Source organism: Macellibacteroides fermentans, assembly GCF_013409575.1.
Taxonomy (GTDB): Bacteria; Bacteroidota; Bacteroidia; order Bacteroidales; family Tannerellaceae; genus Macellibacteroides; species Macellibacteroides fermentans.
The window spans coordinates 1148530-1204208 of the sequence record NZ_JACCCY010000001.1 but is presented as its reverse complement, the minus strand read 5'-3'; the positions used below and the strand labels follow the sequence as shown (position 1 = coordinate 1204208).

Genomic DNA, 55679 nt, shown 5'->3' with positions numbered 1-55679 from the left:
CGTTCAGGAGGGAGAAACTGCACCGGTGGGAGCTGTTGTAGCGCTTGTATTGCTGGAGGGAGAGACCGATGATTCTGTTTCCACAGATGACCAGAATACAGCTAATAAGGAGTCGGCAGAGCCAGTTCCTGCCCAACATACGGAAGCCCCCGTGGCCGACCGTTGGTATTCGCCGGTTGTTTTGCGTCTGGCAAATGAGGCCGGCATACAGCAAGACGAATTGAATCGCATTCCCGGAACCGGATTTGAAGGCCGTCTAAGTAAAAAAGACATCAAAGATTATATCGAGATCAAGCAGAGCGGCAAGACATCGGTAGCGCGAAAGGAGACAAAAACAGCGTCGGAACAAAAGGTGGCTGTTCCGCAGGAAAGCAAACCTGGTACAACTGCCGCACCCGCTGCTCCGGCAAAAACAGCACCGTCTGTTCCTGTAGGCGCTGGAGATGAGGTGAAAGAGATGAACTTCGTGAGACGGATTATAGCCGACCGGATGGTGGAATCAAAGAGAATCTCTCCACACGTAACAACCGTAATCGAAGTTGATGTTACCAAGCTGGTACGTTGGCGCGACAAGCATAAAGACGATTTCAAACGTCAGGAAGGTATCAACCTCACTTACATGCCGGCCTTTGTAGAAGCTGTATCCAAGGCGCTGATCGAATTCCCGCAGGTAAATGCTTCGGTGGACGGATACAATGTAATTTTGAAAAAGAATATCAATGTAGGTATCGCTGTATCACTTAATGATGGTAACCTGATTGTTCCAGTAATTCATAATTCCGACAGGTTGAGTCTGAGCGGTCTTGCACACTCTATCGATTCGCTGGCACTGAAGGCAAGGGCCAATAAACTGTCGGCAGACGATATTCAGGGAGGTACTTTTACGATCACCAACTTTGGTTCGTTCAAGAACATCTTCGGTACGCCTATCATCAACCAGCCCGAAGTTGCGATCCTTGCTGTAGGTTATATAGAAAAGAAGCCGGCCGTGGTTGAAACTCCCGAAGGCGATGTAATAGCAATCCGCCACAAGATGTATTTATCCCTGTCGTACGACCATCGCATTATAGACGGATCGCTGGGAGGTGCATTCCTTAAACGTGTGGCCGATTACCTGGAGGCATGGGAAGCCTGATTCGAATATAAAACTGTGGTAAAATAATAAACAAATAAAGATGAATAAATTCGATATAAAAACAACCGATAAGGAAATGCTAAAGAAGTGGTTCCACCTGATGACGCTCGGTCGGGCCATCGACGAGAAGGCTCCGGCCTATTTACTTCAGTCGCTGGGCTGGTCATACCATGCCCCTTATGCCGGACATGACGGTATTCAGCTGGCAATGGGACAGGTGTTCAGGAAAAATATGGACTTCATGTTCCCCTATTACAGAGATATGCTTACGGTTTTATCTGCCGGCCTAACAGCCGAGGAGATTATCCTGAACGGTTTATCCAAAGCGACCGACCCGGCCAGTGGCGGAAGACATATGTCCAACCACTTTGCCAAACCGGAATGGAACATCCAAAACGTATCTTCGGCCACCGGTAATCATGATCTGCATGCCGTTGGGGTGGCACGGGCAATGGTGTATTACGGTCACAAAGGAGTGGTGATTACTTCCCACGGTGAGGCTTCTACCTCCGAAGGGTATGTATACGAGGCTATCAACGGTGCCAGCAAGGAGCAACTCCCTGTCATATTTGTAATACAAGACAATGGTTATGGTATTTCGGTGCCAAAGAAAGACCAGACGGCCAACCGTAAGGTGGCGGCCAACTTTACCGGATTCAAGAATCTGAAGATAATCTATTGCAACGGAAAGGATGTTTTCGACTCAATGAATGCGATGACCGAAGCTCACGAATATGCAGTAAGAACCCATTGTCCGGTTATTGTGCATGCAAACTGTGTACGTATCGGTTCACACTCAAACTCAGATAAGCATGTACTTTATCGTGATGAAGAAGAGCTTTCGTATGTAAAAGCTGCCGATCCATTGCACAAATTTCATCGTCTGCTGATTCGCTACAACCGTTTTACGGAAGAGGAGTTGGTCAAGATTCAGGAAGAATCTAAAAAGGAATTATCGGCTGCCCATAAAAAGGCGATTGCCGCTCCGGATCCGGATCCTTCAACCGTATTTGATTTTGTGATGCCGGAACCATACAAGGCGGAAAAATATCCGGACGGCACACATCAGAAAGAAGGCGAGAAGGTAAATCTGGTTACTGCCATCAACGAAACCCTCAAAGCAGAATTCCGCTACAATCCGGATACTTTCTTATGGGGGCAGGATGTTGCAAACAAAGAAAAGGGAGGCGTTTTTAACGTAACCAAGGGGATGCAGCAGGAGTTTGGGATCTCACGGGTCTTTAACGCACCGATTGCAGAAGATTTTATTGTTGGTACAGCCAACGGAATGAGCCGCTTCGATCCCAAAATACGTATTGTGATTGAAGGAGCCGAATTTGCTGATTATTTCTGGCCGGCAATCGAACAGTATGTAGAATGTACGCACGACTACTGGCGGAGTAACGGACAGTTTGTTCCGAATGTAACTTTACGTCTGGCTTCGGGAGGATATATCGGAGGTGGTATCTACCATTCGCAGAACCTGGAAGGAGCCTTGTCTACTTTGCCCGGTGCCCGTATCGTATATCCTTCGTTTGCCGATGATGCCGCCGGATTGCTCCGCACCAGCATGCGATCTAAAGGTTTTACGCTATTTCTGGAACCCAAGGCTCTGTATAATTCATTGGATGCTGCCTGCGTTGTTCCCGATGATTTTGAAGTACCATTCGGGAAAGCCCGTATACGCAGAAGCGGCAGCGATTTAACAATTATCACGTATGGTAATACCACTCATTTGTGTCTCAAGGTTGCCGAACGCCTGGCTAACGATAAAGTGGCCAATTGCGAGGTGATCGATTTGCGATCGTTGATACCGCTGGACAAGGAGACAATTTTCGAATCCGTAAAGAAAACCAGCAAAGTGCTGATCGTTCACGAAGATAAAGTCTTCTCAGGCTTTGGAGCTGAGCTGGCTGCTACCATCGGAACCGAATTATTCCAACACCTGGATGCCCCGATTCAACGCGTTGGATCCGTCTTTACTCCGGTTGGTTTCCATCCTGTTCTCGAAAAGGCAATTTTGCCCGATGCTGACCGTATATACAAGGCTGCCAGCGATCTGCTGGCTTATTGAGAGCATTGAGTATATTTGTTCAACAAGTAATTAATGACTACAAAAGATAGATTATGAAGAAAATAGGAATGTTTTATGGAACCAATACGGTTAAGACCGCTTTGGTTGCCAAAGAGATTAAAGAGGCATTCGGAGATGCGGAGATCGATGTGGTATCTGTTGAAAGTGCCGCCGGAAAGGAGTTCGAGCAATACGACAACCTGATTGTGGGAGCTGCCACCTGGTTCGACGGCGAATTGCCTTCCTACTGGGATGAACTGGTGCCCGAACTTGATTCGCTGGTATTGAAGGGGAAGAAAGTTGCCGTATTCGGACTGGGAGATCAGGTAAATTATCCCGAAAACTTTGTGGATGGGATTGGTATTCTGGCAGATTTTATGGTTTCTTCCGGAGCTACACTGGTAGGAAAAACATCCACCGAAGGATATCTTTTTGAACAGTCGCGGGCGTTGAGGGACGGACAATTCCTCGGATTGGCCATTGATATAGAGAATCAGTCCAGTCAAACCCATCAACGTATAAAGGATTGGGTGGAACAACTCAGAAAAGAGTTTAATTAAGGATAAGATCGTCCGGAGTGGTAATGCAGAAATATTCCCTTCGGACGATTTTTTTTAGATGCCATCTCCATTGTGTTTCAGATTATTTTGCTAAGTTTACGACATTATGTAACCTCAAAAAATCTTTTACAATGGATAATGCTATTTTCAGATTTGCCAAACCGATCAATGAACCTGTAAAAAGTTATGCTCCCGGCACAGCCGAAAAAATTGCCCTGAAACAGATGCTCGGTCAGCTTTCATCCGAACAATGGGACATTCCCCTTATCATCGGAGGTAAAGAGATCCGGACCGGAGATACCGGCAAGGTGGTGATGCCTCATAATCATAAACATGTATTGGCTACGTATCATAAAGCCGGTCCTAAAGAGGTGCAAATGGCTATCGATGCAGCCGTAAAAGCGCAGAAGGAATGGTCGGATCTGCCCTGGGTGGAGAGAGCTTCGGTTATGATGCGCATTGCCGAACTTATTTCTACCAAGTACCGGTACGCCGTGAATGCCTCGGTGATGTTGGGCCAAAGTAAAAATCCGATGCAGGCCGAGATCGATGCACCTTGCGAGCTGATCGATTTTTTACGATTCAGCGCTTTCTATGCCGGACAGATTTATGCCGATCAGCCTTACTCGGATACAGGTATTCTTAACCGTATGGAATACCGGGCCCTCGAAGGTTTTGTTTTCACGCTCACTCCGTTCAATTTTACCTCTATAGCCTCCAACCTCAACCTGGCTCCGGCCATGATGGGTAATACCGCGGTCTGGAAACCATCTACAACCGCCATATATTCCAACTATATTTTGATGAAAATCTTCCACGAAGCCGGATTACCCGACGGTGTGGTAAATTTTATTCCCGGTCAGGGTAGCGTAATAGGGAAGGTTGTAACCCAGAGTCCCGATTTAGCCGGATTCCACTTTACCGGCTCTACCGGAACCTTCAACACCCTTTGGCGTGCTATCGGAGAGAATCTTGGAACCTATAAATCTTATCCCCGCATTGTAGGCGAAACCGGAGGAAAGAACTTTATCTTTGTACATGCTTCCGCCCCCGCCGAAGATGTGGCAACAGCCATTGTGCGCGGTGCTTTCGAATATCAGGGACAGAAATGTTCTGCAGCGTCGCGTGCCTATATTCCTTCTTGCCTATGGGCAAACGTGAAAGAGCGGGTAGGTGCGATGCTTCAATCCATCCGGATGGGAGATGTAACCGATTTCACCAACTTTGTAAATGCGGTTATCGACGAGGCCTCTTTCGACAATATCATGGATTACATCAACTACGCCAAACAATCGCCCGATGCCACCGTTCTTTTTGGAGGTAACGGAGATAAAACCGAAGGATATTACATCGAACCTACTGTGATTGTAACAACCGATCCTACCTTTAAAACAATGACGGAAGAGATTTTTGGTCCGGTTATCACTATCTATGTTTACGATGAAAGTCAATACGAGGAGACTTTGGCGCTCTGCGACAGAACTTCACCGTACGGCCTTACCGGATCTATCTTTGCCCGCGACCGCTACGCAATCGATAAAGCCTTTAAATTGCTCCGTTATTCTGCAGGCAATTTCTATATAAACGACAAACCTACAGGTGCAGTAATTGCACAACAACCGTTTGGGGGATCAAGAGCTTCGGGTACAAACGACAAAGCCGGCGGACCATTGAACCTGGTTCGGTGGACCAACCCGCGTACCATCAAGGAGACCTATGTTTCGCCAACGCATTACGGTTATCCGTTTCTTGGCGAAAAATAAAAACGACCGATCTTAAAATCTAATAACATGCTTGACTTTTCTAATACTGAAATTGCCTTTTCGCATAAATCGGATGCCGATTTACGGAATGCCGACTGCTTGTTTCGTGCCATAAAACAACCGTTTATTGTAAAGTGTGGCAAAGGTCTTGCTCAACTGGCCCTGGGAATCAATTTCCCGGTGGCCTGGGCAGTAAAGCCTACCTTGTTCAAACAGTTTGTGGGGGGAGAAACCCTGAAAGACTGTACACGCTCTATGGAGCAGCTCCAAAAGTTCAATGTAAAATCTATTCTGGATTATTCTGCCGAGGGCGGACAAAGTGAACAGGATATCCGGTATAGTTACGAAGAGACACTTCGTTCCATCGATTTTGCCCGGAACAATCCTACCATCGCCTATACGGTTTTTAAACCTTCGGCTATGGTTACTGATGAACTTCTTGCCAAAGCTTCCGAAAAGCCGGAGACTCTTACGGCTGCTGAGGCGAAAGAGTTTGCCAGATTCAGGAAACGCTTTATGTCTTTATGCGAACGTGCTTACAAAAACGATGTACGTATTCTGGTGGATGCCGAAGATTATTGTTTTCAGGATGCTATCGACCGGCTAACGGAAGAGGCGATGCGTTTGTTTAATAGCAAACGCGCCATTGTATTTGCTACATTGCAGATGTATCGTCACGATCGGATGCCCTATTTGCAGAAGATATGGGACGACAGCCGGAAATATAATTACATAGCCGGAATTAAATTTGTACGCGGTGCCTACATGGAAGCCGAACGAGCCAGGGCCAGCGAGATGGGATATCCGGATCCAATCTGCAAAGACAAGCAGGCTACCGACGATAACTACAACGCAGGTCTTGCTTTTGTTGTGGACCATATCGATTGTATGGAACTGTTTAGCGGTACGCACAATGAATACAGTAATTTATATCTGGCCGAGCTGATGGCTAAAAAGGGGATACAACCAAACGATACACGTATCTTTTTTGCCCAGCTGTATGGAATGAGCGATAATATTTCGTTTAACCTGGCCAATGCCGGTTACTGTGTAGCCAAGTATGTGCCTTATGCTCCTGTAAAAAAAGTGTTGCCCTACCTGATACGTCGTGCAGAGGAAAATACCTCTATGGCCGGACAGACTGGTAGAGAACTTCGGATGATAGAACGGGAGTTGGACAGACGTAAACAAAAGCGATCTGCTGTTGCTAATCCCTCATAAGTCGGGTCCTTTAGGATGGATTTTGTGAAAGTGTCTAGACTTTCAGTAGAATCATCTCTGATATGTCTGGTTTCTCAGTTTAAAGAATCAAAAAGTGTCTACTTAATTTAGTAAAAGTCAAGGCGATGTGGAGCCAATAATTTTCACTTAAGGGAAGTTTATTTTTCCCTTAAGTGAAATTTTTATTTTACTTAAGTCAAAAATAAATTATACTTAAGGGAAAAATTGTCGGTACTTTTTAACCAAAAAGTATATACTTTTTGAATCATTTCTAATGAGTTTTGAAGTAGAAAGTACCTTAGAATTTTATCCAACCAAAGGAGCTATATTTTTAATGTTCCCTATTGCGCATCCTGGTGTCACCAGAATGCGCAATAGGGAACAAATAGGTTGTTTTACTGCTGCGAATCAATCAAAAGAGAGGTCATGCCGATAGATCCGCCTAGTATCTTATCGTTGAAGAATGTCACATTATCTTTGTTTCCACGCAATGCCAATGCGTAAAGCAGCGGATAGTAATGATCGGTTGTGGGTATTGCCAGCCGGGATGCGTTACTTAGTTTTTCGTAATTTATCAAGGCATCGTAATCTTCCAGAAGAATTTTATTTTTGATGATGTCTGTCATCTCAATGGCCCAATCGTATCCATAATCCTCTAACCCGAAAGACCTGCCGAACCTTACTTGCCGCAGGTTATGGATAATGTTGCCGCTCCCGATTATCAATACGCCTTTGTTTCTGAGGAATGCCAATTCCTCAGCCAGTTTAAAATGGGCTTCAGCCCCCATGGTGTAATCCAGACTTAATTGCAATACCGGAATGTTGGCCTCGGGGTACAGATGCACCAGAATACTCCAGCATCCATGATCGATCCCCCAGTCCATGTTAAGTCCTACTTTTTTATTCTGAAATTCGTGAGCAATTTGTGCGGCCAGTTCCGGAGAGCCGTTGGCAGGATAGTTTACATCAAATAGTGCCTGAGGAAATCCGCCGAAATCGTGTATCGTGTCCGGACGCTTCATTGCCGTTACCTGTGTTCCTCTGGTCTCCCAGTGGGCGGATATACACAAGATGGCCGAAGGTTGCGGAAGATTCTTCCCCAGAATGCTCCATTGTTGAGAAAATTCATTTAGTTCTATGGCATTCATCGGGCTACCGTGACCAATAAAAAGCACAGGCATTTGCTCTGTGCTTTTTATTTTATTGAAATCCGATTGTAAACTATCAAGCGTAATCATGATTGTTCTGTTTTGCAGTTTCTTAATTCTGCGCTGGTTCGAAAATTATTCGGCATTAGCGACTATTGTAATGGTAACTTCCATATCATCATTGATGAATGAATCTTTCAGATCTTTAAAGATATTTTTGGATCCGTAATTAACGCCCCATTGGGTACGGTCAATTGTAAAAGTAGCCGTGGTAGCCTTGTAGCTTGTACCTTCGTTGGTAACATTCGCATCGAAAGTGATGTTTTTTGATACACCTTTTAATTCAAGATTGCCACTGATTCTATGAGAATTGACACCGTCATTTAGTTTTTCAACTGTTGTAATCGTAAACTTACCCTCTGGATATTTAGCAACATCAAAGAAATCAGCACTCTTAAGGTGACCTACCAGTTGTTCGTTCATCTTTGCATCGGTCAGGTCTTCACATAAAATCTTATTCATGTCAAGGGTAAATGTTCCGGATACCAGTTCGCCGTTTTCAACCGATAATTCTCCTTGTTTGATGCCTAATGTTCCGTGATGACTTCCTCCGGGTTTGTAACCTTTCCAGGCCACTGTCGAGGCTAATGTATCTACAACTAATTTTTGACTGCCAACATTTGCCGTTGCTTCTTTTGCATCTGATGCATCCACTTTGTTACCCGACTTGCTTGAACATGATGTGGCGATAAACAGAGCCACTGCTGCTAATAAATAATAAGCTTTCATTTTACTTCTTTTTGGTTTTTAATTTATTTGATGCTGCAAAGTTCGGCTATTTAACAGGGGGGTGGGTAATAGTTTTCGGAAAATGTGTTGTAAATTCAGGAAATAAGCTTGCTCATTTCATTTCTGAACTCGCTGGGCGTTACTCCGGCCTTCTTTTTGAATACATTCGAGAAATAGGATTTCTCATTATAACCTAGCTCGAAGCCAATCTCTGCAATCGTTTTTTCACTATTCATCAATAGCTCTTTTGCTTCTGTAAGCTTTCGGGTCTCGATTATTTCGGATACACTTTTTTGAAGGATATTCTGACATATAATATTAAGATTGCGCGACGACATGTTTAATTTTTCTGCGTAGAAGTCAACATTTACATCCCGACGGAAATTATCTTCTAGAATCTGCAGAAATGTACGGAATGTGATATGCTGCGAACAGGGCTGGTCCATTTTCATTGAGGCAGATTTCTTCCGTTCGGACTCAATCATGATAAAGAGTGAGCTAAGCAGGCTGCGAAGTATGGCATAGTCCGGTACTTCCTGACTTGCAATTTCGTACATGATTTCACAAAGTTTAATTATTTGAGTGAAGTGTTTGTTTTCGGCCAGCTCAATGGTGGCATATTCGTGGTAACCGGCATACAGCTGGAAGCGCGATTCCGGAATAAATTCGCTTTTAAAGCGGAAGATCCAACCTTGCGGATAATTTAACTCGTTGTCGTGCAAAAATGTAATACGGTGACTTTTCCCTTTGGTTACGTAGCTGATAAGCGGTGCGTTGTAGATGGTGGATTTAAAATTTATAAAATGTTCAATCTTTCCCTGCAGGCAGATTACAAGCTCTTCCATGTCGTGAGCGTGCGGCTCAGATAAAAAGTCGGGTAATTGCTTCTCCAGACTGGCAGAAAACGGACTGATGTTGAACAATCTTTCCATATTACAGTTGATTAATAAACTTAAAATAATTACATTTTGACCGGTAATATATACAAAAGTATTTAATTATTTGAGGTTTTTCTTGATTCTTTTGTATAATTAATGGTTAATTATATATCTTTGTTGGAAAGTCTCTCTAGTTATATACAAACCAAATGTCTGTTATTATGTGTGGGAAAATTTATATGCTGCTTTGTTGCCTTTTATGTGTAACATGGATTCAGGCATCTCCATTCGAGAAGGACTCTTTCAAGACTAAAGAGGGGTATGAGTTGTCAATTCACTTTATTAAGCACGGAACTCTTATGCTGACCTACAGGGATGCTGTAATTCAAATTGATCCGGTATCATCTTATGCCGATTATTCAAAACTACCTAAGGCCGACATACTTCTTATCACCCACGAACACGGTGATCATCTGGATAAAAAAGCGGTTGATCAGACAGTGAAGGAGGGTACGGTGTTGATAGCCAACGAGTCTTCTGTTAAAATTCTGGATAAAGGATCTGTCATGAAAAATGGAGATAAACTTACTCCTGCAGATTACCTTACCCTGGAGGCTGTTCCAGCATATAACACAACCCCCGGAAGAGAGATGTATCATCCTAAACACCGTGACAACGGATATATTTTAACCCTTGGAGGTATGCGTATCTATGTGGCCGGCGATACGGAAGATATTCCGGAAATGGCTACCTTGGGTGATATCGATATTGCTTTTATTCCGGTTAACCAACCTTATACAATGACGATCGAACAAGCCGTAAATGCAGCCCGGATGATTAACCCCCGAATTTTGTATCCCTATCATTACGGAGATACGGATGTTACCCAATTGAAAAAACGACTGGCTTCCGATAAGTCAATCGATGTACGTATCAAACAGCTTCAATAAATATTCAATATTCTATTAACCTATTGTAAATGTAAAAAATAAATATGAGTACAGATTTTTTGATTGCCGTGGAAGGCAATCGTACAGCCGCTCTTAAGAAGAAGATTATACATTATTATATTGCAAATGGTGATGCAACCATTGCCGATCTTTGCAAAGAAATGGATCTGAGTATTCCTACGGTAACTAAACTGGTTGGTGAGTTGCTGGAAGAGGGGTATATACTTGATTTTGGTAAACAGGAAACCAGTGGAGGCCGTAAACCAAACATATATGGACTTAATCCGGAATCTGGTTATTTTATCGGAGTGGATGTGCGCAGAGACTCGATCAATATTGCTGCGGTAGATTTCAAAGGAAAATTTATCTCGCTGGAAGATGAGGTGCCTTTTACTTTGGAGAACACTCCGGCAGCCTTGGAGAATCTATGTATTATCATCGACGAATTTATTGGTTCGCTGAAGGTTTCACGTGATAAGATTCTATCTGTAGGTATTAATATTACAGGACGTGTAAACCCTATATCCGGTTATAGCTATAGTTTCTTCTATTTTGAAGAAAAGCCTCTTTCCTTAATAATTGAAGAGCGCCTTAAACTTAAGGTCTACATCGAGAATGATACCCGTGCAATGGCATATGGCGAGTATATGAAAGGTGCCGTAAAGGGAGAGAAAAATTTGATTTTTGTAAATATTAGCTGGGGATTGGGTGTAGGTATTATTCTGGATGGTAAACTATATTACGGAAAATCCGGATTTTCAGGAGAATTTGGCCATTTCTGTTTGTACGACAATGAAATAATTTGTCATTGCGGCAAAAAAGGATGTCTTGAAACCGAAGCATCAGGATCTGCGCTTCATAGAATGTTGATTGAACGATATAAAGAGGGTAGCAGTACCATTTTAGCCGATAAAATAAATAGCGGAGCAGAAATAACGCTAAATGATTTAATCGATGCGATTCAAAAAGAGGATGTGTTGTCTATCGAAATTCTGGAACATATCGGGACTAATCTTGGAAAAGCAATCGCCGGATTAATGAATATTTTCAATCCGGAATTGGTTATTCTTGGCGGAGGTATTTCACTTACAGATGAGTATATCCGCCTGCCGATTAAAAGTGCTGTGCGTAAATACTCGTTGAATCTGGTTAACCAGGATACGGAAATTAAAATTTCAAAACTAGGTGATCATGCAGGGGTGTTAGGAGCCTGCCTGCTTTCGAGGGGAAAAATTTTAGGAATGATTTAAGCATTGCTTTCGTATGTTTTTATAATAGCCTTATTATAAAAAAAAGAGAAGTTATACAGTTTGTAGCTTCTCTTTTTTATTTAGAAAAGGTTAGGTGTGGAAAATTCGATGCGTACACGAGTTTATTATGTTATTATTGTCTAAAATTCATTAAATAGAGATTTGATATTAAAATATTTTATTTAAGTTTGCATTGTATTTAAAATTGAATATTTGTTTAGCTGTATAAGTAAGATAATAATCTCATAAAAATAAAATTATGGAAAAAATAAAAGGTCTGATTAATGCTCCATTTACTCCGTTTTATGAAAATGGAGAGGTAAACTATGAACCTATTGAAGCGTATGCAAAATTGTTGGCAAACAATGGTTTAAAAGGTGTTTTTATTAATGGGTCGTCGGGTGAAGGTTATATGCTCACAGAAGATGAGCGCATTAAACTGGCCGAAAGATGGATGGAAGTTTCTCCAAAAGATTTTAAGGTGATTGTACATGTAGGAAGCACATGTGTTAAAATGAGCAATAAATTGGCCGCTCATGCGCAGGAAATCGGAGCTTGGGGTATCGGAGCTATGGCTTCTCCTTTCCCTAAAGCCGGAAGAGTAGAGGAGTTGGTGAAATATTGTGAAGAGATTGCCTGTGGAGCTCCTGCATTACCTTTTTATTTTTATCATATCCCCGCTCTTAGTGGCGTCTTTTTGCCAATGCTTCCTTTTTTGAAGGCAGTAGATGGTCGTATTCCTAATTTTGCAGGTATTAAATATACTTTTGAGAGTATTTATGAATACAATCAATGCCGCTTATATAATAATGGTAAGTTCGATATGTTGCACGGTCAGGATGAAACTATTCTGCCAGCATTAGCCATGGGTGGAGCTCAGGGTGGTATTGGCGGTACTACGAATTACAACGGACGTGTATTGGTCGAAATTATCGATGCTTGGGAAAAAGGAGATTTGGAGCGCGCTCGCGAATGTCAGAACTTCTCACAGGATGTTATCAATGTTATATGTAATTATAGGGGTAATATTGTTGGAGGTAAAAGAATTATGAAGCTTATCGGTCTTGATCTTGGCAAAAACAGAACTCCGTTCCAGAATATGACCGATGCTGAAGAGGCAGCTATGAAATCAGAATTGGAAGCGATAAACTTCTTTGAAAGATGTAATAAATTCTGATATTATTCAGACTTGATATAATCTAACGCCGCAAAATAATCTATTAAAAAAACATCAAGTTAAGCCTAGTAATTATGGATAACGTTAAAGAATATCTTAATCAGTGGTCTTCTTCATATAAGGAAGATCTGCTGACAAATATAATGCCTTTTTGGATGCAGTTTGGCTGGGACCGGAAACACGGAGGTGTATACACCTGCGTTAACCGCGACGGCAGCCTGATGGATACAACAAAATCTGTTTGGTTTCAAGGACGATTCGCCTTTGTATGTTCGTTTGCATATAATACGATTGAGAAAAATCCCGAATGGCTTGAAGCGGCAAAAAGCACACTCGATTTTATTGAAAAATACTGTATCGATACAGATGGTCATATGTTTTTTGAAGTAACAGACAATGGAGAGCCCATCCGTAAACGCAGGTATGTGTTTTCAGAATCGTTTGCTGCTATCGCCATGGCAGAATATGCACAGGCAACAGGTGATAAAACCTATGCAGAAAAAGCCTTGAAGATATTTAAGCAGATAAAGCATCTAACAGAAACACCGGGATTGCTTCCTTCAAAGTATTGTGATAGTGTGAAGATGCAGGGGCATTCTCTAACTATGATTCTGATTAATACGGCTTCACGTATCAGGCAGGTAATAAGCGATCCTATTCTGGATGAGCAAATAGAGTGGTCAATTAATCAGATTCGCAAATATTTTATACATCCTGAATTTAAAGCTTTACTGGAAACGGTAGGCCCCAATGGCGAGTTTATCAATACAAATATGGGCCGGACTATTAATCCTGGTCACTGTATAGAGACTGCCTGGTTCATTTTGGAAGAAGCCAAGTATAGAAACTGGGATAAGGAACTGGTAGATTTGGGTCTGACTATTCTGGATTGGTCCTGGGAATGGGGCTGGGACAAGGAGTATGGCGGTATAATAAACTTCAGAGATTGTTTGAATCTGCCTCCACAGGATTATTCGCAGGATATGAAATTCTGGTGGCCTCAGACCGAAGCAATCATTGCGGCTTTATATGCATATGAAGCAACTGGCGAACCGAAGTATATTGAGATGCATAAGCAGATAAGCGACTATACGTATGCTCATTTCCCCGATAAGGAGTATGGAGAGTGGTACGGGTATCTTCGTCGTGATGGAAGTGTGGCTCAGCCTGCAAAAGGAAATCTTTTTAAAGGGCCATTCCATATACCGCGTATGATGATCAAGTCGTACGACCTTTGCAAAGAGATTATTTCTAAATAAAAAATACCATGGCGATTTTTTAATTGCCATGGGTTTTTTGTTATATATATGGTTTGATTGCGATTTTAATATTTCTCCCTTATCGTAACGCCCGCATTGGTTGTAATATAGTTGCATCAATGCACTAAAGTCTAAGTTTTGGTTGCAATGTAAGTTGCGGCAATGGTATTTTTATTAATTTATTACTGATAATCTCATGAGAAAAATCTGTTTTTATTTTTGCTTTCTTTTTGTTGCCATTTCTGTATTTGGTAATGACACTGTTAGAATTCGGGAAACACAGATCCCCATTTTGATTGATCGGAAAGATAATGTGTTGTTTAACCTGCGTGTCGACTCTAAGCAGAGCAAGGTGTTGAACCATGTTACGCTTCGGTTTGGCAACGATGTTAAACTTTCGGAAATTCAATCGGTTAAGTTGTATTATTCTGGTACAGAGGCTGTACAGCGAGATGGTCAGCTTAATTATGCTCCGGTTGCCTATATCTCCAGAGAAGAGGTCGGTAAAACTCGCGAAGCTAACCGGTCTTACTCCGTTTTGAAAAGTGAAAAAAAGTCTCCAGCTCAAACCGTAACACTTACATGTGATCAGGTTTTGTTTCCGGGAATCAATTATTTCTGGGTAAGTTTGGAAATGAAACCTACAGCGTCATTGGTTTCAAAAATTACAGCAGAGGTGACCGGCGTTCATATGGATGGTAAATCTTCTATTCTTACCATTGATCAGGGATCTGTTGTGCATCGGATGGGTATTGGAGTAAGACATGCCGGTGATGATGGAGTTGCTGCATACCGGATACCGGGGTTGGTAACATCTAATAAAGGTTCGTTGTTGGGTGTGTACGACGTCCGTTACAATAACAGTGCTGATTTACAAGAGCGTGTGGATATCGGATTAAGTCGTAGTACAGATGGTGGTCAGACCTGGGAGCCTATGCGGGTAGCTATGACTTTTGGTGAAGAGGGCGGACTGCCTTCTGCCCAGAATGGTGTGGGTGATCCGGCAATTTTAGTTGATAAGAAGACAGGTACTATCTGGATTGTTGCAGCCTGGACGCATGGTATGGGAAATGGCCGCGCATGGTTTAACTCGCAGGATGGTATGGATAAAAATCATACGGCTCAGCTAGTCTTAGCCAAAAGTGATGATGATGGCAAGACCTGGTCGAAACCCATCAATATAACATCGCAGGTTAAGGATCCATCGTGGAAGTTCCTTTTACAAGGTCCCGGTAGCGGTATAACAATGCAGGATGGCACGCTGGTGTTTGCTACACAGTTTATTGATTCAACCCGTGTGCCTAATGCTGGAATCATGTATAGTAAAGACCATGGTAAAACCTGGAAGATGCATAACTTTGCGAGGACAAACACAACGGAAGCACAGGTTGCAGAGGTTGAACCGGGTGTGTTGATGTTGAATATGCGTGATAACAGAGGTGGCAGCCGTGCTGTTTCTGTAACAAAAGATTTGGGTAAGACCTGGACGGAGCATCCTTCAAACAGAAGTGTACTACAAGAGTCTGTTTGTATGGCGAGCTTAATAAAAGTAGAAGCTAAGGATAATGTGTTAAACAAAGGGATACTGCTTTTCTCTAATCCTAATACAACTAAGGGTCGTCATAGTATAACGATAAAGGCTAGTCTTGATGGTGGACTTACCTTCCCTAATGAGTATGATGTGTTGTTGGATGAGGGTCACGGTTGGGGATATTCTTGTCTGACTATGATTGACAAAGAAACAGTAGGAATCCTTTATGAAGGAAGTACTGCTCATATGGTTTTTCAGGCGGTAAAGCTAAAAGATATTGTAAAATAAATGTAGTTTGGGAGACGAATGCGCCGTAAATTGCATTCGTCTTCTTTGTTTTTAGATGTATATTTTTGTTCCGTTTCTAAGTTGGTACTTGTTTTCTTATTGTATAAATTATTGATTGTACCATTTGAAACTGGCATGTATACAGCATATAAATTAGATAGGGATGAAACGGATTTACTTGTTTTTGTTGCTTATTTGTTGTGCTTCATTGGTTGAGGCACAAAAGATTAAGGTTGCATGTGTAGGTAATAGTGTTACGTTTGGATACGGTCTTGCTAATCCGGCAGAAGACGCTTATCCTGCGCAATTACAGAAATTACTAGGTGAAGGGTATGAAGTAGGAAATTTCGGGAAGAGTGGAGCTACGCTGCTTTCTAAAGGACACCGGCCTTATATATTGCAGAAAGAGTTTGAAGATGCAAAAGCTTTTGCTGCAGATTTGGTCGTAATTCATCTTGGATTGAATGATACGGACCCTCGTAATTGGCCCAACTACAAAGATGAGTTTGTGAATGATTACCTTCAGTTGATCGATGCTTTTCGTAAAGTAAATCCTGCTTGTAAAATCTGGATTTGCAGACTGACTCCTATTACTGCTAAGCATCCACGTTTTGAATCTGGTACACGCGATTGGTATTGGCAGATTCAACATCAAATTGAAGAAATTGCAGGTGTTGCCGGAGTCTCTATTATCGATTTGCAGGAGGGATTGTATGCTCGTCCGGATTTGTTGCCGGATGCCTTGCATCCTACTGTTGAGGGGGCTTCAATAATCGCCCGGACAGTCTATAGCTCCCTAACCGGAAATTTTGGCGGATTAAAAATGTCTTCTCTTTTTACGGATGGTATGGTACTGCAGTGTAATGAACCGCTGCGGATAACAGGTACATCCAATGCCGGTGACCAAATTACAGTTTCTGTGGGCGGACAGAAGAAACGGACTGTGACTTCATCCAACGGTAAGTGGAGTGTGGTGCTTGATCCGTTGAAGGCTGGTGGTCCTTACGAGTTGTCTGTTTCCGGTGCAAATAAAAGATATGTTTATAAAGATGTGCTTGCGGGCGAAGTGTGGCTGTGTTCGGGACAATCCAATATGGCTTTTATGGTTGCTGAAGCTGCTGAGAAAGCGGCTTTGCTTAAGAAAGCTGGCGATAATTCTAACGTAAGATTATTTGACATGAAACCTCGTTGGATGACCAATGCTGTAGAGTGGGATGGTTCCGTACTGGATTCGTTAAACAGTCTGCAATATTTTAAAGATGCCCGATGGGAAAAGTGTAATGATAAGAATGTTAGTCGGTTTTCGGCAATTGCCTACGCTTTCGGACAGATGCTTTCCGATAGTTTAAACGTGCCGGTTGGTTTAATCTTAAATGCGGTGGGTGGTTCTCCATGCGAATCTTGGATTGATAGAAGAACACTGGAGTTTAATTACCCCGGAATATTAAACAACTGGACTAAAAATGACCGGATTCAGGATTGGGTTAGGGAAAGAGCTTCATTGAATATCAAAAAATCGGACAATTCACAGCAGCGTCATCCTTATGAACCGTGTTACCTTTTCGAATCCGGAATTATTCCATTGGCTTCTTATCCTGTTAAAGGTGTAATCTGGTATCAGGGAGAGTCAAATGCCCACAATAAAGAGATTCATGAAATTCTATTTCCTTTGTTGGTTGATAGTTGGAGGAAAAACTGGAATAAAGAATTCCCTTTCTATTATGTACAGTTGTCGGGATTAAATCGCCCTAGTTGGCCTCATTTCAGGGATAGTCAGCGTCGGTTGGAAAAAATTATTCCAGGCAGTGCTATGGTAGTCAGCAGTGACTTAGGCGATTCATTAGATGTTCATCCCAAAAGGAAGCAAGAGGTTGGTGAACGATTGGCTCGTCTGGCCTTGAATAAAACGTATGGAAAAGATATAGTGCCGTCTGGACCTCAATACAAAGAATCCGAATTTAAAAATGGCTATGCTTTAATTTCCTTTGATTATGCAAACGGACTGCGTGCCTCGGATGATAAGGATTTACGTTCTTTTGAAATTGCTGAATTTGATGGTCTTTATTTCCCTGCTAAAGCAATTGTGGAAGGAGATAAAATAAAGGTATGGAATGATAAAGTGAAGCATCCTCGTTTTGTTCGTTATGGATGGGCGCCTTATACAAACGGCAATTTGGTAAATAGGGCACTATTACCTGCTTCCACTTTTACTTCGTCTGATAATTAGTCTCGTTCATCCTTTAAAATATTGAACTGTGTATAACTATATTAGAATAGCATTTTATTGTTTTGCGGGTATTTTTCTTATCGCTTGCCAAACATCACGCCCAGTCAGATGGCCTGGAAAGAAAGCTGTTTGGCAGTCTTTACCTTCCTTGCCTCGGACAAATAGTTCCGATTCAATTTCTTTAGGTGTTTCCGGTCATTTCTCCGGAATCACTAATGGATGTATTTTAGTTGCAGGAGGATGCAATTTCCCTGATAAGCCTGCATCCGAAGGAGGAGTAAAGAGATATTACGATTCAATATGGAAGTTGGATACTGCCGGCATGATGACTGTACAATGGGAAAAGGTAGGAACTTTACCCCATCCCGTTGCTTATGGAGCGTCGGTCTCTGTATCGGAAGGCCTTGTCTGTATTGGAGGGAACAATGATAAACAATCATTTTCGTCAGCTTATTTATTGTCGTGGAATGCCGTAGCCTCTCAAGTTGATATAATAAAACTTCCGGAATTACCATTTAGAATGGATAATTTGGCAGCAACATCAAGTGCTAACTATATCTATGTTGCCGGAGGAAATAAAAATGGCATGCCGGCTAATTCATTTCTCCGTCTGAATCTGAATCAGCTGACTAAAGGATGGGAGATCTTGCCCGATTTTCCCGGATGTGCCAGGTTGCAGCCTGTTTTAGTTTCTCAGCATTCTGATGAAGGAACACAGATTTATCTATCCGGGGGATTCCAGCCTGAAGTTTATAATAGCAAACCTTTTATTCCGACAAATTTATTGTCATTCAGTAGTGTGAATAACGAATGGAAACTAGAGTCGGCTGTTCCTGTTATGAAGGGAGGTGAATTGCGGACATTTACAGGAGGATGTGCTGTTTCTAATGGAGATAGTTTGATTTACTTTACTGGCGGTGTAAATTATGACCGATTTTTATCTGCCATAAGTATGAACCGAAACCTGAAATTGGCAGAAAAAAATGGTAAAACGAGTTTATTTAGTAGACTTACCAGGGAGAAAGATTCCTATTTAAAGCATCCGAGTGCTTGGTATAAATTCAATAAAGAGATATTTATATATAATACGTTTACAAGAAAATGGACTTTCCTTGATGATAATGAGTTTACAGCCAGAGCTGGAGCATCCCTTTTATTGTTAAATAAATGTTTTATTATTATTGGGGGTGAAATTAAACCTGGAATAAGAACGCCAGATGTGGGCCTGATACGAATTTTGTAGATTTTACAAGAAATTTTAGAAGGAGTCATTATCAAATGGCTCCTTTTTTGTCTTATATTCAATTAAACCTCCATTTTAATTAATGTTTTATTTTTTATAGTCATCAATTCGGTATTATTAAGTCTAAGTGTTAAAAATGTAAACTTTTCTAATTTTAAGAGAATATATTAAAATAATTTATTTATGTTTGTCGTGTAAATAAAATGAATATGATTTGTGGGGCTTTGTTATGTATTAATTTGAATTGTATTGAGGGTTGATGAGATGGTATTGAGAGAATGAAGACATAGAAAGCAGAGATTTGATGAATATTGGTAAAAAGTTATGTGCAAATAAATATTATTATCCTATTATTAATTTATAAAGTTATGAAAATGAGTCACAAGACTATCTTAAGTTTCTTACTGTTACTTTTATCTCTAAGCATTTTTGCTCAGAATAAAGTTGCCGTTAAGGGTGTTGTGTACGATAACCAGAAGATGACATTGCCTGGTGTCTCAGTGTTGGAAGTCGGTACACAAAATGGGACCATCACAGATATAGATGGTAATTTTGTATTGGATGTAAGTCCAAATGCTACACTTCGGATTTCTTATATTGGTTATGCCGCATTGGAAGTTAAAGCAACCGCCGGAGCTCCGATGAATATCATTATGAAAGAAGATAGTCAGCAACTGGAAGAAGTTGTGGTTACAGGTTACGGGGGTAAGCAGCTACGTACCAAAGTAACAAACTCAATTGCTAAAGTAAAAGAGGATGTCTTAAAACAAGGATTATTCTCGAATCCGGCTCAAGCACTTTCTGGGGCTGTATCGGGGTTGCGGGTTTTGCAGACATCAGGTAATCCGAGAGCAACTCCAACAATTATTCTTCGTGGTGGTACTGATTACAGTGGATCTGGATCTCCACTAATTTTGGTTGATGGTCAGGTACGTGGAAGTTTGAGCGATATTAATCCGGAAGACATTGAATCGATGGAGGTCCTTAAAGATGCCGGAGCAACAGCTATTTATGGAGCTCGTGCAAATAATGGCGTAGTTTTAGTAACAACAAAAAGAGGTAAAGAAGGCAAAGGAGAGATTGCAGTAAAGGCAAAATTCGGTCTTAACTATTATTCAAATCCGTATGAATTTATGGGTGCCGGTGATTATATATCATGGATGCGTAAGGCTTATCAACGCTCAGCTCAAATTTATCAGGATTCAAAGGGAGGTTGGCAAGGTGTAACAACAATGGCTTCTTTGGGTACAGCTTCTCCTTATGGAACGGGAAATAAATATTTTGCAAGCGACGGTGTCACTCCTTTAGATGGGAACAAGACTTCTCAGGCTATTTGGAGCCCAATGAACTATACAGATGATTTGGCTTTCTTGCTGAAACAGGGATGGCAGACAATGACTGACCCTGTTTACGGTGGACAGATTATTTATAAAGACTTTGATCCGGCAACATTTAATTTAAATACTCCTTCTTTTTCTCAGGATTACAATATTAGTGCCAGTGGAGGAAATGATAAAGGTAATTACTATGCAGGTATTGGCTACAATAACAGTGAGGGAAATGCAATAGGAAACTGGTATAAACGCCTAACCTTTACTTTCAATGCCGATTATAAGCTTAAGCCATGGTTAACATCAAGTTCATCATTTAATTTCGCTGATGCTAAATGGTATGGATTGTCTCCAACATCTTCTTCTGAAGCACTTTATTTTTCAAGGCTAATGTCGTTGCCGCCAACGTTCCGTGGATACAATGCTGATGGTGAGATGTTGTTGGGTAATAATTCTGGTGATGGAAATCAGTTGCTTAACTTAGACAAATTAATTCGAGACAATAATACTGATAAGTTTACAATGGTACAATCTTTCAATATTGATATTATGAAAGGTTTAGCTTTGAAATTATCTGCCAACTGGTATTTTGACGAAGAAAAGCTGGAAGCATTTAACCGTGATTATTTGTCATCACCAGGTAATTATAATACTGCCAGAGCTAGTTCTGCCTCTTATGACCGTACATTAAGTCAGACTTATAATGCAGTGTTGAATTACGATAATCAAATTACAAAAGATCACTATCTGGCTGCTATGGCGGGTTTTGAATACTATGATGCTTATAATAAAGGGTTTTCTGCATCAGGTTCTGGGGCAGCAACAGATGATTTTATGGATTTATCGTATACGAGTACTGATAAAGGGAAACGTTCAATTGATTCATGGCATAGTCGCCAACGTATCATGTCGTTCTTTGGTCGCGTAAATTATGATTTTCAAAGTAAATATCTAGTTTCTTTTGTAATGCGAAAAGATGGATATTCAAAATTAGTAGATGATAATCGTTGGGGGGTATTCCCAGGAATTTCCGCTGGTTGGGTATTTGGAAAAGAAGAATTTATGCAAAAATATTCGGATGTTATTTCTTTTGCAAAATTAAGAGCAAGCTATGGATTGAATGGAAATGTAAATCCTAATTGGGTTGGAAATTATACTGTTCAAGGATCGTATGGAAGTAATAAATATAATAGTAATACCGGATACCTGCTTGGAAGTATTCCTAATCCATATCTTATGTGGGAGAAATCTCAAACATTGGAATTTGGTTTGGACTTAAGTTTCTTGGCAAATAGAATTAATACCAACTTTACATATTATAACAGAAATACAGAAGATAAATTTGCAAGTATTACTTTACCTTCAACTTCTGGAATTTCCAGTATAACATCAAATAATGGGAAATTACAGAATCAGGGACTTGAATTTGAGTTAGGTTTCCGTATTATTGATGGAAAAGATTGGAAATGGAATGTTAATGCGAATGGTGCATATAATATTAATAAAATCATTGAACTACCTAATAATGGATTAGAACGTAATCGTCAAAATGCATTTCAGGTCTATACCGGAAAAGGTGAGGATAAAGCATGGGTAGGAGGTTATCAGGAAGGTCAACGTCCGGGAAATATTTATGCGTTTAAGGCCGAAGGTATTTATAAATCTGTTAATGAGATCCCAGGAGAGCTTATTGATAAGTCTACGGGGAATAATGGATCGAATAATAAACCGCTTTATGGTCCTGATGCGTGGGCTAGATTGACTGACGCACAAAAAACAAAAGCATTACCAATTCAACCTGGTGATGTAAAATGGAAAGACGTTAATGGTGATGGGGTAATTGATAATTTTGATCTTGTGAAGGTAGGAAACACTGTGCCTAAATGGACCGGCGGTATTAATACTAACCTTACATGGAAGAATTTATCTTTCTCAGCACGTTTCGACTACGCTCTCGGATTTAATGTAGTAGATTACAGAACTCCTTGGATTATGGGAAATATGCAAGGAACTTACAATTCTATTGTAGATACAAAACAAACCTGGACAGAAACGAATGTAAATGCTAAATATCCTGTTTATACATGGGCTGATCAGCTTGGAAAACGTAATTATGCAAGAAATACATCCATGTTTGTGTATAATGGAAATTATATTGCATTACGTGAATTGAGTCTGGCTTATAGATTGCCATCATTGTTAGCAAGCAAGCTTAAATTAAATAATGTTGAATTTTCTGTAACAGGACAAAATTTAGGATACTTTACAGAAGCAGATCATGTTTTCTCTCCTGAGCAGAGTGACAATAGTGGAGGTTATCCATTGCCACGTACTGTTATATTTGGAGTAAATGTTTCATTCTAAAATTTTAATAGTAACGATTATGAAAAGAATATCATATATTTTATCAATATTTATTTCTGTGCTGTTTTATACTTCGTGTGATTCACTCGATTTATCTCCGGAAGATTATTATGGAAGTAGTAATTTCTGGAATAATGAAGCACAGGTAAAAGGTTTTATGACAGGATTGCATACGGATCTTCGAGGAGATTATACTTTATTCTATTTGCTGGGAGAAGCTCGTGGAGGTACTTCACGTACAGGAACATCTTCATTGAATACCAGTTTGAATTACAGTAGTCCGATAAAGGATAATCAATTTACGAAAGATAATGTAGGCATTTCATCTTGGGGAGGTATATATAGCAATATCATGCAAGTGAATCACTTTATCCAAAAAGTGGAAAACGAATGTGCTTTTTTATCGACAGAAAGTCGTAATACTTATTTAGGTCAGGCCTATGGCTTAAGAGCTTTGTATTACTTTATGCTTTATAGAACTTGGGGCGGAGTTCCTAAAATTACTGATGTGAAAGTTTTAGATGGTAAAGTCTCTGCTGACAAACTTTATACAGCTCGCTCTACAGCTGAAGAGACACTTGCTTTTATTAAAGAAGATATTGTTAAGTCTGAAACATTTTTTACAAATACTACAGCTGCTTCGGCTTCAATTTGGTCTAAAAATGCAACGTTAATGCTTAAGGCAGATATCTATTTGTGGTCAGCAAAAGTAACGACAGGAAATCATACTGCAGCAGGCCGTGCAGATTTAGAGGTTGCTAAAACTGCATTGCAAGGGATAAGCGGCTATTCTTTAATGAATGATTTCTCAAGTGTGTTCTCTTCTAAAGGTAATAATGAAATTATTTTTGCCATTAGATTTATGGATACAGAAGCTACGAACTGGGGTTCAGAATTTCTTTATGCTCAAGCTGGCTTTGTAGATGCTGTATATGGTCGTGATGGAAAACTATTGGGTGATGTGTTGAATCTAAGAGGAAATGGTTTGTTAAGAAATGAATATAAAGAATCTTTATGGAGAAGTTATGATGCCACTGATTCACGTAGGGACAAAACATTCTTTGATTTTTATTCAAAACCAGTGAATGGCGATTTTGGAATTGTGTTGAAGAAATGCATTGGTATCATTAACAGTACGAATGACAGGGTTTACGAAACTGACGTAGTTTTGTATCGGTATGCCGACTGGTTGTTAATGATGGCTGAAATAGAGAATGGTCTTGGAAATTCTTGTCAGGCTTATATAAATCAAGTTCGACAACGTGCTTACGGCGATAATTATAATGATCAGGTAGCTTATAAGGATGGTTCTTATGCAGAAAATGAAATGGCTATCTTACATGAGCGTGATAAAGAATTTGTATGGGAAGGTAAACGTTGGTTTGATGTAGTACGCATGCATGATGCTAATGGTAAATCTCTGGTCTTTTCTGCCTCTGCAAATTACCCTGCGGTATACGGACAATCACCTGAAGCTTTGATTCCCGAATCGCAATCTCACAAACTGCTATGGCCAGTTGATGTAAATACGCTTAATAATGATCCATTGTTGGAACAAACACCAGGATATTAATTATAAAAGGCCTTTGCCAATTAATATTTAATGCCTTGAATAAGTTTTATTGATTAAATAATGAATTGGGGGTAATCTCTTTTTGAGGTTGCCCCTTAATTTATAGGTTTGGAATCAATCTCTCTCAAAATTCTTTTGAAAGTTTCTAAAGTTTGACTTTTTTATGGAATTTTGTAACTTTGCAGCTGAAAATTAGACAACAACTAACAGAAATAATTCATGCAACAACTTCCGGACGATCCGATGATTCTCTTCAGTACAATCAATATGAAGCTTCGAGATTACTATCCCTCATTGGATGCTCTTTGCGATGATATGGCTGTTGACAAAGGACAACTTACAGCCAAACTTGCTTCTGCAGGTTTTGAATATAATCCGGCTCAGAATAAATTTTGGTGATCTGCTTTATCCAAGAATCGGATACTCATACACATTGGTAGTTCTTTGGGTAAAACCGATACGCTGATAAAGCTGATTTGCAGTAATTCGTTCCGGGCGTGAAGTTAAAAATAATTTTGATAAGCTTAATTGTGGAGCTATTGCGAGAGCATGAAGTAGCAGTGTCTTCCCTAATCCTTGGCCCCGGTACGATTCATCCACAACCACATCTTCAATCCAACCTTTTTTGCCAGTTGGGATCAATGTAACAGCCAGTGAGTAGGTTGCGATGATAACTCCTTCCTTGCGGATTACATAAAGCTTTACAGGCGAATTTTCTGCTTTTATTCCATCTATGTATTCGCGGGAGAGCTTTACTGTACGCCCCGTAAGCTGATTCATCAGACTCTCCAGTGTAAGTAAGTCTGCTTCACTTATTTCTTTTAATTCTTCTACGTACAAATTCATGTAAAATAGTTTTTATTCTTTCTTTGCTAATGTAAGGCCTAGTTGCGTTGCTTGACGAATTCGATCAGCCATACCTATTCCCCCTTTCAAATTTCCTGCAATATGAAGACCCGGATACTGCTTTTCCAGCTTTTCGATAGTCTCAAATCTTTTGCCGCTATTTAGTTCATATTGAGGGATAGCCCGATGATGGCGGAAGATTTTGAGCAGGTCGGGTTCTATTTCTTTTTGAAATCCCAACATCAGGTGTAATTCTTCCCTTATTAAATTGATAAGCTCTTCGTCGTTTTTTTGCAGAAGTTCCTGGTGTTTCATGCCTCCCATAAAGAATGAAAAGAGAGCTCCCTCTTCTGGCGCTCTTCCTTCAAAACAAGCCGAAGGAAATAGTATACCCAATATCTTTTTCTTTTCCTTGGATGGCACTAGTCCTCCGAATGCATTGAAACGCAATGTTCCGGTATTTTTAAATCCTACGCTTGCTTGTATCACCGGAGCGTAGGTAAGATTGCTGATGGATGCCATCTCTTTACGATCTATAAACGGTAAGAGGTTAGGCAGGTTGTATGCTCCAATAGTGGAGACCACCTGACTTGCATGATAGGTGTGTTCTCCATGAGGAGTATTATACTTTATTTCCCATTTTCCGTTATGGGGTAAAATAGTTACATTATCTGCTTGTAGCGTAATATGTTTGCTCCCGATCGCTTTGGTCAGGGCTTCAGCCAGATTACCTAATCCCTGACGTGCAGAAAAAACTTTTTTGCTGGCAAGAAGATCTCGTTCAGTTTTAGGGATTTTAGCTTTAGCAATTGTTCCACGGATAAAACTGCCATATTCCTGTTCCAGATTATAAAGCTTGGGAAGGGCATACCGGGTTATCAGTGTATGTGGATTGCCGGCATACACTCCGGACAGAAATGGATCAACTGCATAATCTACGAAAGATTGTCCCAAACGTCGGGCAGCCAGTTGGGCTACAGATTCGTCGGGATTGGAACCTTTACTCCGAAAAGGTTCACCTAAGATTCGGAACTTGTCTTTCAATGTAAACAGAGGGGTGGTAACAGCACTAAGTAATCCGGAAGGTAACTCACGGAATCGATCTCCTTTCCAGATAAGGCGTCGTTTGGATTCCTCTTTTGCGGTTTCGAGTTCGCAATGGGGTGAAAGCGCCGCGAACAGTTCGGCTACTTCAGGGTAAGATACCACTCCGGTATTTGGTCCTGATTCGTATATAAAATCGTTTTCTTTATAAGTATGTATTTGTCCTCCAGTACGTGCAGAAGCCTCAAGTATATGGACTGATATACCTCTGCGTGTAAGGTAAAATGCTGTGGTCAGCCCTGTGAGACCTGCCCCTATTACAACTACTTGTGCTGATTTTGCTTCCATCGTCATACAGGTTTGGAAAATGATTTAGTTGTATGTAGCATCAGCTTGTCCAATGAAGCAGCTACATTACGCACAAATATAGCACCTTTTGGAGTAAGTTGTATATTATGTTCGCTCCATGTGATAAGTCCATCTGACGCAAATTCATTCATCCGTTCCGGATTGAAAGCTGTGGCTGCCCGGTAGGTTTCGGATGATATACCGGCTTGTCTGGCCAGCTCCTCCCAATCAAGAGAGCCGTTACACATGAGTGATTCAATGGCTTCACGGGTGAGTTGTTCCTCGTAAGAAAGAGAATATCCCTTGGTTACTGCAAAGCCTCCCTGGTTGATTGTCTCTATGTAAGCGGTAATATCTTTTATATTCTGACTATAAGCTGTGGATAGCTGACTGATTCCCGTAACACCGAAGGCATAAACTTGTCCGGTAGTTCTGCGGGTGCAGTATCCCTGAAAATTGCGGTGAAGCTGCTTCGTTTGTAGAGCAGTAAAAAGTTCGTCGTCCGGTCGTACAAAGTGGTCCATACCCACGGCTTCGTACCCGGCTTTTTTAAGAAGTTGCCTTGCCGTGTCGTACATATTGCTTTTTTCTTCGCCGGCAGGCAATCCTGCTTTTTCGAGTAGAAGTTGACTTTTATTTACCCAGGGAACATGGGCATAAGAGAACGTAACAAGACGGTCTGGTTGAAGTTGGATTGCTCTGCGAATAGTCTGGCTGAAACTTTGAACAGTCTGATGGGGTAAACCGTAGATAAAGTCCATGTTAATACGTACTCCGGCATTCCGGAGGATCCCGAAAATAGTTTCCATAGGGAGCAGGGAAGCCCGGCGATTTACAGTTTTAAGCACTTTTTCGTCGAAGTCCTGTACGCCAAGACTGATTCTGTTGAACCCTGCCTGAGTGAGGGCTTCCCAATAACTTTCGTCCAGATAGCCCGGATGGCATTCTATAGCAATTTCAGGATCCTGGATGGTTTGGAAGCGTTCCCTCATATGTTCATTCAGTTCGCGCAGACGCTCAACAGGAATGGAGGTGGGACTTCCTCCGCCGTAATGAATCTGGGCAATCATCCGGCCATTGTCCAGTAATGCGGTTACCTTATCAATTTCTGTATGTACAGCTTTGAGGTATTCGTTTACCTTTTTTTCGTTTGTCATAGCGAAAGAATTGCATCCGCAGTAATGGCAAAGATGTTTGCAAAACGGAATGTGTACATAAAATGAAATGTGCCCGGGTTGTTGATTATTGGATGCTATTATAGCCTCTTCGTATGTCTTGTTGTTGAAGGCATCCGAAAAATAATTTGCAGGCGGATAACTTGTATATCTTGGTACAGGTACATTATATTTTTCAAGCAACAGGTCTGTCATTTTGTTTGTCCCTTTTTAAAAAACAGTAATATGAATAATAAGGAGGTAGTTGCCAGCACTACCTCAAATAAAAATACTCCGTGATAACCAGCATGGTCTCCTAGCTTACCACTCACAATAGCCATACACATACCGCTTAGATGCGTAATTACGGTCTGTATCGTAAAATCAGTTCCTTCGCGTCCTTCCCGTACGCTATCCATAGCTGTTGTATATACAACGATGGTTGCCATTCCATAACTTCCCCAAAGCAAAAAGATCCCGATATATAGCATCAGGGTGGTGGGAGTACAGTAAGAGAGACACATGAAATAGAGCGTGGCCAATAGAATACAAACAGAGAATAGAATCCGGCTACGGTATCTGCCTATGCGACGAAGGATGAATCCTCCTGCAAAAGAAGATGCGAATGCTACAGATGTTCCGGCTACACCACTCATAATCCCGATTTCCTGCATATTGTATCCCAGATCTACCATGTATGGTTTTAGCATAGCTAGTATGCCAATGAGCCCAGCGTAGTAAAGGAATAGAAAAACTATTTGTTTCCAGATACCTTTTTGAGTAAAAAAGTAATAAAAGTCCATACGTTTTGCTTTTTGAGCAGGACTCTTTTCTTTAATGGCAATTTCTTTGTTGAAAAGAAGGGGTGCCAGTGCGATGATTACAAATATGGCAAGACATGGAAGCAGGCTATTCCATCCGATCTGTTTGAAAAGAAGCAGGAGGGCTCCTCCTCCCAACATGGCTCCAGCAAAGCTTCCCATGGATTGCATACTGTTAACCAAGCTTTTGTCTTTTCTTTTAAATGAAAGAACTGCAAGAGCATCGGTGGCGATGTCTTGTGTGGCTGATGCTACAAACGAGATAATCACCAATACCAGAATGGTTGTAAAATTCTCTTTGAAATCAAGAAAGGCAACCGAAAATATAAGAACAGCATAGATTAGTTCCGAAGAGAAGATCCATTTCTTATAATGCGACACGGTAACACAGTTTCGATCTACAAGCGGTGACCAAAGAAATTTGAGAATCCAGGGAAGTTTTATCAATTGTAATAAGCCTATGGAGGCAAGCGAGAAATTTTCCTGCCGCATCATAACAGGAATAACCGTTGAGAAAAAGCTCATAGGTATACTCTGTGCTATGTAAAGACAGAAAAAGGTAACCAGTTTACTGGTTGTAGGTTTAAACCACATGGATTCTCTATTAGAAGTTCAACGTCAGATTTCCCCCAAAGGTAACAGGTTTTCCTTTCTGAGCAAAGGAGTTTCCGCCGCTTTCGAAGTAAAATGCCGTATATTCTGTTCCTGTGAGATTTTTTCCCCAGATGGAAGCCGTGAATGCTCCTTTCATGAAAGAGACTTTACCGTTCCATATACCGTAATATTTTTGAAAGGCTTCGTTGCTTTCACTCCAGTAGAGTTTCCCAGTTCCGCTATAGGAGATATTCATCTGGATGCGATCCAGCAAAGGCGATTTTACACGGAACAAATAATCGGTTCCCAAAGAGAATGTCTGAGACGGAACAAGTGGTAGCTTTTTTCCTGCATAATCCAATGTGGCGCTACGTTGATATTCTTTAAAAGTGGCATCAGTATAACCATAGGCAACGTTAAACATAAATCCGTTACATACATTAGCCTGGAGAGCGAATTCAATTCCCTTGCTTTCCGATCGGCCAGCATTTTTTAGCATGGAACCTTTTCCACTGGGTAGCGGTTGGTAGATTTGCTGGTTGCGCCAGTCAATATAGAACAGGCTTAACTCGGTCTTAATGCGGTTTTGCAAGAAGTTAAGTTTAGTTCCTGCTTCGTAGTTCCAACTGTATTCCGGTTCAAAAGAACGGTCTTCATCTCTTTCGAAGGAGGTGTTGAATCCCCCCGATTTATATCCTTTGGATACAGTGGTATATAGCAGTTGACTCCCAGAAAAGGTATATTGAAGTGTAGCTTTGGGGGTGAGCTGACGAAATGTGAGCTTACTTTTAAAGCTGTCAGTCATACCGGTTGTGTCATTCATGCTTCGATATGCTTTGTAATCGGTATGTGCCTGTTCCCAATCATAACGAATACCCAGTGTAAGAGAAAGTGCGTCGGTAAAAAGTTTATCGATAGTGGACTGGTGATAGAGGGCGAAGCCATAAGTGGGTGAATCGTAAACTTTATGGGTAGACATACGCTGGAGTTTGTAATCCATGTCGACTTCGTTGTCCATTCCCTGATAAAAACCAAAGGCTCCGAATAACCACTTATAATTAGTATGAGTTATAGCCTTAATATTAAGTTCTTCGGAAAGCATGTTTTGTTCTTGTTTTTGTATCACATAATATTGGTTTTTTGTTGAAAAGTCTTGATCTACTCCTTGTCTGTCTTTAAGATATTGAAATGCGGTTTGTGAACTCAGCCAAAAACGGTCTGTTTTGTAATCGACTGTGGCACCTGTATTGGACAGAGTACGTCGGTAAGAACTGAAGTCGTTGTAGTTGACTTGTCCCACACTGTTGGTCTCTTTGTTGTACAGCGCGTAGGGATAACCTCCTTGATCAGAGTGATCCAAACTGGTCATCAGCTGTATTTTGAGCTTTGGTTGCAATTGCCACTCCAGACGAATCCGTCCGGACCCACTGTCTTGTGTATCGGCCTTTTCGCCGGTAGCCAAGTTGTTGAAATACCCATCCGTATGATTATAGTTGCCGGATATGGCATAGCCCAGATTGTGGGTTAGTTTTCCATAGTGTGATGCCGATGCTTGTCGTTGTCCATAATTACCGGCCATTAGGGAAAGACTGCTCCCTTGCCATTCCAAGGGTGATTTAGTGAAAACATTTATAATACCACCCATGGTGTTCCGTCCGTATAGAGTACCTTGTGGACCGCGTAATACCTCGATACGGTCTATTTCACTGAAATCAAAATCGAAGGCCGACTTCTCAAAATATGGTATTCCATCTACATACAACCCCACGGACGGGGCATTAATCTTCGATCCAATTCCTCTGATATATACCGGAGATGTAAGTTTGGAGCCGTAATCGGGGATGAACAAATTGGGCACAAGCGCACTAAACTCCTTGATCCCGGTAATATTCCGGTTTACAATCCCCGTGCTGCTGAATGCAGAAGCCGAGATCGGCTCCATCCGGTAAGATTTATTCTGTTTGAATGACTGAACTACTACCTCGTCTAAAAAGATACTTCGGGAGTTCAATGTGTCAACCTCTTCCGCATGGAGCTGTAGTCCGAAAGAAAGAATACAGATTGTCAGAAAAATGAATTTGTTCATACGTTAGTTATTATTCCTGTATTTACAACTCAGGCCGATATATACCTATATCAGCCCGAATAATTTTGTTTTCGATTTCAGAAGGCCACAGATACTTCAGCGCCTACCTGGAACGGTTTTCCCTTTTGCATATATGGATTCCCAAATGATTCGAAATAGAACGCGGTATAATCAGCATCCAACAAGTTGCGAGTCCATACATCCAGTTTTATATTTCCTTTACGAACTCCGACTTTGGCATTCACTGTACCATAAAAGTCTTGTCCGATATCATTTTTTTCGGTCCACCAAATCTTTCCTGCTCCGGAGTATTGAGCTGATGCTGTAAACTGATCAAGCCAACAATTATTTAGTAGCTTGGAATACTGCAATCCAGCACTGAAGGTGTGAGAAGGAGTGTAGGGAATATGATTTCCCTTATAGTCAGTCCGGATAATTTCGGAACCTTGTTTTTCTTCATGGAAATAGTTCCGGAAAGTGGCATTCGTATATCCATAGTTGATGTTGGCGGTGAGGTTAGAAGTAATACGGGCCTGGATAGTTGCTTCTGCTCCCAGACTTCTTGCTTTTCCTCCGTTCGTTATCATTCGACCGTTGCCGCTGTTTACAAATTTAGTGAGTTGAATGTCACGAAGATCCATATAGAACAAGGTGAGTTCTGCTGTTAATCTTTTGTCGATCAGTTCACTCTTGATGCCTGCTTCATAGTTCCAACTGTATTCTGGTTTGTAGGATGCAACATCTTTAACTGGAGAGGGTTCTACTGCCATTTGTGGAGCATAGGCACTCATCAGGTCATATTTAAGCTGATCTTGTATCAGGTCAGCAAACATCTGTACGTTGTAACCTCCCGCCTTATACCCTCTTGCTGCCGAAATATAAGTAAATGTACGTGGGGTACATTCATACTTGAGCGAGATTTTGGGTAGAACCTGCCATGAGTCTTGGTTAATACTTCCATCCATAACGCTTGTTGGAAGTTCGGGCAAGGTAATCATCGGCATACCCGGTGCCATCTGCATACCAAAATGCATACTTGCTTCAGAGTGGTAATCCATCTCAGCCTTTTCGTAATCCAGTCTGATACCGGCGGTAAGAGATAATCCTTCTGAGAACAGATTGTTTATCGTGGATTGGTGGTAAAGTGCAAGTCCGTAGGTTGGAGTATCAAACGACCCCGGAATGTAGATCTGTTCATCCAGAATGATAAGTTGAGGCATTCGGGGAATACTTGCTTTAAGTCGGTCAAACACCGATTGAAGCACTGTTTTTACTCCATCTTCCTTGAATGTTACCGGACCATCCGTATGCAGATCGTCGTAAAACCCATACAAGCCAACAGACCACTGGTAATTAGTTGGTTGATTAGACTTTAGGGCTATTTCCTGACTGAATGCGTTTTGTTTCTGCTTTTGGTTGAGTGTGAAGATAGAAAGTGGAGAAAAGTCCTGATCCATATTCATGTTGTCCTTCAGATGCCGGTAACCAGTTGTGCTACTTAGAGTGAATTGATTGGACTTGTATTCCAATCGTAGCTGATTGCCGATCATTCTACGATTATATGTGCTTGAATCGTTTATACTTACCGCAGCAGTTTCTTTTGTTTCCGGATTGTATAATCCGTATGGAAATGCTCCCTGTTCTGAATAATCAAACGAAAAGTTGTAGATGGCTTTGAATTGGGGGCTAATCATCCATTCAAGCCCCAGACGCGCACCAACAGATTCTTCTTTATCGGCTTTCTTTCCATTGAATGAATTTGTGAAAAATCCGTCGTTCCGGTCATAGTAGCCTCCTATTGATAAAGCTACATTTTCCAAAAGTTTGTTATAATGGGATGCTTTTGCTTTAAACTGCCCGTAATTTCCTGCCGAAACAGAGAGCTTGGTTCCTTGATAATCGAAGGGGGAGAGGGTGTAGATGTTAATAATTCCTCCCATGGCATTACGTCCGTAAAGTGTACCTTGCGGACCACGAAGTACTTCTATCCGTTGGATATCCGTAAGTTCAAAATCGAATGTGCTTTTATCCATGTAAGGAGCGTCATTTACATAAAGGCCTACTGATTGTCCGCTGTTACGAGTCCCGATGCCCCGGATATATACAGCCGAAGTCATTTTGGATCCATAATCAGGAATAAAGAAGTTCGGTACGTAACTGCTGAGATCTTTTACCGATTCAATCTGATTTCCTCCAATAGTCTGCGGGGAAAGTATTGTTACGGATCCGGGAAGTTTCCGTAAGTTATTTGTTTCTTTGGTTGATGAGGTTACTACCACTTCATCCATGTGGTAGATTCTAAGAGTATCGGTCGCATTGTCTTGTATTGCTTTCGCATCACAGACAATAAATAAGCCTGCAAGGTACAAGGCGAATAAATATAGTTGCTTCATTGTTTTTTGATATTGAATTTACACGCAAAGGAACAAAAAGCAACATTTATCTACAATCACTATTTGTAGTGATTTTAACGTATAACTTCTTTTCGAAGATTACCCATTGAATCGAATGCTTTTCTGCATGAAAATAACAGTGTAAGCACATTTGTGATTAGAGATGATACAAAGATGGTGAGCATAATCAGAATCTGATATTTTATGGCTACCGATGGAGAACTTCCTCCCAAAATCTGTCCGGTCATCATCCCTGGCAAGGACACCAGCCCCATAACGGCGATGGTTGCTATGCTTCGATTCATTGTAACGCGGATGGCTTCACGCATAAAAAGAGCCAGAGCTTCAGTTCTGCTAGCTCCATTAGCCAGAGCAAAACGATAAGTTGTCTGCTGCTTACTTATCCCTTTGTAGAAATTGTTGAGGGAGACAACCATATCTGCCAGTGTGTTGCCGATAAGCATACCTGTGATTGGAATGAAGTATCTTGCATCAAAAATAAAGTCCAGTTTAAGCACGATGCCCAACAGATAAAGATCTACAACGGATAGACTGATTAACACGGAAGCGAAAACAGGCAGCAAAAATAATTTTCGGGACAGCTGTGCCCTGTCGATTACTGTGAAGGCGGTTACTGCAATCATAATAAGCACCCATACAAGGTTAATTACCCAGCTGTTAAGTGTAAATATGAATTCAAGATAGGTTCCAACCATCAACAATTGAATTGTCATCCTACCAACAGCCCAAAGGGTATCTTTAATTAATCCGGTTTTATAGTATGTGAATATTAAAATTGGGATAATCAGTAGTAGGTAACCGCTAATCAGATTAATCCAGCTAATATCTTGTGCTCCCATCTGTTATAATTTTATTTGTGTATCCATTAACTCTATCCACCGTAAATCGTGTGAGGCAGATATAACCGTTGTTTTCTTAAATGAGCCAATAAGCTTCGCAACTGCAACAGCCGAATCGTCGTCTAGAGCCGAAGTTGGTTCATCCAATATAATTATCGGCTTGTTGAGCAAAACAACGGAGGCTAATCCGAGACGTTGCTTTTGTCCTCCCGAAACTTCTGATAATTTTTTTGAAAGAATTGATTCGTCTAAAAGCAACAACTTTAGCACTTCATTAATTTTGTGATTATCAGGTTTCAGGTGCCGGTTATTTTTAAACTCGAAAGGATAGTAAATCAAATCCCCCACTGTGTCTAGATCGAGCGATAATTCCTGAGGCAGGTACGAAATTTCCTGACGGATTTTGTTTATTGTTGCCGGTGATAATAGCTGATTATTGATCCTTATTTCTCCACAGGCAAGAGGAACAAATCCCATAAGAGCGTTTAGTAAAGAACTTTTACCAGATCCGGATGGACCTGTGAAGACTGCCTTTTCGCCTTTTGATACTTCAAGATTAAACTCCCGAACAGGTTGCTCTTTTTCGTAGCGAATAGTTGTCCCAATAAATTGAATCATATTATATGTTTATAAATCGATATCTTCTGCTGAAATTATTCCATGCATAATGGCATAAAATATAAGTCCGCTCACTGTCTTTATTCCAAGTTTTGCAGTAATATTTTTCCGGTGTGAGAGGACTGTGTTCAGACTAATATTTAGTTTGTCGGCTATTTCTTTGTTAATAGTTCCCTTTACAACGAGTTGAAGAACTTCCATCTCTCTTGCACTAAGTTCTTTGTTGCCTTCGCTGGTTCCCAAATTAGTAACATCGTTTTCAAATAGTTGTTGTATTTGTTCGATAAGAGTTTCCAAGGGAGCCCTTACAGTGAGCAGATTGGTGTAGGCCGACTGACTTGCACCACAAAGTGGACAATCGCTTAAAATAACAGTTTTGCTTTTTCGTGGCAAAAAAAAGTCCACATTGAGTACAAATGTCTCTGAAAGTGTAAAGTAGTAGTCGAAAATATCTCCTCCCGTAGCCATAAAGGATTCGTAGGTTGAGAAGCAATTCGTTTCAACCGGAGCAAAATACTCTGTCAGAATGCTTTGTAGACCCGATGACTGTAAAGTGTCGGGCAGAATGATGGCTATACGCTTAGTGTGATACATAATCGGCTCTCTTATTTACATAATTGTTCCATCGCAAGCGCCATAGGAGCAAGAATACGGTAGCGGATGCGATTGTGTTGCTTGATGTCTTTCTCCAGACTTTGAATGGAGAATATTACGGCATAGCAAAGATTTTCGTTGTAATCGCCTGATATGTGCTTCACAAGAATGCTCTTTAAATCATAGAGTAAAGCTTCAATACGATCCTCATTTCGTTGAATAGTGCAGAGTTGCAATTCTTTAATCCCTTCAGATGTTTGCTGAATATTCAATTTATTGCTAAGAGCCAGGCAATAAGGAAACCATTCTTTCTCATCTTTCTCTATACGCGAAATGAGTTCATCTTTAAATGTAGAGAAAAATTTACCAATCAGAGTCAGTGATGCATTTCCTCTATCACTCATAGAGATAAAGGATGATAGATGTCTCTCTATATTTGGTAGTTGGTAACGGCTGTAATAGATATTGGTCTTGGTAAGATAATCTATGATTTGCGAGGTATGAAACATTTGTAGTTTCTTTTCCGGAAAATACTCTTCATTTAGAAATGTATTAACCATTATGAGAAAGAAATCTGTATCTATCCCATATTCATCGCAAATTTGTATTACTGATTTGTCGCCTAAACCAAGGCGAATCCCAAACCGGGTGATAACTGGAATAAGTGAGGTGTGTTCTTCAACCACCTCACTTAATTTCATTGTCGGATTTACTAACGGCATTTATGCTTTCTCCCATTGTTCACGCAGAAGTTTGAGGGCGGCAGGTAAAACAACCTTTCGGTCGCCTTCGCAACCACATTCAAAACTGACGTATTTGTTATAACCAATCATTTTTAACCCTTTGAATCCATCAATATAGTTATCAGCTTCTCCATCTTCGCCCGGCATGATGCGTCTTTTTCTACTGGCAACATGTACGTGTTGTAAATATTCTCCAGCCGAGATAAAGGCTCCCATATCCGATGTTTCTTCCCAGGTCATATGCCAGAAATCACCCATACAACGCACTCCCTTGTTATTTATATCCCTGCAGATAGAGGCGGCATCAGCAACCTGACGTAGATAAAAACACTCCCGCCTGTTTAAAGGTTCAAAAATAACGGTAGTACCATGTTCTGCAGCGTAGTTTCCCATTTCAGTAAATTGTTCACAGAGAAAGTTTCTTGTTTCCATTGTATGTGGAAGCACAGGTACCTGATTGTTGAATGCTGGTACAATGATAACTCCTGTTGAACCTACTTCACCTGCAGCAGCTATATTTTCCTTCATGGTATCCATGCACTGTTTTCTGATTTCGGGATTTTCTGATAGGATGAATCCTTTAAAACCAGCACAGATGGCACTTACTTTTATATTACGTCCTTTTAAGGCTTGTTTGATTTCGCCTACACGTCCGGACAGGTTACCTCCACCTAGTTCGATGCCTACAACTCCATTTGCTTCCATAAAATCGAGCTTCTGTTGTAGGTTGTCTCCGGGAGTCAATCCCTCCTGGAGTGAAAGATTGAGTGTAACATTTCCAGATGATACCGGCTGAGCTTGCGAACAAGAGGAGGCAAATACCATTTGACTGCCTCCTGCTGTTGCAATTGCTGCACCGGACAGAGTTGCTCTTAGAAAGTTTCTTCTGTTTAGTGTCATAATCCGGTTATTTTTTTTCTACTGGTTTGCCCGGAACCTGAACAACGAAAGTGCTCATGTCCATCTTGCCCAGATTGAGATCCTTGGGTGTGTAATCAATTGTTGAGGCGGTCATCGCATCCCAGGTAGTTTCTGCTCCTGTATAGGCTGATTCGCGTCCCATGATTGCAGCCATATTGGAAACGGCAGTTTCTTCAGCCTGAGCAATTGGTTTTTTAGAACGAATGTGGGTAATCCAATTGGCATGTTCCAATGTATATGGATCTGTTTGTTTGAAATTGGCTTTTTCAGCTTCACCGTCATACTTCCAAACCACATTTCCGGCAAGATCCTTAATTTCCATTGTAGAACTATCCCAAGAGCCTTTAGTTCCCTGTATAAATTCACTTACGTTGGTTGCACAACCGTCTATCTGGCGACACATACTGTGCAAATGTATACCATTTTCCATGGTAAAATCTACACTGAAATTGTCGTATTGATCGCCGGTAAGTCTACGTTGACGAGAACCGAATGCCACTGCTTTAACCGGTTTAAGTCCGCTGAACCATGTAAACACGTCAATATTATGTACATGTTGTTCTACAATATGATCTCCAGACAACCATTTCCAGTTAACCCAATCTTTGATCATCCATTCGCAATCACTCCATCCGGTCTGACGTTCTTTGTACCAAAGCATCCCCTGATTCCAATATACTGTACCTCCCGTAATTTCGCCAATGGTACCTTCCATAATCTTTTTATAGGATTCTACATAACTGCGTTGGTGATGACGCTGTGTTCCTGTTACAACACATAGACCTTTGGCTGTGGCCTGTTTGGATGTAGCAACAATCGTACGATATCCGGTAGGATCAACACAGATTGGTTTTTCAAGGAATGAGTGTTTGCCTTTTTCTGTAGCATATTTAAAGTGTTCCGGACGGAACAAGGGAGGAGTCGCGATAATTACTACGTCCACTCCACTATCTATTACCTGTTTGTAAGCATCTAAACCTACAAAGCATTTATCTGCTGCAATTTCAATGTTTTTTTCGTCTTTCAGCTTTTTTGCAAGGCCTTCAACTCTATCCTGAAAAACATCACCAAGGGCAACAACAGTTACACCGTTAGCCGCATTCAGGAAATTCATGGCTGCTCCGGATCCGCGACCGCCGCAACCAATCACACCCGCTTTAAGCTCTTGTCCGTCTATGGCCATGTCGGTTAGTTCCGGAATGTAATAGGTCCCGGCTTCCTTTAATGGCTTAAGAACGTTACTTTCTGTTTTGCCTCCGCCGCAAGAGGTTAAAGCTGCTGTAGCTGCTGCTCCAGCTCCCAAGGTGCCAACGGCTCCCATCAAGGCAGAATTTTTAAGGAAATCTCTTCTGCTGAGATTGTTTTCTTTTTTCATGATCTAAAATAATTAAAGTAACAATGGTATATAGAATTTATTTAGCTTTAAGAGAAGAATCGGGTTCGCAGACAACACGGAAGCCAATGCCTCGTATATCAGAATACCACCAGATGCTTTTTGGTTGCTGTGGATCAGTTTTCAACCATGCATCGTGTTTAGTATAGTCGCGTGATGCAGAACGGAGTTTGGAAGCATCGGAAGTATAATTTCCTCCGCGAACCACCCACTCGGTACCCTCTTTTACAATTGGATCTTTAACGCTGGCTCCCCCTTTTTTGTAGGCGTCGGGCGAATATTTGTCTGCACAGTATTCCATTACGTTACCCAACATGTTCTTTAATCCAAATGGATTGGCTTTAACTGCAGAAGGTTCCTGAGTTTTGTTTTTACTGTTTTTATTGTAAATAACATATTCACTTATGATATCTGTATCAGCATCAAAGAATTTTCTCCAGAAACCAATATCGGAATAGTCTTTGGGATCTCCTTCAAAGAAGTAAGGAGTGCTTGTTCCACCACGTGCAGCATATTCCCATTCTGCTTCAGTTGGAAGTCTGTATTTTTTACCTGTTTTCTTTGACAGCCACTGGCAGAAAGTTTCTGCGGCATAGTGTGTCATGGTTATAGCCGGTCGGTTGCCACTACCCCATCCCTGATCCGGAAAGCCAAAAGGAGGAGTCGGACCGGATATAGCATCTACATCGGGATTACTGTTGTTGGCATATACGGTTTCGGGAGGAGTTCTTCCCTCACTCATCGTATTGCCGTAGAATGCCCAGTATTGATCCCAGGTAACCTCAACTTCTGCCATAAAGAACGGACTTACTGTTACGTTGCGAACAGGACTTTCATCCTCACCCCGTAACGGCTCTTTTTCAGGACTACCCATTTTGAAACTGCCACCCGGGATTGCCTTCATAGATAAGGTAACGGGTGTTCCCGGAATTGTTTCTATGTAATCCTTAAACTCAGTAACAAGTGCAGGTTCTTTGAAAAATGTGCTTGAATCTGCAGATGCCCCAGCTAGTCCCGGAATACCGGTCATCTGCGAATGAGCATAATTGGGATTATAGTGACCTGCATCAAGGTGACAACTTATACATTGCAGATTCAGTTTTTTCTCATTTTCTTCATAATAAAGATGGGCGGTGATTCCCTTGTCGGTTACTCCTTCAGGAAAGAGGTTCTGATGGCACTCTTTACATGATTCGTTCGGAATGAATGTAACTGCGTATTCTAGCTGTGATTTGGCTTCCCAATCAAAATCGGCACTGTCTTTTGTTAAATACCCCCATACGTCGCGTATGCCAAGTTTGGCTTTGGCGGTATAATGGGCCCAAGTATCATGCTTAGGCGGTAAATGACAGTCTACGCAGTGTGTCTTAACACCACTGCCGTTATTGACATGTTTAGACATTTTCCAGCTATCTTCTGCATGAGGATGTACGTGGCACATCATACATGATTCATCTGTTGAAAAATAGACGGATGTCTGATAGGTGGCCACGATTAATCCTGCTCCCAGGAGAAATCCGGCGAGAAGAAAAAATGACTTCTTTCTATAAAACCTTTCCTTAGGATTATAGCGGTTTGAATTTCTGTGTGTCATCGCTTTTTACGGTACTCGAATTTCGTTAGATTTTATTAGATTTAATGAGGGAATAAAAGTAATAAATACACTTTAAATAATGGTGAATGTTAAATAGATTTAACGTAAATAAACGTTAAATTATGCTTTTTTATACTTGGGCGGAAAATAGTGAAAAAAAGGAAATTAAATTCGGTCTGAATTAAATTGCGTGTAAATAAAAAAAACGACAACCTGTGTCGTTTTATGCACGGGTCGAGAGACTCGAACTCCCGACACCTGGTTTTGGAGACCAGTGCTCTACCAACTGAGCTAGACCCGTATTGCGGGTGCAAAAGTAGTTTAATATTTCAATAAAGCAATAGCTTTTTAAAAAAAGAACTTACTTTTGTTATTATTTCTTCATTTAAACCATTATTTCATGCATTTTACACAAGAATTAACTCAGGGGACATTGCTGAAAAGGTACAAAAGATTTTTGGCAGATATAACGCTAACCAACGGAGAGCTTGTTACAGCTCATTGTCCCAATTCCGGCTCCATGAAAACGTGTCTTGAAAATGATGCACCTGTTCTTTTGTCACATTCATCAAATCCATCCCGAAAGAATGCCTTTACATGGGAGTTGATTTATTTGGATGGTGGATGGGTATGTATCAATACGCAACATGCTAATACCGTGGCTTTTGAAGCTGTACAAGCAGGAGTAATTCCTTCCTTGTCGGGCTTTAACTTAGTAAAACGAGAAGTAACCTTTGGAGACAGTCGTTTTGATCTTTACGCAGAGAGAGGAGATGAGAAATGGTTTATTGAAGTAAAAAGCGTTACTCTTAAGTTAAATGGAGAAGCCTCATTTCCTGATTCGGTCACTACACGCGGACAAAAGCATCTACTCACCCTGGCAGAGGCGAAGAGTCAGGGATACCACACAGCTATGTTGTATGTGCTGATGCGTTCGGATGTGCAATTTTTCCGACCGGCAAAAGAAATTGATCCCGTCTATGCTTCCACACTGAAAGAGGTGGCAAAAAAGGGTGTTGAGGTGATTGTTGCAGGCACTACTATCACTCCCCGGGGAATAATCATAGACAGGGAGATACCATTTGAAATTTAATCAGGAGACGTCTGTTCAAGCATATAAGGATGCGACCTGTTTTTAATTAATCAGATCACATCCTTTTATTTTGGAATATTCTATACAGTCTCGGCTGGTTTCATAACCACGCCCAGACTATTTTTCCCATCCATCTTCACAACAATAGGACTGTCAAAACGAACATGACGTAAATACTGTGTCTCTTCCACCGCTGGTTGTTTATTCAGAAAATCTTCGTCAAACCAACCATCTTGTTTAAACGGGTTAACAGTGAAATAACCAACGCCGAATGACGTGAGATTTTGGAAGAAATGAGTTCCCTGACTTGGGTCTATACGGTAATTCTCGAGTCCTGATTCCACGATCACACGTGCATTGGATATGTGAGGCCATTTTACCGGAATACCAAGCCACGTATCACTACTTCCCCATCTTCCAGGACCAACCAAAACGTAGTTTTTCTTTTCATCAGTGAACTTTCGGTTCATTTTCTCTATTTCATACGCTATAAGCTGATTGTTGCTGGAATTGAAAGATCCTGATTTTACATAAATGATATCGTGTACTTCCTTGTCTATTCCATGCCCTAAAACGCTGGTTGAAGAAAGGATGGTGCTTTCATTAGGAACATTGCGTAAATCTTCGTTTATCACCTCTTTATTATCAACAATGGGGCGAACCTGTAATAAATAAAATATTGCTTTACGTGGATCGGAAGGATCAAGATTTACGGCAAACTCTATTTCTATGGGTCTTCCCATTTCTTCCTGACCGGTTTGTAGTACAGCACTAAGTGTTTCGGCCAATGGGAATACATCATGCTGCAGTATATTTACAAAAGAAATAATTTTTCTGCCACCGGGATAATATCCATCTCTTATTATCTGATCATATGGATCGTAAGTAGACGTTATAAATTTTAGAGATCCATCCTGGTCGGCCTCTTTCAGACTTAACTTAAGCAGGTTGAATGCATCATCAATTGAAAACTGGTCGGCCAGATTTTCCAGATCAAGGGCGTAGAAACGTGTCTGAGTCTCGCGCAAAGCGTAATCCATCGAACTCATCTGTAAGATATTGTGCGGATGACGAGGAGAGAAACGTAAGGTAAGCCCCCCGTCGACGATGTATTTACCTAATCCAAGAGCAATGTTGGCTATCCCGTCTTCTGCCTTTTCATTTCCAATCGGATAGAAATTAAGCGAACGTGCTACACCAGAGAAAGTCGGATAGAAGCGATTGTTATATTTGGTGCCAACTACCTCCTGCAAAACCACAGCCATCTTTTCCTGATCAATAAGATTGGATGTTGCTGTCATATAGGCTTTGCTGTCTTTGTAAAATACAGATGCATATACGGCTTTGATCGCATCACTCAACGTGCGAAGCATTTCATATTTATCTTCAAGCTTGGGCACCATATATGTGGCGTAAATACCAGCAAATGGTTGATAATGTGAATCTTCAAGTAGACTCGACGACCGGATGGCAATCGGACTTTTTATAACTTCAAAAAAAGCCATCAGGTCTTCAATCAGTCGTGCAGGCAGACTGGCGCGTAAAAAATACTTTAGTATGGTGTCGTCATCGGCATCACTTAACGCCAACGGATAGAGTTCGTTCGTCTCCATAAACTCATCAAAAATATCCGTACAGATTACGACAGTCCGCGGAATATTGATTTCAAAATTATCCTTACTCCAATTGGGATAACGCTTAACCATGGTCCCTATAAACGCCAGACCACGTCCTTTTCCTCCAAGCGATCCTTCACCTATACGGGCAAAGTTTGAATATTCGTCGAATCGATCTTTTTGGAATACCGCAACAATTCCCGAATTCTTCATGCGTCGGTATTGAACAATCAGATCAAATATTAGTTGTCGCGCCTCATCCATGTCTTTGTAATCACTCACATCCACATCTTTTAGAATAACTGCCGGGGGAAACATGGCACGCGAGAAAAAGAAGCGTGAGAAATGGTTTCTGGATAAGTGGTAAACCAATGAATTATCGGGGATTTCAAAAATCTTTCTCTGTAGGTCTTTTAAGTCCTTGATACGCATGATTTCCTTGCGCGTTTCGGGATTGATAATAAGAAAATCGCCGAACCCAAATCTTTGCATGATTTTTTTTCTTAGATCCTGTGGATAGCTTTTTGAATTTTTATCAATAAAGGAGGCATTAAGTTCTTCTGCATACACTTTGTTGGACGACTCAGATGATTCTAATACAAATGGGATGATTAATCCGGTTTTTCGTACATATTGACCAAATTTATATCCGGCATAAGGATCTTTTACTCCTTCATGCATGAAACTCATATCTGATATTATCCCAAGAATGTTATCCCGATACTGATCAAATATCCGGACAGCCTCTTCATAATTCCGTGCCAGTTTGATTTTTGGACGTCCTCGCATTCTCAATGTTCTTTGATGTTCATTGAGTGCTTCCTTAGAAAACTCCTGACTTTGCTCCAATACAAATTTATATAAGTGGGGGAGTGCCGATGAGTAGAATCTTACGGAATCTTCAACCAATAGAATTATTTGTACGCCAACCGAATCCACATCATCTCTGGCATTCATCTTGTCTTCAATCAATTTAATGATGGCAAGCAATAATTCAGAATTACCCAGCCAACTGAACACATAGTCAATCGCCGATAAATCTTCACCTTCTACTCTTTTCGAAACCTCTTTTGAAAAAGGGGTGAGTACAACAATCGGGATCTCGGGATAGTGTATTTTTATTTCCTTAGCTGCTGCGAAAATATCTCTGCTATCCATGTTTGGCATACAGATAATCAGCTCATAGTTCTTTTTTTTAAGTTCCGTAAGAGCCTCTTCTTCATTTGTTACCTGGGTGAATCGCGGAGGATAACGCAAACTAAGAGATGTATACTCATTAAAAATTTGCTCATCTACACGTCCGTCGTCCTCTAACATAAAGGCATCGTACTTGGTTGCAATAAGCAATATATTGTAAATTCGCTTATTCATTAAATTAGCGAACGAGGTGTCTTTGAACACAAGGTTTTTGAAGTCGGGAATACCACTCATAAGATTTAACACTTTAAAGTGTCCAAAAGTAAGCAAAAAACTTGGTTGTTCTATATTTATCCCTACATTTGTGATCAGAATGTTAGTCCTTTTAAACATGTTAACGTTATGAAAACTGAATTTATTTTATCATCATTAGAAGCTAAACACCCCGGAGAAAAGGAGTATTTGCAAGCCGTAAAAGAGGTTTTACTTTCGATAGAAGATGTTTACAATCAGCATCCCGAATTTGAAAAAAACAAGATTGTTGAAAGATTGGTTGAGCCGGATCGCATTTTCACCTTCCGTGTACCCTGGGTAGACGATAAAGGAGAAATTCAGGTTAATCTGGGATATCGGGTGCAGTTTAATAACTCCATTGGACCGTATAAGGGAGGTATACGCTTTCACCCATCCGTAAACTTGTCTATTTTAAAATTTCTGGGTTTCGAACAGACTTTTAAAAACGCACTTACAACATTGCCTATGGGTGGAGCCAAGGGTGGTTCCGACTTTGCACCCCGCGGACGTTCGGATGCCGAAATTATGCGTTTCTGTCAGTCTTTCATCCTCGAATTATGGCGTAATATAGGTCCGGATACCGATGTACCTGCCGGTGATATCGGTGTTGGTGGTCGCGAAGTGGGTTATATGTATGGAATGTACAAGAAGCTTGCCCGCGAAAACACAGGTACATTTACGGGTAAAGGAATGGAATTCGGCGGATCTATACTGAGACCGGAAGCTACAGGTTTTGGCGCATTGTATTTCGTTAAACAGATGTTGGAAACTCATAATATTGATATTAAAGGAAAAACGATTGCCGTTTCCGGATTCGGGAACGTTGCCTGGGGAGCTACCTTAAAGGCCACAGAAATGGGCGGCAAGGTAGTTACTTTATCCGGTCCGGATGGATATATTTACGACCCGGAAGGAATTTCAGGAGACAAAATAGATTATATGTTGGAGCTTCGCAATTCAGGAAATGATATTGTGGCTCCATACGCGGATGAATATCCCAATGCTACCTTCTTCCCGGGGAAAAGACCATGGGAACAAAAGGTGGATATCGCTTTGCCCTGCGCTACTCAAAATGAATTGGATTCAGATGATGCAAGATTGCTTATCAACAATAAGACACTTTGTGTGGCAGAAGTATCCAATATGGGATGTACCGCCGAGGCTGTAGATTTGTTTATAGAGCACAAGCAATTGTTTGCTCCGGGTAAAGCTGTAAATGCAGGAGGTGTTGCAACGTCCGGACTTGAAATGACGCAAAACGCCATGCATATTTCGTGGGAAGCAGCCGAAGTAGATGCAAAACTACATACTATCATGGGTAATATCCATACTCAATGCGTTGAGCATGGTAAAGAAAATGGTTATATAAATTATGTGAAAGGAGCAAATATTGCCGGATTTATGAAAGTTGCCAGAGCAATGATGGCTCAAGGTGTAATATAACAATAGACTAAAACGAGACAAGGGGAGTAGGTTATGCAACTTAACTCCCCTTCTTTTTTACCGATACTTTATTCTTTTACTTTGCCAGGATTCTTGGCAATAAAATCTTTCCAGCCCGAGTATTTTTTATCGCTCACCGGATTGTTACTTTGTAAGAAATGGCAAAGTGCTGCTGCAAGACCATCGGTTGCATCAAGTTGCGGAAGCATGTTGTCTTTACTAATATGTAAAATGCGTTGCAGCATGCCGGCAACTTGTTCTTTGGATGCCTGACCGTTGCCGGTGATCGACATCTTTATCTTTAACGGAGCATATTCAAAAATAGGGATGTCGCGGCTAAGAGCAGCAGATATGGCAGTGCCTTGTGCACGTCCCAGTTTTAACATACTCTGTACATTTTTACCAAAAAAGGGCGCTTCGATCGCAAGTTCGTCGGGATGGTATTGGTCAATCAGACTTAATACCCGGTCGAAAATTTTTTTTAAGCGTACGTAATGATCTTCGTATTTGTTTAATTGAAGTACTCCCATTGCTTCCAGGATAGGTTTTTTACCCTCAATCCGGATTATGCCGTATCCCATAATAATGGTGCCCGGGTCGATTCCTAATATGATTCTTTCTTTACTCATCTTCCCATTTTATCTCTTCAAGCAGAGTTGTAAATCCAGCTATTTTGGACCCGAATCTGGCAACCAGGGCTTGTTGTAATGCTATGCCTTCCTGTTTTAACCAGAAGTTAAGCGTGTCTCTGTTTTTTACATGAAATTGAATTGCATAGCTTTCGCCTTCGTTACCTTCGTTCTGTAATACTCTACGCAAACATGGATTTAACATAAATCCACTTGAAACAGCTTTCGGTATATACTCTTTTTTCAGGTATTTCAAACACTCCTGATGTACCTCATTTTCAATATGAAAGGTTGTATTGTAAATTATCATTTCAATTAATTGTAAAAATATTATACAAATATAGTTGTTATATCAGGAAAAGCCTTATATTTGCACTCGAAATTTAAAAAGGGGGATTAGCTCATCTGGCTAGAGCGCGACACTGGCAGTGTCGAGGTGATCGGTTCGAGTCCGATATTCTCCACTTGGTTAAATAATTGAAAGTTGTTAATGAAAAGCATCCAAATTATGGGTGCTTTTCATTTTTAATATAAGTTCTAATTCGCTTAAATCAGATTCAGCACCTCTTCGGCAGAATCAATAATGTAGCGGGGAGCAAATCTTTCCAATTCTTTTCGGGGTCGGAATCCCCATGTTACTCCGGCTCCAATTACACCACTATTACGTACAGTTTCCATATCAACTCCCGAATCTCCTATGTACAATGTTTCTTCTTTGTCTGCACCCACTTTTGCCATGATTTCGTTAACGATGGATGGATCCGGTTTTGGAGGAATTCCTTCCCGCTGACCTAATATGCTGACGAAAGAAATAGCAGGGAAAAAGTGAGCAACCATTTTCTCAGTTGCATCCTGGTATTTATTTGAAGCAACAGCCAGCTCGAAGCCTCTGTTTTGCAACGTATCAAGCAATTCTGTTATGCCTGGATAAGGTTTGCTGAAGCTGTGTCCATGTTTGTCGTAATGAGGCAAAAACAGGTTACGCACGCGCAAAATGTTTTCTTCCGTTTTTGCTCCCTCTGGTAGCGCTCTTTCAAAAAGTTTGTTTATCCCATTGCCAACAAATAAATTATAGGCATCGGTTTGATGAGTTGGAAATCCGCATTGAGTCAATGCGTAATTTGTACTGTTTGCCAAATCTGCGATGGTATTGATAAGCGTTCCATCCAGATCAAAAATTACTAATTTTATCATTTCTCTGTTTTATGCTAAATACATGGTTTCGGTTTAAAAGAAGTTGTTCACATCCATTTAGAGGATGTCTCTGTTTAAACCAAATTTCTCTTCCGAGTGGTGTTTCCCGATAGGTTCGATATGAACTACTATGTCGTAAACGTTTTCTATATTCTGTTTTATACTAACCTCAACATTGTCGGCAATCTCATGCGCTTCATTTAGTGTAAGTTCTCCATCAGTTTCAATATCAAGTACTATCATATACATATTTCCGATCTGACGGGATCTTACCCGGTGTGGATTGCATGCGCCGGGCACTTTTTCAACAGCTTCGAATATTTTAGTATAGATAGAGGTGTCTTTTACCCCATCCATCAAGGCAACATTGCTCTCCATGAATATATGTATGGCAGAGCGAATAATATATAAACTAATCAGGAGTCCGGTTATGGAATCAAGTATCGGCATGTCCAGATAGAAGGTGAAAAAGAGCCCCACCAATACTCCGGCAGATATGATCACATCGTTGCGCATATTTTTAGCATTGGCAATCAACATCGGACTCCCGGCCAATTTCCCCTGCCTGAACTGATAATAAGCCAATCCAAGTTTTCCAATCATGGAAAACAGAGTTACATAGATTGCTATAATAGAAGGAAGATCGCGCGGAACGGCAAACAGAATATTTTTTCCCGAGGATATCAACATTTGCATACCTGCAAAAAATATGACAAATGAAAGAACTTTAGCTGCAATTGTATCTGCCTTTTCGTATCCGTAAGCATAATTAGTATTGGGAGGCCTGGTTACAATACGTGCAGTAAAAAGGGTGACAATAGAAATTACAACATCAGTTGCCGAGTCTATTCCATCTCCTAAAACCGCTATACTGCCTGCAATGATACCTACAAATATCTTTGATATAGATAATGCGGCATTGCCAATAATACTGATCCACGACGCCCGAATCAGTATCTTTTCCCTATTTTTCATCCGAATAAAATTTTAGTTTGAAAGGCATGTTCCCAGCAGCGTTTATTATTTATCTCTTCAGAAGCAGATAATTATATGCATGCTCGTTTCATCAATTGCATTTCCTTATTTAAAAAGGAAATGCAAAGATATAATATTTCATGAAAGAATATTCAACTTATTTTGAGATTGATATGTTACATAGATAAAGAGCATTATTTCCCGAATTATATCAGATTATTTAGTTTAGATTATTAATTAGATTGTTTAGAATTTAGGTAGGTTTAGAATTATTATTTTAATTGTTTTTATAGGTTTTGTAGGGGTATTTTTCTTTTAGACACTATTTAGTATGATTATCAAGCTGGTTATTTTAACATGTCTTTTGATGTGCGGAATCTTTTCTTTGGCTCAAAATGAATCCTTTAAATACGCACTTCAGGGAAGGATCACAGATCGTTCTTCCGGAGAATCTCTTTCGCGGGCATCTATTTATATTGTTGAGCAGAAAATCGGGACCGTTGCCGACGACGAAGGTAACTACTCCTTGTTTATAAAAGAACCTGGAATTTACACGGTTCAAATATCTCATATTGGATTTGAGAACAGGACATTGCGTGTTCCTGTATCCGGTTCACATACGTTGGATATTGATCTTAACAGCAATGCATTTCTAAAAGAAATAATCGTTACGGGGAAAAACAGCAGCGATAATATTGCCAGACCTAATCTTGGGGTTGAAAGGCTGAGCATAAGCCAAATCCGTAAACTTCCATCCTTTATGGGAGAGGTAGACCTTATGAAGGCGATACAACTACTGCCGGGTGTACATGCAGGAAATGAAGGTAGTACCGGATTTAGTGTAAGAGGTGGTAATCCGGATCAGAATTTAGTTTTACTAGACAACACAACGGTGTATAATGCATCTCATCTCATGGGCTTTTTTTCCATATTCAATAACGATGTCATTAGTGACCTGGAGCTTTATAAAGGAGATATTCCGGTAAAATATGGAGGCAGACTATCTTCCTTGCTAGATATCCGGACAATAGACCGAATGCCGGAAAGATTAACTGCAACCGGAGGAATAGGCCTCATTTCCAGCAGGCTGGTGTTGCAGGGACCCATCGGAGAAAAAACATCCTGGTTGATTGGTGGTCGAAGAAGTTATGCTGATATGATGATTAAACTTTCCGGAGATAAGTCTCTGGAAGAGTTGGTGCTTTATTTCTACGATTTGAATGCAAAAATTAGTCATAGGTTGTCAAGCAGAGATTTTCTTTCGTTCAATGCATACTATGGAAGAGATAATTTCGGTGTAGATGTTTTTGGGGTGAATTATGGCAATACAGCTGCATCACTTACCTTGACTCATACATTTAGTGACAAATTATATGGGAAATACAGTGTAAACTTCAGCAATTACAATTACGGAGTCTTAACTGATATTGAGGGAGCAAGGATACAATGGGATGCCAGTTTGCATGATTTGATGTTGCGTACGGATTATTCTCATTATATAAATAAATACCTTGATTTCTCGTACGGACTTACGGCAACATTTCATCGTTTTGTACCCGGGAATGTTGAAACTCCCGATTATGGAAAATATACAATACCACGTAATCTGGCTATGGAACATGCTGTTTACTGGTTAAATCAACAAGAGTTGTCAGATAAGTTGGTTCTCAGGTATGGTTTAAGATGGACGATGTTTCATAATATTGGAGAAGCAACGGTGTATCGTTATAACGAAAATGATGTTGTTGCAGACTCTGTAACGTACAAGTCTGGTCAGATTTATAATAGTTTCAATGCAATTGAACCCAGGGTGGGTTTGATATATAAATTTTCGCAAAGCTCTTCATTTAAAGCAAACTATGCACGCAATGTCCAATTTATACAATTGGCAAATAGCTCTTCCTCGGGTTCTCCACTCGATATTTGGTTCTTTTCCGGTCCGAATGTAAAACCTCAACAGGTTGACATGGTATCTGCCGGATATTTTCAGAATCTGATGAATAATACATTGGAGGCTTCCCTGGAGGTTTACTATAAACAGATGAATAATGTAATTGACTTTAAAGACCATGCAGATCTCATTTTGAATAAGCAGCTCGAAAAAGAACTCAGGATTGGTAAAGGAAAGGCTTATGGTATTGAACTGATGGTGAAGAAGAACAGCGGTCGGATCAATGGATTTGTAAATTATACCTATTCGCATGCTGAACGTACTATCCCGGGTATAAATGATGGGAAGACGTACTTATCACCTTACGATAAACCTCATAACCTTAAGATAGCGCTAAACTATGAGCTGTCCGACAAATTTAGTCTTTCGGCTACATGGATCTATACAACAGGTTCGCCAATAACCTATCCGAGCGGCCGCTTTGGAATAAAAAATGAATATCTCCCGATTTATTCGGGAAGGAATGATTCCCGCCGACCGGATTATCACCGGCTGGACCTCTCTTTTAACTACAAACCGAATCCAAAGTCAGCCAAAAGATGGAAGAGTGAATGGAATATTCCCATTTATAATGCGTACGATCGTAACAATCCTTACATGATAACGTACGGATACGATCATAAATCCGGAATTCCATATGCTGAAAGTACGTATCTGTTTGGAGTCTTCTTATGCGTACACTATTTATATGTATGGGTATACTTTTATCTTCTTGTACAGAAATGATAGAGGTTCAAACCAACGATACAGATCCTGTATTGGTTGTGTATGGATCGGTTACAACCGAAACCAGTTACCAGACCATCGAAATAAGCCGTTCAGCACCTTATTTTAAGAACGATTCAAATTTACAGATTTCCGATGCCAAAGTCACCATTGAATCAACAGACGGCAAGCAGGTTTGGAAGTTAAAAGAGCTGGCTCGCAAGAAAGGAGTATATCAGACCGAACGTAAAGTGGCTGGAATAGTAGGTCTTACCTATAATCTTCGCATAGCATACGATTTCAATAACGACGGAGCGGATGAAATGTATAATGCTTCCACCACCATAAAGGAGCCATTCCGTATCGATTCGCTTCAGATTAATTCGATGCGTGTACTGGGGCGTCATTATTATACCATCAATCTCTTTGCGCAAGAGCCTTTGGGACCCGATTACTATGTTTCCCGATTTTATATCAATGGAGGTTTGGCAACCGTAATGATTACGTGGCTTATGGCATTCGACGATAAACTGATTGATGGTAAATACCTCAACGGATTGCTGGTATATACATTCTCCGATCAGAACAATCAGGGCGAATACGACCCCAATAAAGTTTTGTTTGTCCAGTCGGGCGATACGGTTGCAGTTGAAATTGATAGAGTGGAGAAGGGGTATTACGACTTTATAACCCAGTGCAAGAGTTCCGTCAACGGAGAGAATCCCTTTTTTGGAGGGCCGCCATCCAATATTGTAACCAACCTTACCAATGGAGCAGTCGGCTATTTTGCAGGATATGCCCCCTCCAGAAAGAGTGTAATTGTTCCCTGATGGTTAGCAGTCAATCAGTTTACAAATACAACAGGGAAATATTCTTCAAATAATTTGCGTACATGGTCCAGTTGCTCGGGAGTATTTTCTTTTACACCTTTAAGCAGATAGGGTTTCTTCAGTGCTTCATATTTATGAGCACCCAACGTATGATAAGGTAATATTTCAATGCGTTTTATCATTGAATACGACTGAAAGTGCTCACCCATGGCGCGTATGTCTGCTTCAAAATCCGTATGTCCGGGTACAAGCACATAGCGAATCCACATCGGAATATTGTTAGCCTGCAAATAGGCCGCAGTTTCGAGGGTGAAATTATTTTCCCGTCCAGTGATTCGAAAATGACGTTCGGGATTAAATTCCTTAATATCCAGCAATACCAGATCCGTCAGCCTAAACAGCTCCTTGCTGTAATCATTTAAAACACTTCCATTGCTATCCAGACAAATGTGGATGCCCTCTTCTTTCAATCGTCTGAACAGAGGTATCAGGGCTTTTGCCTGTAGAGTAGGCTCGCCTCCTGAAAAGGTTATTCCTCCTTTTTTACCAAAAAATGCCTTCTGACTAAGGGCCATGCGCACAATCTCTTCAGCTTCGGTAGGTTTTCCGCCTTTTAAGGGTATTGTATCCGGATTCGCACAATACAAACACCGGAAGTTACAGCCCTGCAAAAAAACTACCAATCGTAGTCCCGGGCCATCAAATGTGCCCATCGACTCGTAAGAATGTACATTTATCATCATATCTGCATTATAAAGAAAAGAGAAGGACAGCCTTCTGGACTGTCCTTCAGCTATAATATATTTAGAATCTTTCGTGGAAACTTCTTGACAGAACTTCCAGCTGATGTTCGCGGCTCAATCGAACAAAGTTCACAGCATAACCAGAAACGCGGATTGTAAGCTGAGGATAATTCTCAGGATGTTCCATCGCATCTTCCAACATGGCGCGATTTAATACGTTCACATTCAGGTGATGCGCTTTTTTGGAGAAATAACCGTCCATCATGGATACCAGATTATCTACGCGATCTTCGGGAGTTACTCCTAAAGAACGTGGAACGATCGAGAATGTATTACTTACGCCATCCTGTGCATCATCATAATTGATTTTTGATACCGAAGATAATGAAGCAATAGCACCCTTCTCATCACGTCCGTGCATCGGATTAGCACCCGGAGCAAAGGCTACACCTTTAAGACGTCCGTCGGGAGTGGCACCTGTTTTCTTTCCATACATCACATTCGAGGTAATTGTAAGGATTGAAAGAGTAGGACGTGCATTTTTATATACAGGTAGTTCATTCAACAAATCGCTGAAATACTGAGTAATACCAACGGCCATTGAATCCACTCTGTCATCGTCGTTACCGTAATAAGGGAATTCACCCTCAATATCGAAACCTTCCGTCAGACCGATGTCATTACGTTTAGCTTTCACTTTAGCATATTTGATTGCAGAAAGCGAGTCGGCTACAATAGACAGACCTGCAGCACCATAGGCAAGGTTGATACGGGGATTGGTGTCAATAAATGCCATCTGTGCCTTTTCGTAATAATATTTGTCGTGCATGTAATGAATAATATTCATCGCATCATTATATACACGTGCAATTTCTTTCAGTACCTTTTTGTAATTAGCCATCACCTCTTCATAGTCCAGCACATCGCTATTTAATTGAGGGATATCCTTAACCATTACGGTACCTGTGTTTTCGCAACGTCCGCCATTTATTGCAAGCAATAACGCCTTGGCAAGGTTGGTACGAGCTCCGAAAAACTGGATCTGCCGACCAATATCCTGGAATGAAACGCAGCAAGCAATACCATAGTCATCGCTGTGACGGATATCACGCATCAAGTCGTCGTTTTCGTATTGAACAGACGATGTGTCGATGGAAACCTGTGCACAGAAGTTCTTGAAACCTTCGGGCAGTTGCGGAGACCAAAGTACAGTCATGTTAGGTTCCGGAGACGGTCCCAGGTTGTATAAAGTCTGCAGGAATCGGAAGGAAGTTTTTGTTACTTTATGACGGCCGTCGTTCAATCGTCCACCAATCGATTCGGTAACCCAGGTTGGATCGCCGGCAAAAATTTCGTTGTATGAATTCATACGGAGGTGACGAACCATACGCAATTTAATTACAAACTGGTCAATCAACTCCTGAGCAAACGATTCGTCGATAGTGCCGTTCTTCAAATCATGCTCAATGTAGATATCAAGGAAAGAGGAAACATTACCCAATGACATCGCAGCACCATCCTGTTCTTTAACCGCAGCCAGGTAAGCCATGTAAACCCATTGAACAGCTTCCTGAGCTGTATAAGCCGGACGGGTCAGATCCAAACCGTAATATTCGCCTAAAACTTTAATTTCCTTAAGAGCTTTGATCTGGTCGCTAACCTCTTCACGCAAACGAATGCGGGCTTCAGTCATCGGGCCTGTCAGATTAGCCAGATCCTGTTTCTTAGCCTCAATTAAACGATCCAGACCATACAATGCCAATCGGCGGTAGTCACCAATAATACGGCCACGTGCATAGTTGTCAGGCAGACCTGTTAAGAAACCCAACGAACGGAAAGAGCGGATTTCGTCATTATAAACGTCAAACACACCATCGTTGTGTGTTTTACGATAATGAGTAAAGATATCCTTTACCTTTTCATCTACTTCCAATCCATTTTCGCTGCAAGCCTTTGCAACCACATTGATACCTCCAAACGGTTTGATGGCTCTGCGCAGCAATTCGTCTGTCTGCAAACCCACGATCAACTCGTTTTCTTTATCAATATATCCTGCTTTATGAGAAGAAATGGTAGAAACTGTTTTGTTGTCAATTGAACGGACGCCGTTGTTAGCTCGTTCTTGGGCAAGAGCAGCAAGGCATACAGACCAGATGCGTTTTGTACGCTCGGTTGGTCCTGCAAGGAAAGAAGCATCCCCATCATACGGAGTGATGTTCCTCATTACGAAATCCCTTACATTAACCTCCTTACTCCAAATACCATCAGCAAAGTTTTTGTTTAATTCCATAAAATTATA

42 protein-coding genes and 2 tRNA genes are annotated in these 55679 nt (G+C 40.9%); 20 read left to right on the top strand and 24 right to left on the bottom strand.

Features of this window, described 5'->3' with window-relative positions; all coding sequences use genetic code 11:
* The 5 genes from F5613_RS05090 to F5613_RS05070 form a co-directional block, all read left to right on the top strand.
* Positions 1-1135 (top strand): dihydrolipoamide acetyltransferase family protein (locus F5613_RS05090; RefSeq protein WP_179398914.1); only part of this gene is annotated, 1135 nt, incomplete at its 5' end.
* Positions 1136-1175: 40 nt separating this feature from the next.
* The gene (locus tag F5613_RS05085; RefSeq protein WP_179398913.1) at positions 1176-3209 is read left to right on the top strand and encodes an alpha-ketoacid dehydrogenase subunit alpha/beta; all 2034 of its coding nucleotides are present in this window, start codon (positions 1176-1178) and stop codon (positions 3207-3209) included.
* Positions 3210-3262: 53 nt separating this feature from the next.
* The gene (locus F5613_RS05080) at positions 3263-3769 is read left to right on the top strand and encodes a flavodoxin (RefSeq protein ID WP_079683958.1); all 507 of its coding nucleotides are present in this window, start codon (positions 3263-3265) and stop codon (positions 3767-3769) included.
* A 131-nt stretch (positions 3770-3900) separates the two neighbouring features.
* The gene (gene pruA / locus F5613_RS05075) at positions 3901-5532 is read left to right on the top strand and encodes an L-glutamate gamma-semialdehyde dehydrogenase (RefSeq protein WP_179398912.1); all 1632 of its coding nucleotides are present in this window, start codon (positions 3901-3903) and stop codon (positions 5530-5532) included.
* Between the two features lie 27 nt (positions 5533-5559).
* On the top strand, positions 5560-6753 hold the full coding sequence (locus F5613_RS05070; RefSeq protein ID WP_079683960.1) for a proline dehydrogenase family protein: 1194 nt from the start codon (positions 5560-5562) through the stop codon (positions 6751-6753).
* 395 nt (positions 6754-7148) lie between these two features.
* Here the strand turns inward: F5613_RS05070 and ygiD are convergent, their stop codons facing one another.
* The 3 genes from ygiD to F5613_RS05055 form a co-directional block, all read right to left on the bottom strand.
* Positions 7149-7991 carry a 4,5-DOPA-extradiol-dioxygenase gene (ygiD, locus tag F5613_RS05065; RefSeq protein ID WP_179398911.1) on the bottom strand — a complete coding sequence of 281 codons (843 nt, stop codon included), beginning with the start codon at positions 7989-7991 and terminating at the stop codon, positions 7149-7151.
* A gap of 45 nt (positions 7992-8036) precedes the next feature.
* Positions 8037-8690 carry a YceI family protein gene (locus tag F5613_RS05060; RefSeq protein WP_179398910.1) on the bottom strand — a complete coding sequence of 218 codons (654 nt, stop codon included), beginning with the start codon at positions 8688-8690 and terminating at the stop codon, positions 8037-8039.
* A 95-nt stretch (positions 8691-8785) separates the two neighbouring features.
* On the bottom strand, positions 8786-9622 hold the full coding sequence (locus tag F5613_RS05055) for a helix-turn-helix domain-containing protein (protein ID WP_179398909.1): 837 nt from the start codon (positions 9620-9622) through the stop codon (positions 8786-8788).
* 185 nt (positions 9623-9807) lie between these two features.
* Here F5613_RS05055 and F5613_RS05050 point away from each other — a divergent pair, with 185 nt between their 5' ends.
* The 10 genes from F5613_RS05050 (at position 9808) to F5613_RS05005 (ending at position 25160) form a co-directional block, all read left to right on the top strand.
* Positions 9808-10518, top strand: coding sequence for an MBL fold metallo-hydrolase (locus tag F5613_RS05050; protein ID WP_394353441.1), 711 nt, complete (start codon positions 9808-9810; stop codon positions 10516-10518).
* Between the two features lie 44 nt (positions 10519-10562).
* Positions 10563-11768 carry an ROK family transcriptional regulator gene (locus F5613_RS05045; RefSeq protein ID WP_179398907.1) on the top strand — a complete coding sequence of 402 codons (1206 nt, stop codon included), beginning with the start codon at positions 10563-10565 and terminating at the stop codon, positions 11766-11768.
* Between the two features lie 259 nt (positions 11769-12027).
* On the top strand, positions 12028-12945 hold the full coding sequence (locus F5613_RS05040) for a dihydrodipicolinate synthase family protein (protein ID WP_079683390.1): 918 nt from the start codon (positions 12028-12030) through the stop codon (positions 12943-12945).
* A 74-nt stretch (positions 12946-13019) separates the two neighbouring features.
* Positions 13020-14204 (top strand): AGE family epimerase/isomerase, encoded by a 1185-nt coding sequence (locus F5613_RS05035; RefSeq protein ID WP_179398906.1) that lies wholly within the window; start codon positions 13020-13022, stop codon positions 14202-14204.
* Between the two features lie 196 nt (positions 14205-14400).
* Positions 14401-16023 carry a sialidase family protein gene (locus tag F5613_RS05030; RefSeq protein WP_179398905.1) on the top strand — a complete coding sequence of 541 codons (1623 nt, stop codon included), beginning with the start codon at positions 14401-14403 and terminating at the stop codon, positions 16021-16023.
* Between the two features lie 163 nt (positions 16024-16186).
* On the top strand, positions 16187-18250 hold the full coding sequence (locus F5613_RS05025) for a GDSL-type esterase/lipase family protein (RefSeq protein WP_179398904.1): 2064 nt from the start codon (positions 16187-16189) through the stop codon (positions 18248-18250).
* Between the two features lie 28 nt (positions 18251-18278).
* On the top strand, positions 18279-19493 hold the full coding sequence (locus F5613_RS05020; RefSeq protein ID WP_179398903.1) for a cyclically-permuted mutarotase family protein: 1215 nt from the start codon (positions 18279-18281) through the stop codon (positions 19491-19493).
* 374 nt (positions 19494-19867) lie between these two features.
* Entirely contained in the window at positions 19868-23188 is a 3321-nt protein-coding gene (locus F5613_RS05015) for a SusC/RagA family TonB-linked outer membrane protein (RefSeq protein WP_179398965.1), read from the top strand.
* 19 nt (positions 23189-23207) lie between these two features.
* Complete coding sequence (locus F5613_RS05010; protein ID WP_068184309.1) at positions 23208-24761, top strand: RagB/SusD family nutrient uptake outer membrane protein; 1554 nt, start codon at positions 23208-23210, stop codon at positions 24759-24761.
* A gap of 219 nt (positions 24762-24980) precedes the next feature.
* Complete coding sequence (locus F5613_RS05005; RefSeq protein ID WP_068184312.1) at positions 24981-25160, top strand: DUF4250 domain-containing protein; 180 nt, start codon at positions 24981-24983, stop codon at positions 25158-25160.
* A 6-nt stretch (positions 25161-25166) separates the two neighbouring features.
* Here the strand turns inward: F5613_RS05005 and F5613_RS05000 are convergent, their stop codons facing one another.
* From F5613_RS05000 to F5613_RS04935, 14 genes are all read right to left on the bottom strand, one after another.
* Positions 25167-25607 carry a GNAT family N-acetyltransferase gene (locus F5613_RS05000; protein WP_246303336.1) on the bottom strand — a complete coding sequence of 147 codons (441 nt, stop codon included), beginning with the start codon at positions 25605-25607 and terminating at the stop codon, positions 25167-25169.
* 12 nt (positions 25608-25619) lie between these two features.
* On the bottom strand, positions 25620-26999 hold the full coding sequence (hemG, locus tag F5613_RS04995) for a protoporphyrinogen oxidase (protein WP_179398902.1): 1380 nt from the start codon (positions 26997-26999) through the stop codon (positions 25620-25622).
* 2 nt (positions 27000-27001) lie between these two features.
* On the bottom strand, positions 27002-28369 hold the full coding sequence (gene hemN, locus F5613_RS04990; RefSeq protein ID WP_179398901.1) for an oxygen-independent coproporphyrinogen III oxidase: 1368 nt from the start codon (positions 28367-28369) through the stop codon (positions 27002-27004).
* Positions 28366-29568 (bottom strand): MFS transporter, encoded by a 1203-nt coding sequence (locus F5613_RS04985; RefSeq protein ID WP_179398900.1) that lies wholly within the window; start codon positions 29566-29568, stop codon positions 28366-28368. Before F5613_RS04985 ends, hemN begins: the two co-directional genes overlap by 4 nt.
* A gap of 10 nt (positions 29569-29578) precedes the next feature.
* Complete coding sequence (locus F5613_RS04980) at positions 29579-31654, bottom strand: TonB-dependent receptor (RefSeq protein ID WP_179398899.1); 2076 nt, start codon at positions 31652-31654, stop codon at positions 29579-29581.
* 77 nt (positions 31655-31731) lie between these two features.
* Positions 31732-34047 (bottom strand): TonB-dependent receptor, encoded by a 2316-nt coding sequence (locus F5613_RS04975; RefSeq protein WP_179398898.1) that lies wholly within the window; start codon positions 34045-34047, stop codon positions 31732-31734.
* Between the two features lie 74 nt (positions 34048-34121).
* Positions 34122-34907, bottom strand: a complete 786-nt coding sequence (locus tag F5613_RS04970) for an ABC transporter permease (protein WP_179398897.1) — start codon at positions 34905-34907, stop codon at positions 34122-34124.
* 3 nt (positions 34908-34910) lie between these two features.
* Positions 34911-35525 (bottom strand): ABC transporter ATP-binding protein, encoded by a 615-nt coding sequence (locus F5613_RS04965; RefSeq protein ID WP_179398896.1) that lies wholly within the window; start codon positions 35523-35525, stop codon positions 34911-34913.
* A gap of 9 nt (positions 35526-35534) precedes the next feature.
* Positions 35535-36119 carry a response regulator transcription factor gene (locus F5613_RS04960; protein ID WP_179398895.1) on the bottom strand — a complete coding sequence of 195 codons (585 nt, stop codon included), beginning with the start codon at positions 36117-36119 and terminating at the stop codon, positions 35535-35537.
* Between the two features lie 11 nt (positions 36120-36130).
* Positions 36131-36820 carry a helix-turn-helix transcriptional regulator gene (locus F5613_RS04955; protein WP_179398894.1) on the bottom strand — a complete coding sequence of 230 codons (690 nt, stop codon included), beginning with the start codon at positions 36818-36820 and terminating at the stop codon, positions 36131-36133.
* A 21-nt stretch (positions 36821-36841) separates the two neighbouring features.
* Positions 36842-37687, bottom strand: a complete 846-nt coding sequence (locus F5613_RS04950) for a sugar phosphate isomerase/epimerase family protein (protein WP_394353440.1) — start codon at positions 37685-37687, stop codon at positions 36842-36844.
* Positions 37688-37769: 82 nt separating this feature from the next.
* Positions 37770-39158, bottom strand: a complete 1389-nt coding sequence (locus F5613_RS04945) for a Gfo/Idh/MocA family protein (protein ID WP_179398892.1) — start codon at positions 39156-39158, stop codon at positions 37770-37772.
* 37 nt (positions 39159-39195) lie between these two features.
* The gene (locus F5613_RS04940) at positions 39196-40770 is read right to left on the bottom strand and encodes an SUMF1/EgtB/PvdO family nonheme iron enzyme (protein WP_068184345.1); all 1575 of its coding nucleotides are present in this window, start codon (positions 40768-40770) and stop codon (positions 39196-39198) included.
* Positions 40771-40998: 228 nt separating this feature from the next.
* Positions 40999-41071 (bottom strand) — tRNA-Trp (locus tag F5613_RS04935).
* A gap of 99 nt (positions 41072-41170) precedes the next feature.
* On the opposite strand from F5613_RS04935, the gene sfsA reads away from it, so the two are divergent.
* Positions 41171-41863: a DNA/RNA nuclease SfsA gene (gene sfsA / locus F5613_RS04930; protein WP_179398891.1), complete on the top strand. Its 693-nt coding sequence runs from the start codon at positions 41171-41173 to the stop codon at positions 41861-41863.
* An 80-nt stretch (positions 41864-41943) separates the two neighbouring features.
* On the opposite strand, the gene F5613_RS04925 is transcribed toward sfsA, so the two are convergent.
* A complete protein-coding gene (locus F5613_RS04925; protein WP_179398890.1) occupies positions 41944-44910 on the bottom strand; it encodes a PEP/pyruvate-binding domain-containing protein in 2967 nt (988 codons plus the stop codon).
* Positions 44911-45018: 108 nt separating this feature from the next.
* Here F5613_RS04925 and gdhA point away from each other — a divergent pair, with 108 nt between their 5' ends.
* Complete coding sequence (gene gdhA / locus F5613_RS04920) at positions 45019-46353, top strand: NADP-specific glutamate dehydrogenase (RefSeq protein ID WP_179398889.1); 1335 nt, start codon at positions 45019-45021, stop codon at positions 46351-46353.
* A 68-nt stretch (positions 46354-46421) separates the two neighbouring features.
* On the opposite strand, the gene ruvC is transcribed toward gdhA, so the two are convergent.
* A complete protein-coding gene (gene ruvC / locus F5613_RS04915; protein WP_179398888.1) occupies positions 46422-46982 on the bottom strand; it encodes a crossover junction endodeoxyribonuclease RuvC in 561 nt (186 codons plus the stop codon).
* Positions 46975-47292: a DUF4286 family protein gene (locus tag F5613_RS04910; protein WP_179398887.1), complete on the bottom strand. Its 318-nt coding sequence runs from the start codon at positions 47290-47292 to the stop codon at positions 46975-46977. Before F5613_RS04910 ends, ruvC begins: the two co-directional genes overlap by 8 nt.
* 80 nt (positions 47293-47372) lie before the next feature.
* On the opposite strand from F5613_RS04910, the gene F5613_RS04905 reads away from it, so the two are divergent.
* Positions 47373-47446: transfer RNA gene (locus F5613_RS04905), tRNA-Ala, on the top strand.
* 82 nt (positions 47447-47528) lie between these two features.
* Here F5613_RS04905 and F5613_RS04900 read toward each other — a convergent pair.
* Positions 47529-48176: an HAD family hydrolase gene (locus F5613_RS04900; protein WP_179398886.1), complete on the bottom strand. Its 648-nt coding sequence runs from the start codon at positions 48174-48176 to the stop codon at positions 47529-47531.
* 57 nt (positions 48177-48233) lie between these two features.
* Entirely contained in the window at positions 48234-49151 is a 918-nt protein-coding gene (locus F5613_RS04895) for a cation diffusion facilitator family transporter (RefSeq protein WP_179398885.1), read from the bottom strand.
* A gap of 367 nt (positions 49152-49518) precedes the next feature.
* Here F5613_RS04895 and F5613_RS04890 point away from each other — a divergent pair, with 367 nt between their 5' ends.
* Both F5613_RS04890 and F5613_RS04885 read left to right on the top strand, forming a co-directional pair.
* Positions 49519-51828 (top strand): TonB-dependent receptor, encoded by a 2310-nt coding sequence (locus F5613_RS04890; protein ID WP_179398884.1) that lies wholly within the window; start codon positions 49519-49521, stop codon positions 51826-51828.
* Entirely contained in the window at positions 51795-52637 is an 843-nt protein-coding gene (locus tag F5613_RS04885) for a DUF4249 domain-containing protein (RefSeq protein WP_179398883.1), read from the top strand. The genes F5613_RS04890 and F5613_RS04885 overlap by 34 nt, the downstream gene beginning before the upstream one ends.
* A gap of 14 nt (positions 52638-52651) precedes the next feature.
* Here the strand turns inward: F5613_RS04885 and pflA are convergent, their stop codons facing one another.
* On the bottom strand, positions 52652-53377 hold the full coding sequence (pflA, locus tag F5613_RS04880) for a pyruvate formate-lyase-activating protein (protein ID WP_179398963.1): 726 nt from the start codon (positions 53375-53377) through the stop codon (positions 52652-52654).
* Between the two features lie 64 nt (positions 53378-53441).
* Positions 53442-55670, bottom strand: coding sequence for a formate C-acetyltransferase (pflB, locus tag F5613_RS04875; protein WP_179398882.1), 2229 nt, complete (start codon positions 55668-55670; stop codon positions 53442-53444).
* Positions 55671-55679: the final 9 nt, after the last annotated feature.

Bases quoted from the DNA above. Each gene is read 5' to 3' on its own strand.
- F5613_RS05085 (WP_179398913.1), top strand. From the start codon at position 1,176: ATGAATAAATTCGATATAAAAACAACCGATAAGGAAATGCTAAAGAAG.
- F5613_RS05080 (WP_079683958.1), top strand. From the start codon at position 3,263: ATGAAGAAAATAGGAATGTTTTATGGAACCAATACGGTTAAGACCGCT.
- pruA (WP_179398912.1), top strand. From the start codon at position 3,901: ATGGATAATGCTATTTTCAGATTTGCCAAACCGATCAATGAACCTGTA.
- F5613_RS05070 (WP_079683960.1), top strand. From the start codon at position 5,560: ATGCTTGACTTTTCTAATACTGAAATTGCCTTTTCGCATAAATCGGAT.
- ygiD (WP_179398911.1), bottom strand. From the start codon at position 7,991: ATGATTACGCTTGATAGTTTACAATCGGATTTCAATAAAATAAAAAGC.
- F5613_RS05060 (WP_179398910.1), bottom strand. From the start codon at position 8,690: ATGAAAGCTTATTATTTATTAGCAGCAGTGGCTCTGTTTATCGCCACA.
- F5613_RS05055 (WP_179398909.1), bottom strand. From the start codon at position 9,622: ATGGAAAGATTGTTCAACATCAGTCCGTTTTCTGCCAGTCTGGAGAAG.
- F5613_RS05050 (WP_394353441.1), top strand. From the start codon at position 9,808: ATGCTGCTTTGTTGCCTTTTATGTGTAACATGGATTCAGGCATCTCCA.
- F5613_RS05045 (WP_179398907.1), top strand. From the start codon at position 10,563: ATGAGTACAGATTTTTTGATTGCCGTGGAAGGCAATCGTACAGCCGCT.
- F5613_RS05040 (WP_079683390.1), top strand. From the start codon at position 12,028: ATGGAAAAAATAAAAGGTCTGATTAATGCTCCATTTACTCCGTTTTAT.
- F5613_RS05035 (WP_179398906.1), top strand. From the start codon at position 13,020: ATGGATAACGTTAAAGAATATCTTAATCAGTGGTCTTCTTCATATAAG.
- F5613_RS05030 (WP_179398905.1), top strand. From the start codon at position 14,401: ATGAGAAAAATCTGTTTTTATTTTTGCTTTCTTTTTGTTGCCATTTCT.
- F5613_RS05025 (WP_179398904.1), top strand. From the start codon at position 16,187: ATGAAACGGATTTACTTGTTTTTGTTGCTTATTTGTTGTGCTTCATTG.
- F5613_RS05015 (WP_179398965.1), top strand. From the start codon at position 19,868: ATGAGTCACAAGACTATCTTAAGTTTCTTACTGTTACTTTTATCTCTA.
- F5613_RS05010 (WP_068184309.1), top strand. From the start codon at position 23,208: ATGAAAAGAATATCATATATTTTATCAATATTTATTTCTGTGCTGTTT.
- F5613_RS05005 (WP_068184312.1), top strand. From the start codon at position 24,981: ATGCAACAACTTCCGGACGATCCGATGATTCTCTTCAGTACAATCAAT.
- F5613_RS05000 (WP_246303336.1), bottom strand. From the start codon at position 25,607: ATGAATTTGTACGTAGAAGAATTAAAAGAAATAAGTGAAGCAGACTTA.
- hemG (WP_179398902.1), bottom strand. From the start codon at position 26,999: ATGGAAGCAAAATCAGCACAAGTAGTTGTAATAGGGGCAGGTCTCACA.
- hemN (WP_179398901.1), bottom strand. From the start codon at position 28,369: ATGACAGACCTGTTGCTTGAAAAATATAATGTACCTGTACCAAGATAT.
- F5613_RS04985 (WP_179398900.1), bottom strand. From the start codon at position 29,568: ATGTGGTTTAAACCTACAACCAGTAAACTGGTTACCTTTTTCTGTCTT.
- F5613_RS04980 (WP_179398899.1), bottom strand. From the start codon at position 31,654: ATGAACAAATTCATTTTTCTGACAATCTGTATTCTTTCTTTCGGACTA.
- F5613_RS04975 (WP_179398898.1), bottom strand. From the start codon at position 34,047: ATGAAGCAACTATATTTATTCGCCTTGTACCTTGCAGGCTTATTTATT.
- F5613_RS04970 (WP_179398897.1), bottom strand. From the start codon at position 34,907: ATGGGAGCACAAGATATTAGCTGGATTAATCTGATTAGCGGTTACCTA.
- F5613_RS04965 (WP_179398896.1), bottom strand. From the start codon at position 35,525: ATGATTCAATTTATTGGGACAACTATTCGCTACGAAAAAGAGCAACCT.
- F5613_RS04960 (WP_179398895.1), bottom strand. From the start codon at position 36,119: ATGTATCACACTAAGCGTATAGCCATCATTCTGCCCGACACTTTACAG.
- F5613_RS04955 (WP_179398894.1), bottom strand. From the start codon at position 36,820: ATGAAATTAAGTGAGGTGGTTGAAGAACACACCTCACTTATTCCAGTT.
- F5613_RS04950 (WP_394353440.1), bottom strand. From the start codon at position 37,687: ATGGTATTTGCCTCCTCTTGTTCGCAAGCTCAGCCGGTATCATCTGGA.
- F5613_RS04945 (WP_179398892.1), bottom strand. From the start codon at position 39,158: ATGAAAAAAGAAAACAATCTCAGCAGAAGAGATTTCCTTAAAAATTCT.
- F5613_RS04940 (WP_068184345.1), bottom strand. From the start codon at position 40,770: ATGACACACAGAAATTCAAACCGCTATAATCCTAAGGAAAGGTTTTAT.
- sfsA (WP_179398891.1), top strand. From the start codon at position 41,171: ATGCATTTTACACAAGAATTAACTCAGGGGACATTGCTGAAAAGGTAC.
- F5613_RS04925 (WP_179398890.1), bottom strand. From the start codon at position 44,910: ATGAGTGGTATTCCCGACTTCAAAAACCTTGTGTTCAAAGACACCTCG.
- gdhA (WP_179398889.1), top strand. From the start codon at position 45,019: ATGAAAACTGAATTTATTTTATCATCATTAGAAGCTAAACACCCCGGA.
- ruvC (WP_179398888.1), bottom strand. From the start codon at position 46,982: ATGAGTAAAGAAAGAATCATATTAGGAATCGACCCGGGCACCATTATT.
- F5613_RS04910 (WP_179398887.1), bottom strand. From the start codon at position 47,292: ATGATAATTTACAATACAACCTTTCATATTGAAAATGAGGTACATCAG.
- F5613_RS04900 (WP_179398886.1), bottom strand. From the start codon at position 48,176: ATGATAAAATTAGTAATTTTTGATCTGGATGGAACGCTTATCAATACC.
- F5613_RS04895 (WP_179398885.1), bottom strand. From the start codon at position 49,151: ATGAAAAATAGGGAAAAGATACTGATTCGGGCGTCGTGGATCAGTATT.
- F5613_RS04890 (WP_179398884.1), top strand. From the start codon at position 49,519: ATGTGCGGAATCTTTTCTTTGGCTCAAAATGAATCCTTTAAATACGCA.
- F5613_RS04885 (WP_179398883.1), top strand. From the start codon at position 51,795: ATGGGTATACTTTTATCTTCTTGTACAGAAATGATAGAGGTTCAAACC.
- pflA (WP_179398963.1), bottom strand. From the start codon at position 53,377: ATGATAAATGTACATTCTTACGAGTCGATGGGCACATTTGATGGCCCG.
- pflB (WP_179398882.1), bottom strand. From the start codon at position 55,670: ATGGAATTAAACAAAAACTTTGCTGATGGTATTTGGAGTAAGGAGGTT.